Annotated in this window: 50 protein-coding genes and 1 rRNA gene (1 of these 51 cut by a window edge); 25 read left to right on the top strand and 26 right to left on the bottom strand. The window is 70.9% G+C overall.

Annotation, left to right across the window (positions count from 1 at the left end; translation table 11 throughout):
- The 10 genes from D7X32_RS47485 to D7X32_RS08490 form a co-directional block, all read left to right on the top strand.
- Window positions 1–13, top strand: partial view of a HEAT repeat domain-containing protein gene (locus D7X32_RS47485; protein ID WP_120602029.1) — the final stretch only. 2048 nt of this gene lie to the left of the window's left edge; only the last 13 of its 2061 coding nucleotides appear in the window; its start codon lies off the left edge, out of view; its stop codon occupies window positions 11–13.
- A gap of 2 nt (window positions 14–15) precedes the next feature.
- Window positions 16–741 (top strand): hypothetical protein, encoded by a 726-nt coding sequence (locus D7X32_RS08530; protein ID WP_244238911.1) that lies wholly within the window; start codon window positions 16–18, stop codon window positions 739–741.
- 50 nt (window positions 742–791) lie between these two features.
- Window positions 792–1346 (top strand): hypothetical protein, encoded by a 555-nt coding sequence (locus D7X32_RS08525; RefSeq protein ID WP_147450076.1) that lies wholly within the window; start codon window positions 792–794, stop codon window positions 1344–1346.
- Window positions 1336–1620 (top strand): DUF7660 family protein, encoded by a 285-nt coding sequence (locus D7X32_RS08520; protein WP_120602028.1) that lies wholly within the window; start codon window positions 1336–1338, stop codon window positions 1618–1620. Before D7X32_RS08525 ends, D7X32_RS08520 begins: the two co-directional genes overlap by 11 nt.
- Before the next feature lie 607 nt (window positions 1621–2227).
- Window positions 2228–3550, top strand: a complete 1323-nt coding sequence (locus tag D7X32_RS08515) for a TolC family protein (protein WP_120602002.1) — start codon at window positions 2228–2230, stop codon at window positions 3548–3550.
- Complete coding sequence (locus D7X32_RS08510; RefSeq protein ID WP_120602001.1) at window positions 3538–4743, top strand: efflux RND transporter periplasmic adaptor subunit; 1206 nt, start codon at window positions 3538–3540, stop codon at window positions 4741–4743. Before D7X32_RS08515 ends, D7X32_RS08510 begins: the two co-directional genes overlap by 13 nt.
- Before the next feature lie 9 nt (window positions 4744–4752).
- On the top strand, window positions 4753–7956 hold the full coding sequence (locus tag D7X32_RS08505; RefSeq protein WP_120602000.1) for an efflux RND transporter permease subunit: 3204 nt from the start codon (window positions 4753–4755) through the stop codon (window positions 7954–7956).
- 87 nt (window positions 7957–8043) lie between these two features.
- Window positions 8044–9888 (top strand): cyclic nucleotide-binding and patatin-like phospholipase domain-containing protein, encoded by a 1845-nt coding sequence (locus tag D7X32_RS47480; protein ID WP_120601999.1) that lies wholly within the window; start codon window positions 8044–8046, stop codon window positions 9886–9888.
- Window positions 9885–10853 carry a 3-oxoacyl-ACP synthase III family protein gene (locus tag D7X32_RS08495; protein ID WP_120602027.1) on the top strand — a complete coding sequence of 323 codons (969 nt, stop codon included), beginning with the start codon at window positions 9885–9887 and terminating at the stop codon, window positions 10851–10853. Before D7X32_RS47480 ends, D7X32_RS08495 begins: the two co-directional genes overlap by 4 nt.
- A complete protein-coding gene (locus D7X32_RS08490; protein ID WP_120601998.1) occupies window positions 10850–11602 on the top strand; it encodes a lysophospholipid acyltransferase family protein in 753 nt (250 codons plus the stop codon). The genes D7X32_RS08495 and D7X32_RS08490 overlap by 4 nt, the downstream gene beginning before the upstream one ends.
- Here the strand turns inward: D7X32_RS08490 and D7X32_RS08485 are convergent.
- Entirely contained in the window at window positions 11584–12126 is a 543-nt protein-coding gene (locus tag D7X32_RS08485; RefSeq protein WP_120601997.1) for a DUF2378 family protein, read from the bottom strand. The genes D7X32_RS08490 and D7X32_RS08485 overlap by 19 nt on opposite strands.
- A gap of 218 nt (window positions 12127–12344) precedes the next feature.
- Between D7X32_RS08485 and D7X32_RS08480 the strand changes: the two genes are divergently transcribed.
- Entirely contained in the window at window positions 12345–14612 is a 2268-nt protein-coding gene (locus tag D7X32_RS08480; protein ID WP_120601996.1) for a hypothetical protein, read from the top strand.
- A gap of 10 nt (window positions 14613–14622) precedes the next feature.
- On the opposite strand, the gene D7X32_RS08475 is transcribed toward D7X32_RS08480, so the two are convergent.
- Window positions 14623–15186 carry a DUF2378 family protein gene (locus D7X32_RS08475; RefSeq protein ID WP_244238910.1) on the bottom strand — a complete coding sequence of 188 codons (564 nt, stop codon included), beginning with the start codon at window positions 15184–15186 and terminating at the stop codon, window positions 14623–14625.
- A 146-nt stretch (window positions 15187–15332) separates the two neighbouring features.
- Here D7X32_RS08475 and D7X32_RS08470 point away from each other — a divergent pair, with 146 nt between their 5' ends.
- Entirely contained in the window at window positions 15333–16067 is a 735-nt protein-coding gene (locus tag D7X32_RS08470) for a 3-keto-5-aminohexanoate cleavage protein (protein ID WP_120601995.1), read from the top strand.
- A 13-nt stretch (window positions 16068–16080) separates the two neighbouring features.
- Here the strand turns inward: D7X32_RS08470 and D7X32_RS08465 are convergent, their stop codons facing one another.
- Entirely contained in the window at window positions 16081–18186 is a 2106-nt protein-coding gene (locus D7X32_RS08465; protein WP_158625633.1) for a tetratricopeptide repeat protein, read from the bottom strand.
- Window positions 18187–18278: 92 nt separating this feature from the next.
- Here D7X32_RS08465 and D7X32_RS08460 point away from each other — a divergent pair, with 92 nt between their 5' ends.
- On the top strand, window positions 18279–19136 hold the full coding sequence (locus D7X32_RS08460) for an SDR family NAD(P)-dependent oxidoreductase (protein WP_216618120.1): 858 nt from the start codon (window positions 18279–18281) through the stop codon (window positions 19134–19136).
- Here D7X32_RS08460 and D7X32_RS08455 read toward each other — a convergent pair.
- Together D7X32_RS08455 and D7X32_RS08450 are read right to left on the bottom strand one after the other, a co-directional pair.
- Window positions 19126–19992 (bottom strand): methyltransferase domain-containing protein, encoded by an 867-nt coding sequence (locus D7X32_RS08455; RefSeq protein WP_171447758.1) that lies wholly within the window; start codon window positions 19990–19992, stop codon window positions 19126–19128. The genes D7X32_RS08460 and D7X32_RS08455 overlap by 11 nt on opposite strands.
- A gap of 7 nt (window positions 19993–19999) precedes the next feature.
- Complete coding sequence (locus D7X32_RS08450; protein WP_244238909.1) at window positions 20000–23479, bottom strand: serine/threonine-protein kinase; 3480 nt, start codon at window positions 23477–23479, stop codon at window positions 20000–20002.
- Window positions 23480–23734: 255 nt separating this feature from the next.
- On the opposite strand from D7X32_RS08450, the gene gor reads away from it, so the two are divergent.
- On the top strand, window positions 23735–25165 hold the full coding sequence (gene gor, locus D7X32_RS08445; protein WP_120601992.1) for a glutathione-disulfide reductase: 1431 nt from the start codon (window positions 23735–23737) through the stop codon (window positions 25163–25165).
- On the opposite strand, the gene D7X32_RS08440 is transcribed toward gor, so the two are convergent.
- The 5 genes from D7X32_RS08440 to D7X32_RS08420 form a co-directional block, all read right to left on the bottom strand.
- Window positions 25166–25636 carry an NUDIX hydrolase gene (locus D7X32_RS08440; RefSeq protein WP_120602023.1) on the bottom strand — a complete coding sequence of 157 codons (471 nt, stop codon included), beginning with the start codon at window positions 25634–25636 and terminating at the stop codon, window positions 25166–25168. It abuts the gene before it with no gap.
- A complete protein-coding gene (locus D7X32_RS08435) occupies window positions 25633–27033 on the bottom strand; it encodes a DUF2380 domain-containing protein (RefSeq protein ID WP_120601991.1) in 1401 nt (466 codons plus the stop codon). The genes D7X32_RS08440 and D7X32_RS08435 overlap by 4 nt, the downstream gene beginning before the upstream one ends.
- 373 nt (window positions 27034–27406) lie before the next feature.
- Window positions 27407–28729 (bottom strand): hypothetical protein, encoded by a 1323-nt coding sequence (locus D7X32_RS08430; protein WP_120601990.1) that lies wholly within the window; start codon window positions 28727–28729, stop codon window positions 27407–27409.
- Window positions 28730–28776: 47 nt separating this feature from the next.
- Window positions 28777–30027 carry an RNA polymerase sigma factor gene (locus D7X32_RS08425; RefSeq protein ID WP_120601989.1) on the bottom strand — a complete coding sequence of 417 codons (1251 nt, stop codon included), beginning with the start codon at window positions 30025–30027 and terminating at the stop codon, window positions 28777–28779.
- Between the two features lie 3 nt (window positions 30028–30030).
- Window positions 30031–30381: a YciI family protein gene (locus tag D7X32_RS08420; RefSeq protein WP_120601988.1), complete on the bottom strand. Its 351-nt coding sequence runs from the start codon at window positions 30379–30381 to the stop codon at window positions 30031–30033.
- A 214-nt stretch (window positions 30382–30595) separates the two neighbouring features.
- On the opposite strand from D7X32_RS08420, the gene D7X32_RS08415 reads away from it, so the two are divergent.
- Window positions 30596–31816: a phospholipase D-like domain-containing protein gene (locus D7X32_RS08415; RefSeq protein WP_244238908.1), complete on the top strand. Its 1221-nt coding sequence runs from the start codon at window positions 30596–30598 to the stop codon at window positions 31814–31816.
- 112 nt (window positions 31817–31928) lie between these two features.
- On the top strand, window positions 31929–32585 hold the full coding sequence (locus D7X32_RS08410; protein ID WP_120602021.1) for an SDR family oxidoreductase: 657 nt from the start codon (window positions 31929–31931) through the stop codon (window positions 32583–32585).
- 7 nt (window positions 32586–32592) lie between these two features.
- Here D7X32_RS08410 and D7X32_RS08405 read toward each other — a convergent pair whose 3' ends face one another.
- The 8 genes from D7X32_RS08405 to D7X32_RS08370 form a co-directional block, all read right to left on the bottom strand.
- A complete protein-coding gene (locus D7X32_RS08405) occupies window positions 32593–33402 on the bottom strand; it encodes a carbohydrate ABC transporter permease (RefSeq protein WP_014392992.1) in 810 nt (269 codons plus the stop codon).
- Window positions 33399–34277 carry a carbohydrate ABC transporter permease gene (locus D7X32_RS08400; RefSeq protein WP_120601987.1) on the bottom strand — a complete coding sequence of 293 codons (879 nt, stop codon included), beginning with the start codon at window positions 34275–34277 and terminating at the stop codon, window positions 33399–33401. Before D7X32_RS08400 ends, D7X32_RS08405 begins: the two co-directional genes overlap by 4 nt.
- The gene (locus tag D7X32_RS08395; protein ID WP_120601986.1) at window positions 34274–35557 is read right to left on the bottom strand and encodes an ABC transporter substrate-binding protein; all 1284 of its coding nucleotides are present in this window, start codon (window positions 35555–35557) and stop codon (window positions 34274–34276) included. The genes D7X32_RS08400 and D7X32_RS08395 overlap by 4 nt, the downstream gene beginning before the upstream one ends.
- Before the next feature lie 56 nt (window positions 35558–35613).
- Window positions 35614–36267, bottom strand: coding sequence for an EcsC family protein (locus D7X32_RS08390; RefSeq protein ID WP_120601985.1), 654 nt, complete (start codon window positions 36265–36267; stop codon window positions 35614–35616).
- A 53-nt stretch (window positions 36268–36320) separates the two neighbouring features.
- Window positions 36321–37889 (bottom strand): hybrid sensor histidine kinase/response regulator, encoded by a 1569-nt coding sequence (locus D7X32_RS08385; RefSeq protein ID WP_120601984.1) that lies wholly within the window; start codon window positions 37887–37889, stop codon window positions 36321–36323.
- Window positions 37886–38350, bottom strand: a complete 465-nt coding sequence (locus tag D7X32_RS08380) for a response regulator (protein WP_120601983.1) — start codon at window positions 38348–38350, stop codon at window positions 37886–37888. Before D7X32_RS08380 ends, D7X32_RS08385 begins: the two co-directional genes overlap by 4 nt.
- Window positions 38347–41772, bottom strand: a complete 3426-nt coding sequence (locus D7X32_RS08375) for a PAS domain-containing protein (protein WP_120601982.1) — start codon at window positions 41770–41772, stop codon at window positions 38347–38349. The genes D7X32_RS08380 and D7X32_RS08375 overlap by 4 nt, the downstream gene beginning before the upstream one ends.
- A 253-nt stretch (window positions 41773–42025) precedes the next feature.
- Window positions 42026–42919, bottom strand: coding sequence for a DUF4846 domain-containing protein (locus tag D7X32_RS08370; protein ID WP_120602020.1), 894 nt, complete (start codon window positions 42917–42919; stop codon window positions 42026–42028).
- A 188-nt stretch (window positions 42920–43107) separates the two neighbouring features.
- Between D7X32_RS08370 and D7X32_RS08365 the strand changes: the two genes are divergently transcribed.
- Complete coding sequence (locus tag D7X32_RS08365) at window positions 43108–43710, top strand: CDP-alcohol phosphatidyltransferase family protein (RefSeq protein ID WP_120601981.1); 603 nt, start codon at window positions 43108–43110, stop codon at window positions 43708–43710.
- 10 nt (window positions 43711–43720) lie between these two features.
- Here D7X32_RS08365 and D7X32_RS08360 read toward each other — a convergent pair whose 3' ends face one another.
- From D7X32_RS08360 to glpD, 4 genes are all read right to left on the bottom strand, one after another.
- Window positions 43721–43930, bottom strand: coding sequence for a hypothetical protein (locus D7X32_RS08360; protein ID WP_120601980.1), 210 nt, complete (start codon window positions 43928–43930; stop codon window positions 43721–43723).
- Window positions 43931–43997: 67 nt separating this feature from the next.
- Window positions 43998–44798 (bottom strand): hypothetical protein, encoded by an 801-nt coding sequence (locus D7X32_RS08355; RefSeq protein ID WP_120601979.1) that lies wholly within the window; start codon window positions 44796–44798, stop codon window positions 43998–44000.
- A 189-nt stretch (window positions 44799–44987) separates the two neighbouring features.
- A complete protein-coding gene (locus tag D7X32_RS08350) occupies window positions 44988–46802 on the bottom strand; it encodes a S8 family serine peptidase (protein WP_120601978.1) in 1815 nt (604 codons plus the stop codon).
- Between the two features lie 265 nt (window positions 46803–47067).
- Complete coding sequence (glpD, locus tag D7X32_RS08345; RefSeq protein ID WP_120601977.1) at window positions 47068–48765, bottom strand: glycerol-3-phosphate dehydrogenase; 1698 nt, start codon at window positions 48763–48765, stop codon at window positions 47068–47070.
- A 208-nt stretch (window positions 48766–48973) separates the two neighbouring features.
- Between glpD and D7X32_RS08340 the strand changes: the two genes are divergently transcribed.
- The 4 genes from D7X32_RS08340 (at window position 48974) to D7X32_RS08325 (ending at window position 53464) form a co-directional block, all read left to right on the top strand.
- Window positions 48974–49381 (top strand): hypothetical protein, encoded by a 408-nt coding sequence (locus D7X32_RS08340; protein WP_244238907.1) that lies wholly within the window; start codon window positions 48974–48976, stop codon window positions 49379–49381.
- A gap of 191 nt (window positions 49382–49572) precedes the next feature.
- A complete protein-coding gene (locus tag D7X32_RS08335) occupies window positions 49573–51867 on the top strand; it encodes a TonB-dependent receptor (RefSeq protein WP_120601976.1) in 2295 nt (764 codons plus the stop codon).
- Window positions 51867–52637: a hypothetical protein gene (locus tag D7X32_RS08330; RefSeq protein WP_120601975.1), complete on the top strand. Its 771-nt coding sequence runs from the start codon at window positions 51867–51869 to the stop codon at window positions 52635–52637. Before D7X32_RS08335 ends, D7X32_RS08330 begins: the two co-directional genes overlap by 1 nt.
- Complete coding sequence (locus D7X32_RS08325; protein WP_120601974.1) at window positions 52634–53464, top strand: hypothetical protein; 831 nt, start codon at window positions 52634–52636, stop codon at window positions 53462–53464. Before D7X32_RS08330 ends, D7X32_RS08325 begins: the two co-directional genes overlap by 4 nt.
- Before the next feature lie 56 nt (window positions 53465–53520).
- On the opposite strand, the gene D7X32_RS08320 is transcribed toward D7X32_RS08325, so the two are convergent.
- Window positions 53521–53712: a hypothetical protein gene (locus tag D7X32_RS08320; RefSeq protein WP_120601973.1), complete on the bottom strand. Its 192-nt coding sequence runs from the start codon at window positions 53710–53712 to the stop codon at window positions 53521–53523.
- A 217-nt stretch (window positions 53713–53929) separates the two neighbouring features.
- Here D7X32_RS08320 and D7X32_RS08315 point away from each other — a divergent pair, with 217 nt between their 5' ends.
- The 3 genes from D7X32_RS08315 to D7X32_RS08305 all read left to right on the top strand — a co-directional run bounded on the left by D7X32_RS08315 (window position 53930) and on the right by D7X32_RS08305 (window position 55775).
- Window positions 53930–54352 (top strand): hypothetical protein, encoded by a 423-nt coding sequence (locus D7X32_RS08315; RefSeq protein WP_120601972.1) that lies wholly within the window; start codon window positions 53930–53932, stop codon window positions 54350–54352.
- A 99-nt stretch (window positions 54353–54451) separates the two neighbouring features.
- Entirely contained in the window at window positions 54452–54796 is a 345-nt protein-coding gene (locus D7X32_RS08310) for a DUF7577 domain-containing protein (RefSeq protein ID WP_120601971.1), read from the top strand.
- A 10-nt stretch (window positions 54797–54806) separates the two neighbouring features.
- On the top strand, window positions 54807–55775 hold the full coding sequence (locus tag D7X32_RS08305; RefSeq protein ID WP_120601970.1) for a tetratricopeptide repeat protein: 969 nt from the start codon (window positions 54807–54809) through the stop codon (window positions 55773–55775).
- Window positions 55776–55789: 14 nt separating this feature from the next.
- Here D7X32_RS08305 and D7X32_RS08300 read toward each other — a convergent pair whose 3' ends face one another.
- Window positions 55790–56089: a tetratricopeptide repeat protein gene (locus D7X32_RS08300; RefSeq protein WP_120601969.1), complete on the bottom strand. Its 300-nt coding sequence runs from the start codon at window positions 56087–56089 to the stop codon at window positions 55790–55792.
- Window positions 56090–56120: 31 nt separating this feature from the next.
- Here D7X32_RS08300 and D7X32_RS08295 point away from each other — a divergent pair, with 31 nt between their 5' ends.
- Window positions 56121–56321 (top strand): SlyX family protein, encoded by a 201-nt coding sequence (locus D7X32_RS08295; protein WP_120553911.1) that lies wholly within the window; start codon window positions 56121–56123, stop codon window positions 56319–56321.
- Window positions 56322–56330: 9 nt separating this feature from the next.
- Here D7X32_RS08295 and D7X32_RS08290 read toward each other — a convergent pair whose 3' ends face one another.
- Both D7X32_RS08290 and rrf read right to left on the bottom strand, forming a co-directional pair.
- Entirely contained in the window at window positions 56331–56777 is a 447-nt protein-coding gene (locus D7X32_RS08290) for a hypothetical protein (RefSeq protein WP_120601968.1), read from the bottom strand.
- Between the two features lie 203 nt (window positions 56778–56980).
- A 5S ribosomal RNA gene (gene rrf / locus D7X32_RS08285) occupies window positions 56981–57097 on the bottom strand.
- Between the last annotated feature and the right edge of the window lie 3 nt (window positions 57098–57100).

The raw sequence follows: 57100 nt of genomic DNA, 5'->3' as shown, positions 1-57100 counted from the left end.
TCCGGCGCAGTGAGGATGCGCGGCGGAGCAAGGCTTCTCGGTGCTTCGTCGCGGCTCTTCGCGCTGGCCTGCGCGCAGACTGCGGCGACACCCGGGGTCGTCCAGATCAACGCTCGCGACATTCCCGAACGCATCCCGGGCCCCATGCCGGGCTTCGGACCATTCAACACCTACTCGGACGCGCTCATCTCCGCCTGCTCGATGATGCTGAAGCAGCCGCATGCCACGGCAGGGCGGAAGTCGGACATGAACTTCCGGCTGAGATGGGACCTGTCGCAGGAGTATTGCGCGTGGGTCTACTACACGCCCGACGAGCGGTTCGAGATGAGCATGATGTCCGTAACCACGATCCAGGACGCGCGTGGCAAACGGAGCTGCCGCCTGCCTCCCAAGGTGGACGACGCCCGCTACCCTCCCGGGAGCCTGGGATACGTGTACCTGCTCCACACGCATCCCTACGAAGGCGAACTCACGGAGCAGGACATCCGCTACATCGTCACCATGGGACTGGAGCATGGATGGGAGGTGAAGACGAAAGCAGGAATGTTGCGACTGTCCCTCGTGGCCTTCTTCTCGGCATCGAGTGACCCCGCGAACCCGACCTGCGACGGCTTCTTCCAGTACACGCCCACGACCGGCGACCTGTCGAAGTGGACCCAGGAGCGGAATCAATGGCGCCGCCAATCCATTGGCAGCGTGAGCTGGATCGACGCGCAGCACTATCGGATCGACCGCCACTAGGGGCGAGGTCGGGGCATTCACGAAGAGGGCGCATGGCGACAAAGCACTTCATGATTCCGGCGGCGTTGCTCCTCGCGGGCTGCCTGCGGTCCACGCCCACGCGTGATGCGTGGACAAATGACGCGTCCATCGAGTTCCCCCACTTCTTCGGTCAGCCCGCCGTGGAAGTGGGGGCGGATGGCGGCACGGTCGAGCTGAACGGCACCGTCCTGCATGCGCTCGAAGCCGCCGCCGCCGACTTCCTGGGCCCACAAGATGCCAACACCCCATGCGTCGACCGGCGCGAGTCACACCGGTACAGGGTCATTCAGCGGCAAGGCATCACCTTCGTCCGGATGGATGAAGATCCTCGGGCCTGTGGCCTGACCGTTCCCGCGCTGCACTCGGGCGCGCAGTACGCGGTCGGAAGCGATGGCCGGATCCTCCGCCGCCTCCGGGATGGCGAACCGGATGGGTCGCTGATGCCAACGGATGCCGGCCCCGGCATCCTGGTCCCCACGTCGGAAGTTGGCCGGTCCTTCGATGCACCCGATGGATCCGTGCCCTTGCCGTTCCTCCAGGCGCCCAGCCTGGATGCGGGAACCGGAGGACGCCATGGCCCCTGAGCTGCACGAGTTGCTGGAAGAAGTCACGGACGAGCCCTCCTTCCTGCGCTTCGTCCAGGCGTTGAGGGAGGACTTCGAGGCGGACCGCGCGGAAGCAGCACGGCTCCCTCCGGCTCCGTACTCACCGGGCCCCCTCGGCTGGGAGAACGTCACCATCGGGGCGTTCCTCGAAGCGGGCGCGGCCTGGGCCGAGGACACCGGGGAACGGGGCCTCTCCGCCAATCCCTGGCACCGGTGCGCGACCATCCTGTACGCAGGCAAGATCTACGAGTGACAGGGGCCCTCCGGGCCCGGCGGTCATGACAGACGTGGCGTGCTGAACGCGCGCCCTCCCTTCAAGACAGACGCCCGCCTGGCGCTCGTGACGCACGTTGGCTCTTCCCTTATCCCAGCCAGCGTCAGGACGCGCCATGTCTCCACGAATCCCTCCATCTTCCCTGCCCTTGCGTTCGTAAGGGGAACCCCGGACCTCCAGCCCCTGGCGGGAGGTCTGTCATTGACTGCTGATCACTTCCTCGCCCGTCTGTGTTGTCCACTGGAGCACCAGGGGGCGCGAACCGTGGCGGGGGGCTGGCTTCGCCCCTACCTGGGGAGCATTCCTTATGAACGCGCTTGTGTTCGCAGCCCTGCTGGTTCCCGCCGGAATCCCCGGCGCGGCGGCAGCTCAGCCCGGCTCCGGACAATCCCAGACGGTCCTCGCGCAATACACCGCGCCACCGCAGCGCGCACCCCCCGCGCCTCCGCCACCCACGCCGTCCGCACCCGCGCCCAACAAGCCCGCGCCGAACGCCCAGGCTCCCAACGCGCCGCGGGCTCCCGCCCCGCCGCGGCCCGGGCGGCCCCGCGCGCCTGCGTCCCCGAACCCGGACGACGTCCCGGAAGTGCCACCGCCCTTCCAGGCGAACGTGTCGGATCCACTGCTCGCTCCCGCGCCTCCCGCGCCCCAGCAACTCCAGTCCTGGAACGAAGCGCTCACGCTCCTGCGCCAGCGCTCCACCGACCTCCAGGCGGCCCTGGGCCAGCTTGAAGTCGCCGCGGGCACGTGGCGCATCGCGCTCGCCAACCTGCTGCCCTCCGTCACGGGCGACCTGTCCGTCCAATACAACGTGCTCAACCCGGACATCCCCGCCGTGGGCGGCGGCGTGGGCGGCGGCGTGGGCGGCGGCGTCAGCGGCGCCGGAGGCTTCACGCCCACGCAGTTGCTGGGCATCGGCGTGCTCACCGCGAACGTGCCCGTGGTGGACCTGGCCAACCTCTACGCCCTGGGCAGCGCGAAGGAGTCGCGGCGCACCGCCAACCTGTCGCTCGCGGAGACGCGCCGGCAGCTCACCCGCGGCCTCGCGCAGGCGCTCGTCTCCGTCTCCTCCAACGAGCGGCTAGCGGAGGTCAACCGCGTCAACCTGCGCACCGCGCTGGAGCGGCTGGCCCTCGCGCAGCGCCGCTTCGAGCTGGGCGCCGGCACCCGCCTGGACGTCGTCCGAGTGGAACAGGACGCCCAGAGCGCCCGCCGCAACGTCGTCACCGGCGACGAGAACCTGCGTCAGGCGCGCGAGTCCCTGGGCCTGGCCCTGGGCACCCCGACCCCCGTGGGCCTCAAGCCCGGCCTGGAGCTCAACACGCTGCTCCAGGGCGCCAAGGCGGCCTGCCGCACGCTGGAGTCGCTGGAGAACCGCCCGGACATCGCCGCCGCGCGCTCACGCCAGGTGGTGGCCGAGCGCGCCATCGGCGAGGTGAAGCGCCAGTACGCGCCCACCCTGGAGATCACCAGCACCACCACCGCGCTCACCGTCAACCCGGGCTTCGCGGAGGTCCCCATCTGGAACCTCGGCGCCAGCCTGGTGCTGCCCTTCTGGGACGGCGGCGCGCGCGAAGGCCTCCTGCGCCAGGCGCGCGGACAGCTGGAGCAGGCCCGCGCGGAGGTCACCCACCGCGAGCGCAACATCGCCGTGGAGGTCACCCAGGCGAAGCGCGCCGTGCAGGTGACCCAGGCGACGCGCGACCTGGCGGAGCGTGAGCGCGGACTCGCGGAAGAGAACGACCGGCTCACCCGCCGCAGCTTCGAGGTGGGCACCGGAACGAGCCTCGAACTGGTGGACGCGGCCGGGGCCCTGCGGCAGGCCGAACTGGAGCTCGTCATCCGCGACTTCCAGTTCCGCCAGGCGCAGGTGGATGCATTCCTGTCGGAGGCAGCATGCGATTGGTGAGGGGCGGTTGGGGCGCGTGGGGGCTCGTCCTCGCGCTGGCGGGCGGGTGCAGTGGCGGCAAGGACCCCGGCCAGGCCACGCCCGGAGGCGGCCCCCGGTCCGGCCAGCAGAGCCAGGGCGGCGGCAAGCCCGTGCCCGTGCAGGTGATGGCGGTGAAGCCCGGCCCGGTGCGCGACACCCGCGAGTACGTGGGCACCCTCATCTCCCGCAGCAGCATCACCGTCGTCCCGCAGGTCGCCGGCTACATCCAGAAGATCCCCGCCCGCCCCGGTCAGCGGGTGAAAACCGGAGACGTGCTGCTCGTGGTGGATCCGCGCCAGGAGCAGGCCACCCTGCGCGCCACCCAGGCCCAGAAGGCCTCCGCCGTCGCCAACCGCGAATACGCGCGCAGGACGCGCGAGCGCAGCGCGCAGCTGCTCAGGGAAGGACTCGTCAGCCGCCAGGACTACGAGCAGGCCGTGGCCCAGGCGGCGCAATCCGAGGCCCAGGCCCAGGCGGCGGAAGCGCAAATCCAGAACCAGCAGGTGCAGCTGGGCTTCTTCAACGTGAGCGCCCCCTTCGACGGCATCGTGGGCGACATCCCCGTGAAGCTGGGCGACTACGTGACACCGCAGACGGCGCTCACCATCCTGGACCAGAGCCGCGCGCTGGAGCTGTCCGTGCAGGTGCCGGTGGACCAGGCCTCGCGCGTGAAGGTGGGGCAGACGCCGCTGGAGGTGCTCAACGAGGACGGAGAGCCCATCGTCCGCGCCCCCGCCTCCTTCGTCGCCACCACGCCCGACCCCAACACGCAGCTGGTGGAGGTGCAGGCCGACTTCGCGAACACCGTGGGCCTCAGGGCCGGCCAGCTGGTGCGCGCGCAGCTCGTCTATGACGTGCGCGACACCTTGAAGATGCCCACCACCGCGGTGACGCGGCAGGGCAGCCAGTCCTTCGCCATGGTGGTGGGTGAGGGCGACGCCGGCACCGTGGTGAAGCGCCAGCCGGTGACGCTGGGGCTCGTCGAGGGCAACGACTACGAGGTGCTGAACGGCCTGGATGCGGGCACACAGGTGGTCATCAGCGGCGTGCAGCAGCTGCGCGACGGCATGCCCATCCAGCCCAAGCCCGCCGAACTGAAGAAGCGCCAGGACGAAGCCATGCCGCTGGCGCCTCCTCAGGGCACGGGCGGCGGCGCGGACGCGGGTCGCTAGGGGGCCTCCATGCACTTCTCCGACTTCTTCATCAAGCGCCCCGTCTTCGCGAGCGTCGTGTCCATCCTCATCACGCTCGTGGGCGCCATCTCCATCCCCAGCCTCCCCGTCGAACAGTACCCGGAGCTGGCCCTTCCGCAGGTGCAGATCACCGCCACGTACACCGGCGCGTCCGCGGAGACGGTGGAGAACGCCGTCACCACCGTGCTGGAGCGCCAGCTCAACGGCATGGAGGGCATGCGCTACCTGTCCTCCACCAGCACCGACGACGGCCAGTGCAACATCATCGCCACCTTCGATCCGTCGCGAGACCCGGACCTGGCGGCGGTGGACGCGCAGAACCGCGTGGCCACCGCCACGCCGCAGCTCCCCGCGCAGGTCAACGCCCTGGGCGTCACCGTGCGCAAGGCGCAGACGCAGCTGCTCGTGGCCTTTGGCATCTACGACAAGCAGAAGCGCTACGACCCGGAGTTCCTCAGCAACTACGCGGACGTCTTCATCCGCGACGCGCTCCTGCGCGTGAAGGGCGTAGGCGACGTGCGCATCTTCGGCGAGCGCCGCTTCGCCATGCGCCTGTGGCTGGACCCCACGGAGCTGGCCCGGCGCAACCTCACCGCCCAGGACGTGGTCAACGCCCTGCAGGAACAGAACGTCCAGGTGGGCGCGGGCAAGGTGGGCCAGGCGCCCACCGCCAGCGACCAGGCCTACCAGCTGTCCCTCCAGGTGAACGGGCAGCTCGCCTCCGCCAAGGAGTTCGAGGAAATCGTCGTGCAGCGCGGGGCGGACGGCGCCCTGGTGCGGATCCGCGACGTGGGACGCGCGCAGCTGGGCGCGGAGAACTACGCGCAGCTGCTGCGCTTCAACGGGCAGGAAGCGGTGGGCCTGGGCATCACCCAGTTGCCGGGCTCCAACGCGTTGCAGGTGCGCGAGGGCGTGGAGGCGGAGCTCAAGCGGCTGTCGGTCAACTTCCCGCCCGGCCTCACCTACAAGGTGGCGTTCGACACGACGCTCGCGGTGAGCGCGTCCATCCGGGAGGTGTTCCAGTCGCTGGGCGAGGCCATCCTCCTGGTCATCATCGTCATCTTCATCTTCCTGCACGGCTGGCGCAGCGTGCTCGTCGCGGTGACGACGCTGCCGGTGTCGCTGGTGGGCACGTTCATGTTCGTGAACGCGTTCGGCTTCTCCCTCAACACGCTGACGCTGTTCGGCCTGACGCTGGCCACGGGCCTGGTGGTGGACGACGCCATCGTCGTCATCGAGAACGTCGAGCGCGTGATGGAGCACGACCAGGTGGACTCGCACACAGCCACGTCCCGGGGCATGCAGCAGGTGTCCGGCGTCGTGGTGGCCACCGCGCTGGTGCTCTCCGCGGTGTTCATCCCGGTGTCGTTCTTCCCCGGCACGACCGGCGCCATCTACCGCCAGTTCGCCCTCACCATCGCCTTCTCCATCAGCCTCTCCGCGCTGGTCGCCCTCACCCTGTCACCCGCGCTGTGCGCGCGCCTCTTGCGCTCCAACGAGGGCAACAAGTTCGTGCTGGCGCGCAAGTTCGACGACGGGCTGGATTCGCTCCGGCGCGGCTACGGGAAGCTCCTGGGCTTCATGCTGGGCAAGGCGCGCTGGCTCGTCGTCGCCGCGTTCGTCGTGTTCCTCGTCGCCACGGGGCTGCTCTACCGCTCCGTGCCCAGCGGCTTCATCCCGGACGAGGACCAGGGCTACCTCATCGTCGCGGTGCAGGGCCCGGAGGGCACGTCGCTGGAGTACACGCGCCAGGTGCTCCTCCAGGTGGAGGACATCCTGCGCAAACAGCCGGAGGTGACGGACATCTTCACCGTGGGCGGCTTCTCCCTGCTGGGCACGGGCGCCAACTACGGCTCGCTCTTCCTCAACCTGAAGCCCTGGGAGGAGCGCAAGAAGAAGGAGCAGAGCGTCGCGAGCATGGTGGAGCGGCTGCGCGGGCCGCTGGCGCAGGTGGGCGGCGCGCGGGTGCTGCCGCTGCAACCGCCCGCCATCCGGGGCGTGGGCAGCGTGGGCGGCTTCGAGTTCGTGCTGGAGGACCAGGAGGGAGGCCACTCGCTGGAGGAGCTGGCGCAGGCGACCCAGTCGCTGGTGGGCAGGGCGAACCAGGAGCCACGGCTTCGCGGCGTGTTCTCCGCGTATTCGGCGGGCTCGCCCCAGCTCAACATCCAGGTGGACCGCGAGAAGGCCAAGGCGCAGGGCGTGTCCCTGGCCGCGGTGTTCGCCACGCTCCAGGTCTACATGGGCAGCCAGTACGTGAACGACTTCACCTTCGCCAACCGCGTCTACCGCGTGTTCGTGCAGGCGGCCGTGCCCTTCCGCGACAACCCGAAGGACATTGGCAGCTTCTACGTGCGCTCGGACGCCGGAGGCATGGTGCCGCTGGAGGCGCTGGTGAAGCTCACCCCTGTCGCCACCGCGCAGACCATCAGCCACTACAACCTCTTCCGCGCCGCGAACCTCAACGGCCAGGGCACCCCCGGCGTCAGCACCGGCCAGGCGCTCCAGATCATGCAGGACCTGGCCACCCAGACGCTGCCGCCGGGCTTCACCTACGAGTGGACCGGCCTGTCCCTGGAGCAGAAGAGCGCGGGCAACACCGTGCTCATCATCTTCGCGCTGGGCATCCTCTTCGTCTTCCTGGTGCTGTCCGCCCAGTACGAGAGCTTCGCCCTCCCCTTCGTCGTCATGCTCGCGGTGCCCGTGGCGATGCTGGGCGCGCTGCTCCTGCAGACCCTGCGCGGGCTGGTGAACGACGTGTTCTGCCAGGTGGGCCTGGTGATGCTGGTGGGGCTCGCGTCGAAGAACGCCATCCTCATCGTGGAGTTCGGCGAACAGCTGCGCGCGCAGGGTCAGGGCGTGGTGGAGTCCGCCATCAACGCGGCGGAGACGCGGCTGCGCCCCATCCTGATGACGTCCTTCGCGTTCCTCTTCGGCGTGGTGCCGCTGATGCTGGCCAGCGGCGCGGGCTCCGCCGCGCGCAAGTCGCTGGGCACCACCGTCTTCGGCGGGATGCTCTTCTCCACCTTCGTGAACCTCATCTTCATTCCGGTGCTCTACGCCATCATCGAAGGCGCTCGGACGAAGCTCCTGAAACACCGCAAGCACGGCAATCCCCAGAGCGGACCGCCGCACAATCCACCGCCGCCGTCCATCCCTCCCGAGGGGGAGCCACCGCGACCCCAGCCGGCGTAGCGACGCGTCGCGCAGGACCCGCACAGCGGGCAGGCACTCCAGCGCGCTACCCGGCGCCGGAGCGTCCTGGTTATCCTTGGGCGACGCATGGCTTTTCCCCTGACTGTCGATGAGCGGCGTCGGTGGCTGTACACGTTGAAGCAAGCCCCGGCGCTGCGCCACACACGTGCGTCTGTCCTGCTCCGTCTGTTGGAAAGGGCCCGGCCGGTGGAGCCCCGGCCGGGCGAGGGCATCTGCCGCGAAGGTGAGCCCGTCGACGGCGTCTACCTCTTGCGCTCGGGCGAATGGCGGGTCACGGCGGGAGGGACGGTGCTCCTGCACCTGCGCTCGGGCATGTCGCTGGGCGTGGAGGCGCTCGCGCGCGGCACGTGGCCCGTCACGGTGACGGCCGGATCCGCGTCGTCGCACGCCCTCTTCCTTCCCCGCGCGGAGCTGGAGTCGGTGGCCGCGGTGCCTCGTCATGGAGGCATCACGTCGCGCGCGGACGTGGTGACGTTCCGGACGCAGGGGCTGGAGCTTCCGCCCCCGGTGCTGTCCCTGCTGGTGGAGCTGGTGGCGAAGGTGATGGTCCACGACTTCGGGGACCGGGTGCTGCTCGTGCGCGCGGGGAAGAAGCGCTCGGAGAGCACGGTGCGCGGCGCGGACGGCGTGTTCCGCCGCACGGTGGGCCCGCGCTCGCCGTTGCTCGCCGAGGGTGAGGACTTCGACTGCGTGCTGGTGGATGGCGTGCCGGTGCCGGAGGGCCTGACACCTCGCGAGGTGGTGCTGCTGCCGCGCGGAGGCGAAGCGGATGGCGTGGGAACGCCGGGAGCACCGGTGCTGCCCACGGTGCTGCTGTCACCGTGGCGTCCGCAGGGCAGCCCGACGTTGCTCGGGCGCTCGCTGCCGGACGAGGACGGGTGGGACGAGGAAGCGCCACCGCCCGGGTGCCGGCTGCGGCTGGACTGGGAGCGGCTGCTGGTGCGGCCCGGGGACACCCGGCCGCTGGTGGCGCTGGGCCTGGATGCGGGGACGCGGGACGCGCTGTCGCGGTGGGCGCGCGCCATCACCGGCCGGCGCGTGGGGTTGGCGCTCAGCGGCGGCGGCGTGTGGGGCTTCTACCATGTGCATCTCCTGCGGAGGCTGGCCGCGCTGGACGTGCCGGTGGACTTCCTCAGCGGCGCGAGCATGGGTTCGCTGGTGGGCGCGTACTACTGCGGCACGGCGCGCGATGGCCGTGAGGGATTGGATGGCCTGCGCCGGCTCCAGCACCGCGCCAAGGGCGGGCACCTGTCCGCCGCGGCGCTGTCGTCCGTGGTCACCACCCAGGCCATGGAGTGGCTGGTGCGCGGCGACCTGGGGGACCTGGCGCTGGAGGAGCTGCCGGTGGGCTTCCTGCCGGTGACGACGGACCTGACCACGGGCCGCTGCGTGGTGCTGGAGAAGGGACCGCTGGCGCTGGCGGTGCGCGCGAGCGGCTCCGCGCCGGGCGTCTGGGCGCCCACGCTCCAGCCGCCCGCGCGCTACGTGGACGGGGCCTTCACCAGCATGGTGCCGGTGGACGTGCTGCTCAACGCGGGCGCGGACCTGGTCTTCTCCAGCAACATCTTCCCGGCGGGCCACCACCACGCCGCGCGTCCGCTGTTGCCCGGAGCGGTGGGGCTGTTCCTCTCCGCGCTCAACCCGGTGGCGCGAGCGAAGGACCTGCTGGCCAGCGGCGTGTTGCTGCTGCACCGCAGCGGCGACCTGGAGTCCTCGCGCGGAGACCTGCGATACGACGTGGGCACGCGCGACCATCCGCTGATGGGGTCCATGCGCTTCACGCACGTGGACGAGGTGCTGGACGAGGCCGCGCGCGACATGGGCCTGGAGCAGAAGCTGCTGGAGCTCAAGCAGGCGTGGGAGTCGCTGCGCGGGCGCAGGAGTCCGTCCGGCGGCAGGAGGGCCGCGTGATTCCGGTCCGCATCCTCGGCACGGCGAGCGTGCTGCCGGGCCCTCCGGTGACGACCGCGGAGGTCTGCGCGCGCGTGGGCCGCGACGCCGCGGAGGTGGAGCGGAAGACGGGCATCCGCACGCGGCACTTCGCTCCGGAGGGGACGCGCGCGGCGGACCTGGGAGCCCAGGCCCTGCGGGGCGCGCTGGAGGCGGCGGGGCTTCCGGCGACGGCGCTCCAACGGATCCTCTTCGTGTCATCCATGGGCGGGGACGTCACCACGCCGGCCAATGGCAGCCGGGTGGCGGCGGCGCTGGGGCTGTCCGGGACGTGCGACGCGATGGACGTGACCAACGCGTGCATGGGCTTCCTGAGCGCGTTCGACCTGGCGGCGCGTTCGGTGGCGACGGGGCTGGGGCCGGTGGGCGTGGTGTCCGTGGAGCTGCTGTCGCGCACCACGCGGCCGGAGGATCCACGCCCCTACCTGGTGCTGGGCGACGCGGCGGCGGCGGTGGTGCTGGGAGCGGCGCGGCCCGGCGAGGGCGTGCTGGGGGCCGCGTTCGGAAACGACGGCACGCTGCCGCCGGACGTCGTCCTGGAGAACCCGCACCAGACGGGCCAGCGCGAAGGCATGCGCTTCCTCACACCGGCGCGCGACATGACGCGCGTGGCGCTGGGGGCACTGACGCGCGCGGCGTCGGCGGTGCTCCAGCGCGCGGGGCTGACGGTGGCGGACGTGGAGTGGGTGCTCACGCATCAGCCGAACGGGAGCATGCTGGCGGCCATCCTCCAGGCGCTGGAGGTGCCGGAGGACAAGAGCGTGACGGTGGTGGACACGGTGGGCAGCGTGGGCTCCGCGTCGTTGGGCACGGGGTTGGACTGGCTGTGGCGCACGCGGCCGGTGAAGCCGGGGGACCGGGTGTTGATGGTGGGCGTGGGCGCGGGCGTGGCGCACGGCGCGGTGCTGTACCGGGTGGCCGGGTGACGAAGACGGCGGTGGCGGCGCGGGCCGCGTGGCTGACGGCGTTCCGCCTGCTCCAGCGCTACCACCGCTACGAGGTGGTGAACCTGGAGCCGCTGTTGCGCCCCGGAGCGAAGCTGCTGGTGGGCTACCACGGGCGGCCCCTGGCGGTGGACCTCTGCATGCTGACGGTGACGCTGCACGACCACCTGGGCTACCTGCCCCACGGCATCGCGCACGGCGCGTTCGACCGCATCCCGGGCATGCGGCAGGTGGCGGACGGGCTGGGCTTCGTCACGGGTGATGGGCCGCTGCTGGCGCAAGCGGTGGCGAAGGGCGAGCACGTGCTGGTGCAACCAGGAGGCACGCGCGAGGGCTGCCGCGACTTCCGGCACCGCTACCGCGTGGACTGGGGAGAGCGGCTGGGCTACCTGCGGCTGGCCGTGCGCTACGGGCTGCCCATCGTCCCCATCGCGGGCCACGGCATGGACGACGCGTACCTGGGCCTGAACGACGGCTACGCATGGGGCAAGCGCGTGGGCATGCCAGGAAGGCTGCCGCTATGGCTGGGCGTGGGCGCCACGGGCGTGTGGCCGCTGTCCCTGCCCTTCCCCGTGAAGATGACCCAATGGGTAGGTGAGCCGCTGACGACCCATCTGGCCCCGGGGTTCGAAGTGGGAGACCGGGAGGCGCTGCGGACGGTGCACCGCGAGGTGACGGGCGCGGTGCAGGGGCTGCTGGACGCGGCGCGCGGCTACCAGCGGACGCGGTAGGTGGCGGCGCGGCCCTGGCGGGCCTCGACCACGGTGGTGAGCCCCTTCACGCCGGTGGTCAGCGTCGCGTGGTGGCAGATGGAGCCGATGAACTCCGGATAGGTCCCGCCCTCGCTCACCTTGATGCGGTAGTCCGTGTCCGCCACCCGCTCCACGTCCACGTGCAGGAAGTTGCTGCCGGAGGCCAGGTTGCGCGACGTGCGCTCCAGGGCGCGCGCGGGCCCCAGGAGCTTCAGCACGGTCTGGAGCGCGCGGCCCATGTTCGTCTCGAAGTAGCCCGACACGAAGCGCTCGCCCAGCTGCCACTGCGCCTCGTTCATGGACACGCCCGGGAACAGCTCCGTCGCGCTGATCTGCAACACGCGCTGCCAGATGGCGTTCGGATAGGCGGGCTCCAGCTTCCGGTCCAGGTCCAGCCCTGCGTCCTTGAGCTTCGCGCGCAGCGGACCATCCAGGCGGCCCTTCAGGGCCAACAGCAGGCCTTCGACCGTATGGCCGAAAACGATCTCCGAGGGGTTCGACACGAGGGGCTCCTCCGGCGCGGCTCGGGGGATGCCGCGGCTGGGTGCCCCTGGTTAGACCGGATACCGACTTGTGAACAACCCCTACATCCCCAGGGTGATGACGATTTCACACCCAGACAGTCACACCTCCCCGGCGTCAGACGTGTCCCGCCAGCCCTCACGGCAATGATTGCTCACCTGTCCATGGGACAGGGGCCTTTCACGTTTCGGGGGAGCGCATGAGCTGGAGCATCCAGATTCCCGCGGTGAACACGCTGAAGCTCGCGCTGGGTAACGCAGCGCACGAGCAGGCGCTGGGCCACGCGGAGCTGAACGGCAACAAGGCCATCCCCATCCAGGGAGGCCAGGTGTCCCTGACGGGCACGCTCAAGGTCCCCGTCGAGCTCTTCAACGACCGCGACGACCAGGACGCGTACGGCATCATCGGCGTGCCCCCAAAGGAGCTGGACGGCTCCTCGGTGGAGCCGCTCTTCTCACCGGACGGGGTCGCGTGCTGGCTGAAGTACGCGGCGGAGCTCAGCGCGGAGGCCAACGGCCAGGGGAACTTCCCCTTCGTCGAGCTGAGCGGCGGAGGCTCGCTCCAGGTGAAGGTGGCGGACTACCGGCACCACGCCGCGACGAAGACGCTGGAGTCCGCGCTGGGTTCGGACGCGAAGTCCCTGCGCCTGCCCTTCGTGCTGGAGGAGGTGCAGGCGCTCCAGCCCGGTGACGCCCTGTCGTTCCAGACGCGCGTGGAGCTGAAGGCCGGGGTGAAGGTGTCCTGGTCCGCCATCAGCACGTCCCTGGTGGCGGCGCTCGCGAAGCGGCTGGCCGGACAGCTGGTGTTCGAGCTGAAGGCGGAGGTGGGCGCGTCCATCGGCGGCACGGTGTCGCTCCAGGACGAGTTCCGCATCGTCTTCTCGAGGCCGAAGGACGGCGGACCGTTCCGCGTGTCGGTCCGCAAGGCCACCTCGGACGCCGCGGCGGTCCACGTGTCCGCGGGCGTCTCGCTGGGGTACTCGTCGCCGCTGCTCGCCTCCATCCTGGGCGCCGTGGACGCGAAGGTGCAGGACGCCTTGAAGGTCGTCGAGGGCCTGGAGCATGGCTCGCTCACGCCCGCGCTCCTCCAGGTCGCCGCCGCGCTGCTGAAACAACTGGGCTTCCTCAAGCCGGTGGAGCCCACGCTCGCGTCGGTGAAGGCCGCGTATGAAGAGCTGAAGGACTTCGTCGAGAGCGTGGTGAGCGGGGCGCTCAAGGCCGGCTTCGAATACGAGTACGCGCGGAGCACCGAGGACGCGACCCTGCTGGAGCTGGAGGTGCCCGTGCAGGAGCTGGCGGGCGCGCACGGTGCGTTCGTCTCCGGCGACCTGGCCTCCATCCAGCACCGGGTGCAGGACGCGTGGCTGCGGCGCTACTTCCACATGAAGTCCGTGGAGTCGCAGCGCGTCTGGGGCCTGGGCCTGGGCTGGCGCGACTTCAACTTCGCCACGCAGGAGGACCGGCGGAAGCTCAAGTCCGTGGTCCAGCACGCGTCCCGCGACCACCGCCAGGGCCCGCGCCGCTACGCCTTCCTGGGGGCTCGGAGCTACTCGAGTTCGGGCGTGCTCTACGGGAAGACCTCCCGCTGGGGGCTCGACTTCAACGCCCAGATGCCGCGCTTCAGCCTCACGCCCAGCGCGGACGAGTTCGACTACTCCCTCTTCGCGCAGAGCCAGGTGGAGGACGGGCTCACCAAGGACCTGATCCAAAGCGCGGTGGATGCCGCCACCGTCTGGGGCGCGGTCCGTCCGGAGGACGCACCGGCGCTGGTGGAGCGGCTCTTCCGCGCGGCCCCCGCCGGCACGAAGACCACCACGCGGCTGGAGCTGCGGGTGGACAGCGCCAGCTTCCGGAGGCTGCTGACGCGGCTGGGCAGCGAGCCCGTCTTCGAACGCAACGCCTTCGCGCGGGGCCTGGCGCGAGCAATGCCCCGGGCCAGCCAGCCCGTGCGCACGAGCTTCCAGCGCCGCGAGGAGCTCTACACTCCGCTCTGGGACGCGTACCTCAAGGACGGGGCGAAGGACTGGACGCTCGACAAGGCGAGGGCGACCGTGGCGTACCACCTGAAGACCCAGGCGGGCGCGGACGGCCACGTCGCGTCGCACTGGGAGCAGAGCGGCGCCACGGGCACGTTCTCGGACGTGCTCGTGCAGGCGTCGCGCTACGGAGGCGACATCGGGAGCCGGCCGTACGGGAAGGTGTACGCGTTCTGGAAGGACGTGCTCGACAAGCTCAGCGCGTTGAACAAGGCCATCCATCTGGAGACCGTCATCGCGGAGAACGACGCGACCTCCGTGGTGCAGCAGGTCTTCACGGCCCTGGATGATCTGCTCTGCGACGACTTCCGCGTCGCCGCGTTCGTGGCGTGGCTGGACCAGCTCTCCTTGCGGTGGAAGCTGGGTTCGGGCGTGCAGCGCACGCTCCAGGTGCGCGTGGGAGACCAGGAGTTCGTCATCGCCCACGGCTGAGCACGGCCCGCTACCACCGCAGCCGGTACGTGGCGGAGACCCCCTCGTGGGCCTCCACCACGGTGGTGAGCCCCTTCACGCCGGTGGTCAGCGTCCCGAAGTGACACAGGGCCCCGATGAACTCCGGGTGGACGCCCCCATGGCTCACCTTCAGCCGGTAGTCGGTGGCGGCCAGGCGCTCCACGTCGACGCGCAGGAAGTTGCTGCCGGAGGCCATGTTGCGCGCGGTGCGCTCCAGCGTGCGCGCCGGGCCCAGCAGCTTCAACACGCCCTTCAGCGCACGGCCCATGTTGGTGGCGAAATAGGCGGTGACGAAGCGCTGGCCCAGGTGCCAGTGCGCCTGCGCGGGGGAGTGGCTGGGGAAGAGCGCCTCCGCGGCCAGGAGCAGCATCTGGTGCCACTGCTCCTTGGGGTAGGCGGGCTCCAGCTTCTGGTCCAGGTCCAGCCCCACGTCCTTCAACTTCGCCCGGAGCGGGCCCTCCAGATGCCCTTCCAGGACCGTCAGCAGGCCTTCCACGGTATGGCCGAACACGACCTTCTCCGGAGGACGCACGACGGGAAGCTCCTTCTCCACGGCGCGGGGATGCGTCCTTCATCGGTAGACGCTCATGGACCCGGGAACAACCCACCCCGCCCTCCGTGCAGGGAGATTTCCACCAGCGGACGGAGCAACTTCATGAAGCACGTGAGCCATGTGTCATCCGTGGCTTCATTGCGCGCATGTTGCTCAAGGTGTGTCTCAACGGCGCCCGCGCGCCCACGGATCATCCCCGGCTGCCCGTCACCCCCGGAGCACTCGCGAGGGACGCCGCCGCCTGTCACGCCGCGGGAGCGGGCGCGTCCCACGTGCATCCGCGAGCGGCGCACGGAGGCGAGTCGCTGGACGCGGCGGACATCGGAGTGGCGGTGTCCGACATCCGTCACGCCTGTCCGGGTGTGCCGGTGGGTGTCAGCACCGGCGCGTGGATCCTCCCGGACGTGACGGCCCGCCACGCGCGGGTCGCCAGCTGGAAGGCGCTGCCCGCGAACACCCGGCCCGACTTCGCCTCCGTCAACCTGTCCGAGCCCGGCTGGGAGTCCATCGCGGACGCGCTGCTCGACGCGGGCATCGGCGTGGAGGCGGGCGTGTGGTTCCCGGAGGACGTGTCACGGCTCATGGCGTGGCCGCGCGCGGCGGAGTGCCTGCGCATCCTGGTGGAGACACAGTCGTCCCAGCCGGAAGCGGCGTGTCAGGAGGCGCGGACGCTGGTGGACCTGCTGCGCGCCACGGGCCTGGAGCTTCCCCTGCTGGTGCACGGCTCCGAGGGTGGCGCGTGGGCCGTGCTCGGATGGGCGCGGCGCCACGGCTTCGACGCGCGCATCGGGCTGGAGGACACGCTCGTGCTTCCGGACGGACAGCGCGCGGCGGACAACGCCGCGCTGGTGACCGCGGCGCTTCAGCTCCAGCACGGATGACGCGCCGGAGCGCTCACTTCGCGCACGGCCCACTGCGCCTGGACTCGGGCAGGTAGAGACAGGCCAGGTACCGGGCCTCCCGGACCTGGGGAGCATCCGCGGTCAGCTTCCCGAACTCCTCGAGGTACCGTGCCTTCAGGCTGCAGCCGGTGGAGTCCTTCAGCGAGCACGCCTGCCCGGCACGCGCGAGCATCGCTTCCAGGTTGAGGGGGGCGCCTCCACGGACGCCCCTGTAGTACTTCGCCAGCTGCACGCAGGCTGCCCCGCTGCCACCGTCGCAGCCCTGCTCCGCCACGGGGATTTCCTCCGCCCGGTCCCAGTCGATCTCCCGTCCTTGCTGGTACGCCTGGGCCAGCTCGCCGCAGGCATCTGGATCTCCCGCATCGCATGCCTCCTTCAGGTGGCGGACGCGCACGACATCCTTCGGCATGGGCAGTCCCAGCGCCGTGCATTCGTCCTTGACCCGCGTCTTGCAGGCCTGGGCCTGGATGCTGGGGATGCTGCGTCGCGCGTCCGAGCTCACCGCCTCTGGACCCGAGTCGGCGAGCTTCTTCGTGATAACGAGGAGCAGGACGCAGCTGTTCATGTCCTCGTGGGTGAAGCATCCGTTACGCCAGGCTTGCACGCCCTTCCCCACGCTCGCGTACTGGCGGGTGGTGTCGAGCCGGGCTCGACCCAACAGGTCGCAGGCTCTGCCGCCGTCGCGCGCTTCGCACCCCGTCTCCAGGAAGACGAGCCCCACGAGGGGCGCCGGCGCGACCTTCAGGGCTTCGTTACCGGAGACCATCAAGGCTCCGAGCAGCGCGCAGGCGGAGGCCGTGCGTTTCAGGCATGCGTCCTCCAGCAGCTGCATTCCCTTCTTCACGTCCACCTGGAGCCCGGCGCTCCCTTCCAACAGCACCTCCCCGAGCCGGGCGCACGCATCCCCCTCGCCCTTTCCGTCCTGACACTCGTCTCTCCAGCGATCGACGGACGCTCGCGGCGCGGGCTTCGCGTTGGCCGTGGGCTTCGCGTTCGCGGCGACCTTGCCCGCATCCAGTCGCAGCGACTCCAGCACGGACTGCTTCGGCTTCTCCGGAGCGACCTTCGTCATGTCCAGCTGGAGCGACTCCAGCACGGACTGCTTCGGCCCTTCGGTCTTCGCGCCGTCCGCCGTGAGCCCCAGCATGCGCCGCACGTCGCCGCACGCCTCCGGCACGTCGTGGTCGCACGCGCGCTGGTAGTACATCGTGGCGCGGCCGGGGTTCACCGCCACGCTCGCGCCCTTCTCGTACGCGGCGCCCATCACGTAGCACGCCATGCCCAGGCCCACGCCCGTCTCACACATGGCGCGGATCTTCTCCAGCTTCGCGCCCTCCTCCGGCGTGACGGCCGGAGTCGGCTCCGGCTTCGCCGCCACCGCCGCGCTCGTGGCAGCGCACGCCTCCTTCTCCCCCATGCCGCACGCCGTGCGGAAGTAGCTGGACGCGAGCCGCGCGTCCTTGCGCGTGCGCACGCCCTGGTCGAACTCGCGCGCCACCGTGAGACAGGCGACCCCGACGTTCCGGTTGCACGCCTGCACCAGCATCCCCATCCCCGCCGCCACGTCCTGCGCGACGCCGAAGCCGCCCATCAGCTTCAGCACGCCCAGGTTGTTGCACGACAGCCCGTCATCCCCCGCGCAGCCACGCTCGTAGAAGCGCACCGCCTGCGCGAGGTCCTTCGCCACGCCCCGGCCCTCGCCGTACAGCAGCGCCAGGTGTCCACAGCCCTCCGGCAGGCCCTGCTCACAGCCTCGCGCGTACAGCCTCGCCGCCTCGGCCTCGTCCTTCGCGACGCCCCGGCCCTCCTCCTTCAGCACGCCCAGCGCCACGCACGCCCGCCGCTCATCGCCGTTGCAGCTCAGCTCGTGGAGCGTCGCCGCGCGCGCCTCGTCCTTCGTGACGCCGTCGCCCACGCGGAGGCGCTCGGCCTGCTCGAAGCACGCTTGCGCGGTCCTCCCACCGCAGGTGCGCTGGTACAGCGTGGAGAGCTGTTCGGCCTCCGACGTCGTTTCGTCCGAGGAGCCATGGGCACACGCCACGAGCAGTGCGAGGACGGGCAGCACCCGCCACGCGAAGAGGAGTTTCACTGAGGGCATGGGCGGATCCTTCCACTCCGTCCCCCTTTCCGTCGAGGACCCCCTCCGTCTTCCAAGCCCTCCCGCGCGGGGCTTCCTATGATTGGACCACCATGCACGTGTCATCAGCAGCAGGCGGATCTCCTCCAGCCGCATCGGAGGGTGCTCCCCCGGCGTGGGCGCTCATCCTCGGTGCCTCCTCGGGCACGGGCGCGGCCATCGCGGAGGCCGTCGCGCGCAAGCCGGGCCTGAACGTCTTCGGCGTGCACCGGGGCCGTTACCCGGACACCGCCCGCGAGCTGGAGGCCCGCGTGCGCGACCTGGGCCGGGACGTGCACCTGCGGCAGGCGGATGCGTCCACGCCCGAAGCCGCGGAGGCCGGCGCGGACGCGTTGCTCCAGCGCGCGGGCCCTCGCAGCGTGAAGCTGTTCGTGCACGCCATCGCGGGCGCGTCCGTCGGGCACTTCCTCACCGAAGGCCCGGACCGGCTGCACCCGCGCCGCATCCAGCGCACGTTCGACTGCATGGCGCACTCGTTCGTGTACTGGACGCAGGCGCTGGTTCAACGCGACCTGCTGGCCCCGGACGCGCGCCTCCTGGGCCTTCAGAACCCGCTGGATGAAACGCACCTGGGCAACACCGGCCTCATCAGCGCCGCCAAGGCCGCGCTGGAGATGTACGTGCGCCACCTGGCCATCGAGCTGGGCCCGAAGGGCCACCGCGTGAACCTGCTCAAGTTCGGCACGGTGATGACGCCCGCGCTGCGCCACGTCTACTCACCCGAGGCGCTGGCCCAACTGGAGGCGCGCCACGCGGCCATGAACCCCGCGGGGCGCATGGGCACGCTGGACGAGGTGGCCCGCTTCGTCACCGTGCTCGTGGGGGACGACGCCGCCTGGTTCAACGGCGCCACCATCGACTTCACGGGCGGCATGACCCTGCGCCTGCTGGACCTGCTGCTCAACCCGTGACGGCCGCCGGAACGCGGAACGTGAGGCAGTAGTAGAACGGTGACACCTGTTCCTCGATGACACCTTCGGCGTCCTGCGGCAGCAGCGCGCGGGGGCTCTTCGCCTCGCGCGTGTAGAACGTGAGGGCGCGGAACGCGGCGCGCTGGAACAGCGACGGGCGGAAGCCCGCGTCCAGCTGCTCATCCACCACCACCAGCGGAGTACCGGGACGCGCCACGCGCGCCATCTCCCGCAGGGCCACCGCGGGCTGGCGGAAGCCGCCAATCCCGCCGACGTGGAAGACGCGGTCGAACATCGCGTCCCGGAACGGGAGCGCGTGCGCGTCCGCCACCAGCAGCCGCGTGTCCTTCACCCCCCGGCCCTTCCGCAGCCGCTTCTCGCACTGCGCCAGCATGCCGGTGCTCAGGTCCAGGCCCCACACCTCCACGGGGAGGCCCGGCGGCAGCGAGCCCCGGATGCGCGGCAGGTTCGCGCCCGCGCCCACGCCCACCTCCAGCACGCGCACGGGCTGTCCGTCGTCGCGCGGCTTCAGCGCGCCCAGCTCCAGCCTTCGCATGTACCCGTCGCGCATCCGCGACTCGGAGACGGACTGGAACAGCGGCGTCAGCACGGCCGTCAGCGGATCATGCAACGCGGGCAGCCCGTCGTAGAAGTGGCGCATCAGGCGGTCCGTGCCCTGCACGCGGTCCTCGCGGTACAGCCGGGCGAGCCCGTCCTCCACCTCCCACGTCTCGCCGCAGCCGCCACAGCGCAGCCGCCCCTCGTCCAGCCGGTCGTCCTCGTTCTGCCCGTGCCACACCAGCTGGCCCCGGCAATCCGGGCACGCCAGCAGCGCCACGTCCTGCACTCGCATCATCGCTTCGTCACCCTGCCGTCCCCTGTTCGGCCAGCGTCCGCGCCAGGTCCTCGCGCGCCCCCAGCCGGGTGAAGTCCTCCGCGGCCCGCCGCAGCAGCTCCGCGCGCTCCGGCTCCTCCGGAGGCAGGTGCCGCGCCCACTCCAGCCGCGCGCGCGCCGCTTCGTAGGGCATCCCCCGCGTGTCGGACTCCGCGATGCAGCGCGTCCACGCGCGGAAGGCCTTGCGGTGCTTGCCCGCGAGCCACGCCTCGCAGCCGCGCCACAGCCACGCGGCCGGTTCGCCGAAGGGGAACACCTTCGCGAAGCGCTCCACCTCCCGGAGCGCGGACCGCGCGCTGTGCGTGAGCGCCTGCAGGCCGGGCCCGGGCGTCTCGCGCGCCAGCAGCGTGAGCAGCACCTCCGCCACCGCCGTCGCGCCGAAGTAGACGAAGTGCGCCACCGGCTTGCCCGCCGACAGCCGCACCAGCGCCTTCTCCGCCGCCGCGCGCGCGCCCGCCGTATCGCCCTCGCGCAGGCACAGCAGCGCCAGCGTGCCGTCCACGATGATGCGGTCGGTGGCACCGCCATGCGCCTCCGTCCACGCGAGCGCCGGCTCCAGCGCCACGCGGGCCCGCGCGTGCTCGCCCAGCCGCAGCAGCATGTGGGCTCGATAATGCTGGGCCCAGTGCTGTGTCTGCGCGGAACCCCGGCGCAACGCGGACGCCTCCAGCCAGTCCATCAGCGGCAGGCCCCGCGCGAACTGGCCCCGGTACATGGCGGACACGGTGAGCAGCGCGCGGCACTCCTCCGCCAGCCGCAGGTCCCCCACCGAGTCCACGATGGCCGTCGCCCGAGCGAGCCACGCCTCCACGTCCTGCCAGCGCGCCTGGTACACCGCGCACACCGCGTTGCGGTTGAGCACGTAGGCCAGGTCCGCGGGGCGGCCCACGCGCTCCGCCACCTCCTGCGCCCGCTTCACCCACGCGTCCGCCACGCGGTGCACCGGCACCGTGCCCGCCACCACCGCCATCACCGTGTAGCCGCGCGCCAGCTCCGGCGTGGGCCCCGCGGGCTCGCACAGGTTGAGCATGCGCAGGCCGCTCCAGAGCACCGGCAGCGCTTCCTGCGCGTAGATGAACGCGTCGGTGAGCCGCATGAGCAGCCGGCCCGCCACCCGCCGCGCCTCGCGCCGCCGGGTGGAGTCATCCACGTACGCGTCCGGCCGGGCACTCTGCGCCAGCCGCGACAGCACCTGCCCCAGCGTGCCCAGCACCCACGCCACGCGCGACGTGGGCACGCGCCAGCCGAAGCGCGCGAGCGCCGCCTCCGCGTGCACGCGGAAGGCCTCCAGGTCACCCAGTTGGAAATGGGCCTCCGCCAGCAATGCCTCCGCGCGGCCCTGCTCCAGCGGAGTGGATCCGGGAGCGACCGTCAGCGCCCGCGTGAGCAGCGGCAGTGCTTCGCGGCACGCGCCCACCGCCAGCGCCTCCTCGCCCGCGATCCGCGAGTGGTGCGCCTCGCGGGCCACGTCCCGGGCCTGGCCCCAGTGGTACGACAACGCCGAGGCGTACCCCGTGGGGTGCGCCGCCTCCAGCGCCTCCGCCGCGCGCCGGTGGAGCTCGGGCCGGGCCGCCGGGACCAGGTCCTCCAAGAGCCGCTCCCGCAGCTTGTCGTGCGCGAAGCGCCAGCGGCCGTCGCCCACGTCCAGCACCGCCGCCGCCGCGCAGTCGGTGAGCCACGCCTCCACGTCCACGCTGGGAGCGGCCCGCTCCAGCACCGCCAGGTCCAGCTCCCGGCCGAGCAGCGCCGCCACGTCCAGCAGCCCACGCGCCTCCCGGGGCACCTTCTCCAAGCGGCGCTGCACCAGCGCGCGCATGCCGCCCGCCCACACGCGCTGGGGCAGCGCGACGGCGCCCAGCCGGTCCAGTCCGCCCGCGTCCTCCGCCAGCGCGCGCACCACCTCCACCAGCAGGAAGGGGTTGCCCTCCGACTCGCGGCGCAAGAGCTCCGCCACGTCGGGCCGGCGGCCGACGGCGCCCAGCATGGACTCACCCAGCTGGGCGATCTCCTCCGCGTTCAGCCGGTGCAGCCGCAGCATGCGGGTGCCGGGCAGGCGCTCCGGCAGCTGCGGGGACTCGTCGTCGCGGAAGCTCGCGAACAGCAGCAGCGGCAGGCCCGGCGCCCTCGCCGCGAGCTGCGCGAGGAGCTGGAGGGATTCAGCGTGCGCCTGATGCAGGTCCTCCAGGATGACCACGGTGGGCTGCGGCAGGCGGGCGAAGAGGTCCTCCACCGTCTGGTGCAGGCGCAGCTGCGCCATGTCCGCGTCCAGCTCCGGCGCGGCCGGCACGTCGCGGCCCAGCAGCGCATCCAGGTCCGGCACCAGCGGCCGGAGCACGCGCGCCTCGCGATCGGAGAGCTCCGTGAGCATGGGCAGCCAGCGCAGCACCGCGCGCCACTCCTGGTACGGCACGCCGCCGGTGTCCACCGCCTGGCCGCGCAGCACCACCGCGCCGCGCACCAGCGCCAGCGAGCGCACCTCCTCCAGGAGGCGCGACTTGCCCACGCCGCTCTCCCCGCCAATGAGCCACGCGCCGCCCTGCCCCGCGAGCGCCATGTCCAGCACGTCCGTCAGGTGTTCGCGCTCCGCCACGCGGCCCACGAAGCGCGCGGACTGGAGGAAGCTCTCGCGCGTGGCGGCGGACTCGGCGGGCGGGGGCTGGCCCACGGCGGCGCACAGCGCGGCGATGACGGCCTCCGCGTCGCGCGGCCGGCGGTGGGCCTCCGGCGCCACCAGCTGCTCCAGCACGGCCTTGAGCGCGGGCGGAAAGCCCGGCGTCGCGAACACCTGGCCCGCGTGCGGCAGCCGGCCGAAGAACATCTGGCATGCCATGGCGCCGAAGCCGAAGAGGTCGGTCCGCTCGGACGGGGGCTGATCCTCGAAGAGCTCCGGGGCCAGGTAGCCCGGGGTGCCCGCGGGCTGCGCGCGGCGGCCCTGCTGGTCGCGGCCCACGGCCAGGCCGAAGTCCAGCACCTTCACCTGCCCGCGCACCACCAGCACGTTCCCGGGCTTGAGGTCGCGGTGGATGATGCCGCGCCGGTGCAGGTACGCGAGCGCCTGGAGCGTCTGGATGAGCAGGTCCACCTGCGTCGTCAGCGGCGCGTCCGTGCCGGCCTCCACCAGCGTGCGCGCGTCCTCCAGCAGGTCCATGGCCAGGTAGGGCCGGCTCTCCGCGTCGAAGCCGTAGTCCAGCACGCGGATGACGTGCGGGTGGCGCAGCGACACCAGCGTCTGGAACTCGTGGGCCAGCGACAGCGCCATGCCCTGCGTGGCGAAGGCGGAAGGGGTGCCACGGCCGGGGCGCCGCGCCAGGTCCGCCACCGTCTTGTGCAGCCGCTTGAGGGCCACCGGCCCGGACAGGCCGTCCTGCGCGCGCCACACCGTGCCCGCGCCGCCGCGCCCCAGCAGGTCGAGGATGCGGTAGCGGCGGCCCACCACTTCCGGATCCATGCCCGGAGACGTGTCGGCGTCCGGAACATCCGTCCGGGGGGAAGTCTGGCAGGAGGGGGGGTGAGACATGAGGGGGAGCCGCCCTGCCAGTGAGGATATCCCCCCTTCTCGTGCGGGAGGGGATTGAATGTGTCGGAGGGCAGGCGAAGCGGGAGGCGCTTCGGGCCCCGGGGAGCAGCCCGGCGGGCGGGGCCCGGCAGGGCTCCTTCCCTCTGGAGTGCTGAAACATCATTTTTCGATGCACGGAGGACACCGATGGCGGGCTACGACTTCGACTTGTTCACATTGGGTGCGGGGTCGGGCGGCGTGGCGGCCAGCCGGCGCGCGGGGTCCTCCGGGGCGAAGGTGGCCATCTGCGAGGAGGGGCGCGTGGGCGGCACCTGCGTGCTGCGAGGGTGCGTCCCCAAGAAGCTGCTCGTGTACGCGGCGCACTACCGCTACGACATGGAGGACGCCGCCGGCTACGGCTGGACGGTGAGCGGCCCCGCGCTGGACTGGAAGCGGCTCCAGGCGATGAAGGCCAAGGAGCTGGACCGGCTGACGGGCATCTACGGGCGGCTGTTGCGCGACGCGGGCGTGACGCTGGTGGAGGGCCGGGGCCGCGTGGTGGACGCGCACACGGTGGAGGTCGCGGGAAAGCGCTACACGGCGGAGCGCATCCTGGTGGCCACGGGAGGCCGGCCCTACCTGCCGGAGGTGACGGGCATCGAGCACGCGCTCACGTCCGAGCAGGCGCTGGAGCTGCCCACGTTGCCGCGCCGGGTGGCGGTGGTGGGGGGCGGCTACATCGGCGTGGAGTTCGCGGGCATCTTCGCGGCGCTGGGCGTGAAGGTGACGATGTTGATTCGCGGCGACACGGTGCTGCGCGGCTTCGACAACGACATCCGCGCGGCGCTGACGCAGGAGATGCGCAAGAAGGGCGTGGACATCCGCCCTGAGACGTTCATCCAGGACATCGAGAAGCGCGAGGACGGCACGCTCAGCCTGATGACGCGCACGAGCGACACGCTGGAGGTGGACGCGGTGCTGTACTCCACCGGCCGCGTGCCCAACACGCAGGGGCTGGGGTTGGAGGAGGCGGGCGTGAAGCTGAACGAGCGTGGGGCGGTGGTGGTGGATGGGCAGTCGCGCTCGTCGGTGGAGAGCATCTACGCGGTGGGGGACGTGACGGACCGGCTCAACCTCACGCCGGTGGCCATCGCGGAAGGCCGGGCGATGGTGGAGACGCTGTACCGGAACAACCCGGTGACGATGGACCACGAGAACGTCCCGTCCGCGGTGTTCAGCCAGCCGCCGGTGGGCACGGTGGGGCTCACGGAGCGAGAGGCGATGGAGCGGTACGGCAAGGTGGACGTCTACGTCTCCAGCTTCCGGCCCATGAAGCACACGCTGACGGGCCGGGATGAGCGGTCCATGATGAAGGTGGTGGTGGAGCGCGGCACGGAGCGCGTGCTGGGCTTCCACATGGTGGGCGCGGACGCGCCGGAGATCATCCAGGGGCTCGCGGTGGCGCTGAAGTGCGGTGTGACGAAGAAGCAGCTCGACGCCACGGTGGGCATCCACCCCACGGCCGCGGAGGAGTTCGTCACCCTGCGCGACAAGCGGCCCGATCCGTCGGAGAGCGCCACGCTGCTGGAGCTGGGACGCGAGGTGGTGGCCACCCCGCCGGGGGATCAGCGCAAGTAGTCAGGCCTCTTCGTCAGGGAGGAGCGTGCGGAGCAGTTCGTCGTCGGGGCCCAGGGGGCGCCAGCCGGGCGGGGGCGGATGGGCGAGAAGTACATCACCAGCCCGCCTCACACGTTCTATGTGGGTTTCAGGGGTGAAACCGGACCACAAGCCAAGTGCCTTGGCGACCTTGAAGCGGTTGGCATCATCCAACACGGCTGGCCAACCATCAGGGAGGCTCCGCCACAACTCGCGCACGAGCTGCCCGCGCACCAGGTGAGTGAGCCGATGACTGCGCTCTGCTTCGGCTACCAGTCCGCTGAATACTTGCGCTCCGGCGATGTCGTCAGGACCCAGCTCCCTTGCCAGCGCCACCAACGATGCAGTGGGGCGCGACTCAGCGAAGGCGGTCAACGAATCAAAGCCCCGTTCGCGGACCCGCTCATAGAGACGAGCTTTCCAGTTACCCTCCCAGGGGCGGTCCCCGCTCATCGTCCCCTCCAAGCGGTGAAGTTCATCGGGACTCTGTACACGTCCATGACCTCAGCGACGATGTCCAGGATCTCATTCCGCGTCAACATCCGCCCGACATTGGCCTCAGCGTCGCCCAGTGTGCGCATGATCAGCTGATTCCACTCGCCGGGCCACATGCGTCCCAGCTTCCAGTTCCCTCCACCGTGAATGGCTTCGTGGTCGGCCCGCTCCATCCGGACGCAGAACTGGTCGATGTTCATGTCGCCCTTGAAGCCGCGCCGCTCGAACCATTCGCGGTGCTCTTGCGGCAGCACGTGATGCTTGGGCGCGTTGGACATGCCCGCCCCTGCCCTGCCGGTTTCGTGCATGGCGCGCACTTCGGGACTGTCTCCCAGCGCATCGCGCACACCCTTGGGCAGGTCGCGAGGCGCCTGTGCCATCAGCACCTGCCCACCGTGGATGAGGACAGCGGAGCTGACGGCAGGGACTGAGATGACGCCCGCCCGCACGAGCCTTCGCATCATCTCCACCCACTCGGCGGAGACCACCAGCCGTGAGCCCGTCATGACTCCGCCTGAGCTCATCACCAAGCCCATTCCGAGCGTCGCGGGCGCCGAGGGAGGCAGCCTTGGAAGCGACACCTTCAACGTGGAAATCAAAGCGAGCATCTCCACCGCCCGCACCGCCGCGATGACCTGCCCGCCGAGCTTCATGCTCGCGCGGGCGTCCCGATGAATCGCGTCGAATTCATGGGTCAGCCTCCCCATCAACTCGGGCATCGCCACCGCAGCCGCCTCCACCCGAGCCGGGTCCTGGGAGGCGAGGTCCGCCAGCACGGGCTCCATCAGCTCTTGCACGCGATGCAGGTCGACGAAGAGCTTTTCGACGCTGCACGTCGGACAGTTCCGAAGCACGGCATCCGCGAGGTGGAGGAAGTCCACCCAGGTGGCCAATAGAAGCATCCCGAACAGGGCCGACTCGAGCTTCGGCCCCGTCATGCGAAGGAGGCCCTGCTCCATGTTCGAGTCCCCCACCTCCGAAGCCACGCGTGTCAACCCGGTGGCGCTGCCGAGCGCCCCTTTCATCCACTTCACCTGACTGGAGCCATGGTCGAGGTAGCGGGTGAAGACGCCTTTGAGGCTCCAGCCCACGAGAGGCGAAGGGCGGCCCGCCAACTTGGAAAGCGCGGCCTCAACGCCGTCCAGGGAGCCCTTCACGTCGGCAATGCCCGCGAGGACTGCTTCACGCGTTGATGCATCGCTTTCACGTGCGCCCTGGCGGCGCAACGGCCGTTGTTCCGGCCCAGAGCGGACGGACGTTACACTCGGCGCGTAGCTCAAGCTCCGCGCGTGTGGTGCGGAGGCACATCCCGTGGCCAGCAGCACTACGACCAGCACCAGCACCGTTATTCGCATACGCACCTCCCAGGAACGTCCCGGCGAGGAAGCAAAGGACACGCGCAAGGACCACGAATGACCGTGCTCAGCCCTGGTCGGCCCATTTCGGAAGGCCACAGTGCAGGCACTTTCCGTGTGAAGGTGTTCCTATAGGACCCGTCGGTAAAGAACCGCTCTCGACAGCGAGGACATTGGAACAGAGCCGCCCGAAACGATGCAATCACGGTGAACAGCATCGACCCCAGCGCGAAGGCAAACAGGATTCGCCTTCCTCCTGACCGCCCCTCCCACGACAGGAATGAGTGGAAAGAGCAAAAACCCCATGTTCACCAATCGGTCGAGCCGCCGCAGGTCGCCCCACTGTTCCTGGTAGTTGGCCACGGCAGTTCCCTCAGTCCGTCTCGCCCAGCTCGAAGGCCGACGTGCCGGTGTGGTGCTTGCGCTTCGTGAGCTGATGCTCGTCACGGAGCTGGTTCTCGAAGAAGGGCAGGTGTTCCGCCGTGCGGTGCTTGCGCAGCGCGCGGATGGTCTCGTGCTCCGTGGTGTTGCTGTAGCCGTGCTTCGCGTGCCCGTGCGTGTACGGCTGGGGCTGCAGCACCATCCGCGTCGGATAGCGGTTCTGCAAGACGTGGATGAGCTCGTGCCCGTACACGATGAACGCCGGCGCGGGGATGGGGTGCTGCTCACGGGAGTAATTGCGCTGCGTGCTGTCGCGCAGTCCAGAGCGAAGGCTGAGCCGTGAGCCGCGTCCGGAGCCCTTGCCCGCGAGCCCCGGCGCCGGTTCGCTCAGCAGGTAGTCCTCGCCGTGGCCGTCCTCGTCGTACCAGCCGAGCTCCACCTCCAGCTCCCCGACGCGCTTGTCCACGCCTTCGCGCCGCTTGCTCAGCTCCGCGTAGGGCCTCGACGACTCAGCAAGGCGCTTGCGCAGCTCGCCCCAGGCCTCACTGCCCTGCCGCGCGTCCTCCTCGATGCGGGTCAGCTCCTGGCTCATCCCTTCGTATTCGCCCTTCAAGCGCTGGAGTTCGTCGGACGTCGCCACCAGGCGCTGCTTGTTGACCACCACCTTCTGCCGGAAGGTGGCGGACGGAGTGAAGGCCTGGGTCAGCACCAGCGTCACCGGCCACTGCGGATCCTCCCGCGTCTCCCGGAGGATCCACCGCATCAACTCCCGGCCATGCGGACGCGACAGCAGCCGCGCGTGGATGGCGCGCACCTCGCGGTTGCCACGCGCGTACTGCGCGCCGGTGGGCAGCTTTACCGCGCCCGTGCCATTGCGCAGCGCGTCCCAGTCCGCGTCCAGCTGGTTGCGCGCGGCGGTTCCCAGCGTCGAGCGGTCCGGCGTGAAGAGCTTCAGGTTCTTCGTGTGGACGTAGTCCACCATCTCGATGTGCTTCTCCTGGATCTCCACCAGCAGCCGCATCAACACCAGTCGGGACGCCTTCGAATGCGCGAGCCGCTCCTGCTCCAGGTCGCACAACCGGTACAGCAGGTGCTCCGCCGTATCGAGCGCCTTCAGCCGCGCATCCACCCACGACTGCTGGCCGGTGAAGTAGTACGTGGCCTTGCCACCCCACCCGCTCCAGTCCGCATGGAACGCATCGAGCGCGGCGCAGAACGGCCGGATGAACTCATCGAAGCGCGCGACGATCGGCAACAACTGGCGGAGATCCAGCCCCAGCTCATTCTTGAAATTCGTCGACGTGCTCAACGCCATGTCCGCTCCCGATGTCTCGCCGGGATGCGACGGTAGCACGCGGTCCCCTACCCGCAGGCTCGGGCCCGGGCGAGCAGGTACTCGCGCTGCGGTGGCGTCCGGGCCAGCGCCGCGGCCTGACGGAAGCAATCCGCCGCGCGACTCCGCTCCCCTACCTGCTCCAGCAACATGCCCTCCACGGCGAAGCGGTACGGGTATCTCCGCAACACCCTCTCCGAGCGCAGCGGCCCCAGCGCCTCCAACGCGGCGGCCGGTCCCCGCACCCGTCCCAGCGCCACCACGCGGCCCAGCGCGACGATGGGTGAGGGCCTGAGCTCCAGGAGCGCGTCGTACAGCACCAGCAACCGCGCGCTGTCCTCCGGTCCCGGCGCGGAGGTCTTCGCATGCACCAGCGCGATCTCCGCCTCCAGGTGCAGCGGCGTCAGCACCTGCCCCATGGACGCGCGCAGGTGCCGCAGCCCTCGCGCCATCAACAGGGGTGAAGCCTCCGCTCCCTCCCGAGCCTCTTGGGGAACGAACGCCCCCCGCGCATCCACACGGCCTGGAAGCCTCGCGGCCCGGAAGCAGAACAGCGCGGCCAGCGCATGTCCCTCCGGTGTCGCGGTGCCCGGGTGTGACAGCAACACCTCCGCCAACCGCAAGGCCTCCGCGCACAGCTCCGAGCGGGACAGGTCGTGGCCCTCGGAGGCTTCGTAACCCTCGTTGAAGAGCAGGTAGAGCGCCGAGCCCACCGCGCCCAACCGCTCCGGCAGCGCCTCCGGAGCAGGCACCTCCAGCGTGGCCTGGCAGGTGCGCAACGTCCGCTTCGCGCGCACCAGCCGCTGCGCCACCGTGGGTTCGTCCGCGAGCAGCGCGGCGGCGACCTCTCGCACGGAGAAGCCACACGCCACCTTCAGCGTGAGCGTCACCTGCATCTCGCGCGACAGCGCCGGATGGCAGCACGCGAAGAGCAACCGCAGCGCATCGTCTGGAAGCTCCGCCGCGTACCGGGTGGGCTCTTCCAGCGACCCGGGCGTTTCCTCCGGAGGCGAATCCTCCTCCGGCACCTCGGGCGCGCGCTGCCGCACCAGGTCCGTCAGCCGGTTCGCGGCCACGCGCAAGAGCCACGCGCGCGGCTGCTCGGGGATGCCGTGGAAGCCCCAGGTCCTCGCCGCCTGGAGCATGGCGAACTGGACCGCATCCTCCGCCAGGTCCAACCGGCCCAGCCCCACGCGCCGGGCCAGGGCCGCGACCAGGCCCGAGGACCACTGCCGGAAGGCCAGCTCCAGCGTGGCCTGGACCTGCGTCGCGGGGGACATGGCTCAGACCTCTTCGATGGCGCGAAGCTCGACCTCACCGCCGTAACGCAGGTGGGGGCACGTCCGGGCCAGCGCCACGGCGGCGTCATACGAATCCGCCGACAGGATGAAGAGGCCGCCCACCACGTCCTTCACCTCCGCGTACGGCCCGTCCGACACGAGCAGCTGTCCGCCCTGCTGCTTCAGGCGCCGGCCACCCTCGTCGCGCAGCTTCTCACCCTGGAGCAGGCGGCCCTCCTGGAGGAGCTGCTCACTCCACCGGGCGTATTCCTCCACGATGGCCTGCAGCTCCGCGGGGGACAGGGTGGCGAACTGGGCGGGGTTCTCGTGCAGCAGCATCAGGAAGCGGGCCATGGGGTGGGCCTTTCGGGGACGGCGGGGGTTTCGTCGAAAAAGACGGCCCACGTCGCGGAAGATCGACATGGGCGTGAGAACAGCGCGGGACCTACCTCACCGCCCGGTGCGCACACCCACTCCGTGCGTCCAGCGAACACTCGTCTCGTGCGCGAGGGTGACACGTCACCCGGGGGTGCCTACCCCTCAAGGTCAGGAGGCGCGGGCAACGGACGTGGGCAAGGGCGGACGATGGTGGTGGGGGGTCGTGGGGGCGTTGCTGCTCGCGGGATGTCCGTCCGCGTGCAACACGAAGGAGTCGTCACGCCCATTCCAGCTCACGGGGCAGGTGGGTTCGCGTGGGGCGGGCTTCGCATCGGCGCTGTACCAGACGACGGGCGTGCGGATGGAACCGCGCAACCGCATCCGGTGGGCGAACAACGGCGCCGTATTCGACGTGATGGTGGAAGAGATCGGCCGGGCCCGCGCCTCCATCAACATCGTGATGTTCATCTGGAGGCCAGGGCGTGCCTCCGACCGGATGATTGAAGCGCTCGCGGAGCGTGCCCGGGCGGGCGTGCACTGCCGGGTGCTGGTGGATCCACTGGGCAGCGGCCCCTTCGAGACGGCGGTGAAGCCCCGGCTGGAAGCGGCCGGCTGCGAAGCGCACCTGTTCCGCCCGCTACCGGCGGACGAGAACCTGGCGCGCAACCACCGGAAGATCGTCGTGGTGGACGGCCGGGTGGCCATCACCGGCGGGCTCGCCATCCAGGACGAGTGGCTGGGCAACGCGCGCAACGAGAAGGAGTGGCGCGACACCAACGTGCGGGTCCAGGGGCCGGTGGTGGCGCAGCTCCAGCAGGCGTTCGCGGAGAACTGGCAGGAGGCGACGGGCGAGCTTCTGCCCATGACGGACTTCCCCACGCTGTCGGCGGATCAGCCCGGTCTGGACGCCGCGGGTGAGGGCTGGGCGGCCTTCGTCAGCAGCACCGCGAACCCGGAGGTGACGCGCGCGGAGCGGCTGACGCAGCTGATGGTGAAGGCGGCGAAGAAGCGGCTGTGGATCTCCCAGGCGTACTTCACGCCCAACGACGCGCTGACCGCGCTGCTGGTGGAGCGGGCACGCGCGGGCGTGGACGTGCGGGTGCTGGCGCCGGGAGACAAGAACGACCAGCGGGCCATCACGGTGCTCCAGCGTCAGACCTACGACACGCTGCGGGCGGCGGGTGTGCGCCTCTGGGAGTACCAGCCGTCGATGATGCACGCGAAGACGATGCTGGTGGATGACCGGCTCGTGCTGGTGGGGTCCATCAACTACGACGCGCTGTCGTTCAACCTGCTGGAAGAAGGTTCGCTGGTGCTGGAGGACGTGGAGGCGGCACGCCAGCTGGAGGCCCTCTTCCTGGAGGACCTGACGCAGGCGCGCGAGGTCCAGGCCGAGCAGGCGCATCGCTGAGGTCCGCTGTCCGGTTTCACGCCCGGCCCCGGGAAACACTGGGCAAGGGGTGGGCCGTGTGCTCAAGAAGTGCTTCAGGGGCCAGGAAGGTCACGGTCCGGGAGGCATCGCCATGGGCAGCGCAGCTCCTCGTCATCTCTTCGTCGCGGGCGCCACGGGCGCCACGGGCCGCACGCTGATGCGGCAGGCCCTGTCCAGGGGTGTGTCCGTGACGCCGCACGTGCGCCCCAAGAGCGCGAACACGGAGCCCGCGAGCGTCTGGCCGAAGAAGGCGGTGCTGGAGCTGGCGGACGGGCCCGCGCTGGCGGAGGCGATGAAGGGCAGCACGACGGTGCTCCAGCTCATCGGCACGATGCGCAAGCGCTTCGCGGCCGGGGACACCTACGAGACGAGCGACATCGGCACCACGCGGCAGCTGGTGGACGCGGCGAAGGCGGCGGGCGTGGACCACTTCGTGTTGCTCACGTCGGTGGGAGCGGGAAGCCCGGTGGGCGCGTACCTCAAGGCCAAGGCGGAAGCGGAGCGCATCGTCCGCGAGAGCGGCATCCCCTACACGATGGTGCGCCCACCCGCGCTGGAGGGCGAATACCACGCGCCGCCCGGCATCCTGCACGCACTGGGCAAGCTGCCGCTGCTCGGCAACCTCAAGCCCATGCACCTGGATCAACTGGCCGCCGTGCTCCTGCACATCTCGGAACGCCGCGCACCGCTCGACACGGCGCTCGAAGGCAAGCGCCTGTGGGCGGAGGTCGAAGCGGCGGGCCGGTAGCCCGCGCCTACTCCTTCACCGCCCCGGCAGTGAGCCCGGACACGATGCGCCGCTGGAACAGCACCGTGAGCACCACCAGCGGCAGCGTCGCCACCACCGACGCGGCGGCGATCTCCCCCCAGGGTTCCTTGTACTCACTGGCGAAGAGGCTGATGGCCACCGGCACCGTGCGCTTCTCCGGCGTGGACAGGAACGTCAGCGCGTAGAGGAACTCGTTCCACGCGAAGATGAAGACCAGGATGGCCGTCGTCGCCAGTCCCGGCGCCGCCAGGGGCAACAACACCCGGCGGAACGCGCCCACCGGCGTGCATCCGTCCACCCGCGCCGCGCGGTACAGCTCGTCGGGCAATTGGCGGAAGAACGACGTCAGCACCCACAACGTCAGTGGCAGCGCGAACGTCGTGTACGGCAGCGCCAGCCCCACCAGGCTGTCCCGTAAGCCCACCGCGTTGAGGATGAGGTACAGCGGGCTCACCGTCGCGATGGGCGGGAACATCGACACGCCCAGCGCCGCGGACAGCAGCAGCCCCCTCCCCCGGAACTCCAGCTTCGCCAGCGCGAACGCCGCCGACGCGCCCACCGTGAGGCAGAACACCGTCGTCAGCGTCGCCACCACCAGCGAGTTCAACACCGCCCACAGGAACGGCCGCCCGAACAACACGCTCTCGTAGTTCGCTCCCGTCAGGTGCGAAGGCCACGGCCGCGTCAGCTCGCCGTCCGGCCACAGGCTCGTCAGCACCTGCCACAGGAACGGCCCCAGGAAGAACGTGAGGAACGCCACCACGGCCAGCGCCGTGCCCAGCCCCGGCCGCTTCATCGCCGCCCCTCCTCGCGCCCCAGCCAGCGCAGCCACACCACCGCCAGCAACACCACGCACAGGAACGTCGCCACCGACAGCGCGCTGCCGTACCCGAAGTCCCCTGAGCGCATCAGCGTCTTGTACGCGTAGATGCTCAGCGTCTCCGTCGTGTTCGCCGGCCCGCCCTCCGTCAGCACATAGATGGCGTCGAACACGCGGAACGCGTCCAGCGACCGGAACAACACCGCCAGGAGCAGCGCGGGCTTCAGCAACGGCAACGTGATGGACCGGAACTGCCGCCACCCCGACGCGCCGTCCACTCGCGCCGCCTTGTAGAGGTCCTCCGGAATGCCTTGCAGCCCCGCCAGCACCAGCAGCGCCACGAAGGGCGTCGTCTTCCACACGTCCACCAGGATGGCCGCGTGCAACGCATACCCCGGCGCTCCCAGCCAGTTCACTTCCGCCCCGCCCAGCATCCGGTTGATGAGCCCGTAGTCCGGGTTGAACATCCACGCCCACAGCCGCGCGCTCACCACCGTGGGAATCGCCCAGGGCACCAGCACCGACGCGCGCAACAACCCCCGCCCCGGGAACGCGCGGTTGAGCAGCAACGCCAGCGGCACCGCGAGCAACAACTCCACCGTCACCGCCACCGCCGTGAAGTACGCCGTGTTCCCCAGCGCGGACCAGAACCGCACGTCCCCCATCAGGTAGGCGTAGTTCTCCAGTCCCGTGAAGCGCCGCTCGCCGAACACCAGGATGAAGCGGTGCAGGCTCAGCCACACCGCCGCCAGCACCGGGTACAACGCCACCACCGCCAGCACCAACACGGCCGGCGCCACCAGCAGGTACGCCTGCCGCCGCTCCCGAGCTTGAGACCCCGCGCCCCTCACTCCTCCTCCTCTTCCGGCCGCTCACCGGTCAGGTGATCCACCTGCTTCTGCGCGCGAGTGAGCGCAGCCTCCGGAGTCCGCAGGCCCGCGACGGCCGCGGAGAACTCGCTCTGGAGCACATCCGCGATGAGCAGGTAGTACGGCGTCACCGGCCGGGGCCGCGCCCGCACCAGCGCTTCTTTCAGACTCGCGATGAACGGCTCCGCCGCGCGCAGCTCCGGGTCGTCATACAGCGCCAGCCTGGGCGGATTGCGCGCGTAGTGCAGCGCCAGCACGCGGTTCGCCTCCGGCGATGTCAGGTGCGCGATGAGCCGGGCCGCCGCCTTCCGCCGCGCGGGCGACACGTGCGCGTTCACCGCCAGCTGCCATCCACCCAGCGTCCCCCACCCAGGCTGTCCATCCTTCGTCGGCAGCGGCGCGATGCCCACCTTGCCCCGGATGGGAGAGCCCTCCGCCTGCGCCTCGCTCCACGCATAGGGCCAGTTGCGCATGAACACCGCCCGGCCCTCCTGGAACACGCGCCGCGACTCCTCTTCGCCAAAGCCCGTGACGGTCTGGGGCGACAGCCCGTCCGCGATGAGCCCGTGCAGGTATGCCAGCGCCTCGCGCGCGGGCTCCGTCTCCAGGAGCACGCGCCCGTCCGGCCCCAGCGATTGCCCGCCATGGCCCCACAGCGCCTCGTACACGTTGCAGGTCAGCCCCTCGTACTGCCGGCCCTGCCACACGTAGCCCTGGATGCCGGGCACCTTCGCCATCGCGTCGCGGGTGAAGCGCCGCAGCTCGTCGTAGGTGCGCGGCGCGCGCGGCACCAGGTCCTTACGGTAGTAGAGGACGCCCACGTCCACGTACCAGGGCACCGCGTACGTGCGCCCGTTCATCACGACGGCGTCCACCGGCCCGGGCAGGAACTCCTCGCGCAGGCGCTGGGGAGGGAAGTCCTCGGACAGGTCCGCCACCCAGCCCGCGCGAGCGAACTCCGGCACCCAGACGACGTCCGCCACCAGCACGTCGAAGTCCGTGGCTCCGCCCTGCAACGACGTGAGGAAGAACTGGTGCGCCAGGTCCGACGAGTTCGGCAGCGCCTCCGTCACCAGCTCTACGTCCGGGTTGGCGCGCTCGTACCGCGCCAGCAACTCACGAAACGGCTTCGGGTCCCCCCACAGCGGCTGGAACTTGAAGACGATGCGCGTGCGCCCCCCGGTGCCTGCCTCCTCGGACGAGCGCCGGCACCCTCCAACAACGAGGCCCAGCGCGGCGAGGAGGACGAGGAGGCGGCCCATGCGCCCGGATGACTCCAGCGCGAAGGCCCACCGTCAATGACAAGCCCCGCCCCCGGTCATCCAGGCGACATGCCCGGCACGGGCGCCAGGGCCCCCGGTCCCGGAGCGAACAGCCGCCGGGCCGTCGCACCCACCGCGCGGCACGCGAGCGCATCCACCGCGCCGCCCACCAGCCCACCGGCCAGCGGCACCACCTTGGACAGGTTCACGACGCCCTTCTGCGACGCCTTGCTCACCAGCCGGAAGCCCACCGCGCGGTTGATGCTGCTGAGCGCGTGCTTCGGCACGGCCTCCAGCGCGCGCATGCCCAACTGCTGGCTCACTTCGATGCCGGCCTGCTTCACCACTTCCTTGCCAATGTCCCCCACGATGGCCAGCAGCGTGAGGGTCCGCACGCGGTCCTCCTCCACGTCGTGCCCGTGGATGCGAGCGATGGCGCCCACCAGCCGCGCCTGCACCGCCCACGACACGCCCAGGCCCGCGGGCAGCGACACCGGCAGCGTGAGCAGGCCGCCCAGGCCGGACAGGAAGCCCGTGGTGAACAGCTTCCCCGTCTCCCAGTGGATGAGCGAATCGATGCGCGCCTCGTGGTCCGCGTAGCGCGCATCCTCCAGGTACTCGTCCGCCAGCCCCGTCGCGCTGCACAGCGGCCCCAGGCCCTCGAAGCCCGCGTCCAGGACGGCGTTCACGACTTCCAGCGGCTTCGACATGCGTCCACCTTCCCACTTGAAACCCGGGTCCTGACGCAACCCGGAAACAACAGCTACGGCGTGTCCCGGACCGGCGCGCGCGGCAGGCGCACGGTGAACACCGTGCCTTCCGCCGCGGAGGACTGCGCGTCCACCGTCCCGCCATGCGCCAGCACCAGCTGCCGCACGATGTAGAGCCCCAGCCCGATGCTGCGCTCGGAGCGCCCCACCGTCGTCCCGCGCTGGAGCGGTTCGAAGATGCGCGGCAGCATCTCCGGGGGGATGGGGTCCCCTCCGTTGCGCACCTGCACCACGATGGCATCCGGCTCTCCACGGCTCTCCACGCGCACCGGCGCGTCCTCCGGGCTGTACTTCAGCGCGTTGCCCAGGATGTTGGACAGCACCTGCGCCATCCGGTCGGAGTCCCACGCCCCCTGCCCGTCCCCCACCTGCTCCATCTGGAGGATGCGCTCCGGGTGCGCCGTGCGCGCCTCCTCCACCACCTGCAACGTGAGCGCGTGGAAGTCGCACGGCGCCGCCTGCACCGGGATGCCGCCGCCCATGCGCGCCTGCGTGAAGTCCAACAGGTCGCGGATCATCCGCGTGGCCCGCTCCGCCGCGGACAGGATGCGCGCCGCCGCCTTCGCGTGCCACGGCTGGATGTCGTCGCGCCGGAGCATCAACGACGCGCCGGTGAGGATGGCGCCCAGCGGGTTGCGCAGGTCGTGGCTCACGATGCCAATGAGCTGCTGCTCGAACTCCACCCGCGCCTGCGCCTCGTGCACCAGCTTCTGCCGCTCCTCCTCCGCCCGCCGCCGCTCCGTGATGTCGCGCATGGCGCCCACGATGCGCCGCGCCTTCCCGCTCGCCCCGCGCAGGATGGAGCCCTGCGCCGCCACGTACGCGTACGCCCCGTCCTTGCGCAGCACGCGGTACTCGTCCTGCCACCGGTCCTCGTCCGAATCGAACGCCCGCTGTAGTCCCGCCAGCACGCGCTCGCGGTCCTCGCCGTGGATGTGCCGGCGCCACCACGCCGCGTCCGCGCCCACCTCTTCCAGGGGGAAGCCGAAGACCTCCTCCGTCGCGTCGCCAATCCAGTGCATCGCGTCCGTCTGGAGGTCCAGGTCCCAGATGGCGTCGAAGCTCGCGTGCGCCACCAGCTGGTAGCGCTCCTCGGAGCGGCGCAGCGCCTCCTCCGTGCGCTTGCGCAGCCGCACCCCTTCCGCCTCGCGCAGCGCCCGCCGCACGCTGGGGCCCAGCCGCTCCAGCCGGTCCTTGAGCACGTAGTCCGTGGCGCCGCGCTTGAGCAGCTCGATGGCGCGGTCCTCGCCCAGCGCGCCGGACACGAAGAGGAACGGCGTGTCCGGACACACGGCCTGCGCCGCCTCCAGCGCGCTCATCCCGTCGAAGCCCGGCACGTTGTAGTCCGACAGGATGAGGTCGAACTTCCCCTTCACCAACGCCGCGACGAAGGCCGTCCGGCCTGGCACGCACTCCAGCCTCGAGGGCAACCCGCCCTCCTCCAGCTGCGCGGCCACCAGCTGCGCATCCAGGGGACTGTCCTCCAGCAGCAGGATGGACAGGGGCCGGTCCGTCGAAGGCAGGGGCGTCAGGTCCAGCGCGGCACCGCCGCGAGCACTCACTTGGAGGCTCCGGGCGCACCTGGAGCACCCGGCGGCGGCTGGTTCACCACCGCCCAGAACAGCCCCAGTTCGCGCAGCGCGGACACGAAGTCCGGGAAGGCCACGGGCTTCACCACGTACGCGTTCACGCCCAGGCCGTAGCTGCGCGCCAGGTCCCGCTCCTCGCGCGACGAGGTGAGCATCACCACTGGCACCGCCTTCAGCTCCGGGGCGCCCTTCACCTTCTCCAGCACCTCCAGCCCGTCCACCTTCGGCAGCTTCAAGTCCAGCAACACCACCGCCGGGTGGCCGTCCTGCCGGTTCGCGTACTCGCCCTTGCGGAAGAGGTAGTCCAGCGCCTGCTGCCCGTCGCGCACCACCACGACTTCATTGGCCAGGTGCACCTCTTCCAGCGCTGCCAGCGTGAGCGCCACGTCGTTGGCGCTGTCTTCCACCAGCAGGATTCGCTTCAGCTCGATCACGCGCGCGTCTCGACTTTCTTCTCCAGCGGAGAGGTCCGGGGCAGGGTGAAGGTGAAGGTCGCGCCCTGCCCCACGGCGCCCTCCGCCCAGGTCCGTCCCCCATGGCGCGACACGATGCGCCGCACGTTCGCGAGCCCGATGCCGGTGCCCTCGAACTCCTCGGCCGTGTGCAAACGCTGGAAGACGCCGAACAGCTTGTCCACGTACTGCATCTCGAAGCCCACGCCGTTGTCGCGCACCCACACCGCCACCTCGCCCTCCGTCTCGCGCACCCCCACCTCGATGAGGGCCTCCGGCTTGGGACGCGTATACTTCAGCGCATTGGCCAGCAGGTTGTGGATGACCTGCCGCAGGAGGGCCGGGTCACCCTCCACCGTGGGGAGGCTCTCCACCCGCCACTCGACCTGCCGCCCGGTGGCCTCCGGCATCAGGTCGCGGCGCGCCTCCTCCACCAGCTGGCGCAGGTCCACCCGCGACTGGCGCAGCTCCGCCCGGCCCATGCGGCTGAACGCGAGCAGGTCGTCCACCAGCGTGCCGCCCTGCTTCGCCGCGCCCGCGATGGTGGAGAGGTAGCCCTTCGACACGTCGTCCAGCTTCGCGCCCGCCCGCCGCTCCAGCAACTGCGCGAAGCCCGTGATGTGGCGCAGCGGCGCGCGCAGGTCGTGCGACACGGAGTAGCTGAAGGACTCCAGCTCCTTGTTCGCCTCCTGGAGCTGGGCGGTGCGCTCGCGCACGCGCTTCTCCAGGCCGGTGTTGAGGTGGCGGATCTCCTCCTCCGCCTGCTTCAGGCTCTCCAGCGTGCGGCGCTCGTCGTCGATGTCCGTGTTCGTGCCGAACCAGCGGGCGATGCGCCCCTCACCGTCCCGCACGGGCATCGCGCGCGACAGGAACCAGCGATAGGTGCCGTCCGCGCGGCGCAGGCGGAACTGGTCCTCCCACAACGTCCCCTCGCGCAGGGCCGCGCTGAAGTGCTCCAGCACGCGCCCGGTGTCCTCCGGGTCGATGAGGTCGTTCCAGTTCTTCTCCCCCACCTGCGCGGCCGTCGTCCCGGTGTAGTCGTACCAGCGCTGGTTGAACCAGAAGAGGCGCCCGTCCGGCTCCGCCATCCACGACAGCTGCGGGATGGAGTCCGCCAGCGTACGGAACTGCTGCTCGCGCTCCTTCAGCTCCGCGGCCAGCGCCTCGATGCGCCGGCGCGCCAGCACCTGCTCCGTCACCTCCCAGGACACGGACACGATGCCGTCCACCTTGCCCTCCGCGTTGCGCAGCGGCTGGAAGGTGAGGTTGAAGTAGCCCTCCGGCGCTTCCGCTTCCTGGCCCACGTCGCGGCCCAGGCGCATGGGCACCTCGTGGCCGCGGTAGGTCTCGCCGGTGCGGTAGACCTCCTCCAATTGGGCCACCTGCCCCTGGTCCTTCAGCTCCGGCAGCGCCTGGCGCACGGACAGCCCCAACAGCGGCCGGGAGCCGGTGAGCTTCAGGCGCAGGTCGTTGGCCATCTCGAAGATGAGCTCCGGCCCGCGCAGCACGGTGATGGCGGCGGGCAGCTGCTTGAGCACCGCGAACAGGTTGCGCCGCTCCGCCTGCGCCGTCTCGTACAGGCGCGCGTTCTCCAGCGCCACGCTGGCCATCTGCGCCAGCTGCACGGCGACCGTTTCATCCTCCGCGTCGAAGTCGCCCTCCACCTTGTCGGACACCTGCAACAGGCCCAGGTTGCGGCCGTCGTGGCCCACCAGCGGCACCGCCAGGAAGCCCTTCAGGGGCAGCGCGGGCGGGGGCGCGGCGGGCGCTTCGGTGTAGGCCGCGTGCTTGCGCAGCTCCTCACGCGTCAGGCGCAGCGGCCGGTTCTCCTGGTACACCCGGGCGAAGAGGCCGCGCTCGTCCACGCTCACCGACGCGGCACCGGGCGCCAGCGGATCATGCGCCACCGCCGACAGCGCGGCGAGCGGCTGGGCGTCGCGGCCGTCCGCCACCTGCACGGAGGACTGGTTCGCGCCAATCAGCTTGCGCGCCTTGAGCGTCACGAGCTCCAGGATGGCGGGCACGCTGCCGGCCGCGTTGAGCGCCAGGCTCGCGCGCGACAGGCCGCGAAGCTGTTCGGTGCGGCGCAGCTCACCCGCCATCAGCCGGGCCCGCTCCGCGTCGGCGCGCTTGCGCGCGGTGATGTCCTGCACGGTGCCCACGAAGCGCACCGGCTTGCCGTCCTGGAAGTACGTGCGGCCCGTGGCGCGCACCCAGCGCTCCACGCCATCCTTGAGCCCCACGGTGCGGTAGGCCACGTCGTAGTCGCCCTTGCCGGTGGGGTCCCAGCTGAGCGCCACCGCGCGCTGCACGGCCTCCCGGTCCTCCGGGTGCAGGCCCGCGAGGAACAGTTCGTAGGACGACTCCGCCTCGGGCGGCAGGCCGAAGAGCGCCTTGCAGCGGGCGTCCCACTTGAGCGCGCCCGTCACGATGTCCATGTCGAAGGTGCCCAGCGCGGTGGCCGTCAGCGCCAGACGCAGGCGCTGCTCGCTGTCCGCCAGCGCGGCCTGCTGCTGGCGCAGGTCCTGCGCGAGCGCCTCCGTGTGGCGGCGCGCGCGCACGAACGCCGTCACGTCGGTGGCCAGGGTGATGATGCCGGACGCGGTGCCGTCCAGCTCCACCATGGGGTGGTAGATGACGTTGAAGAAGACGGAGTCCGGCTGGCCGTCGCGCACCAGCTTCACCTCGAACTCCGGCCGCACGAAGGGCTGCTTCGTGCGCACCACCCCGCGCAGCACTTCCATGATCTCCGGCTGCGAGGCCATCTCCGGGAACGCGTCCATCAGCGCCTGGCCCGGCTTCACCCGCCGGCCCACCAGCAGCTCGTAGTAGGGGTTCGCCAGCTCGAAGACGAAGTCCGGCCCGCGCGTGATGGAGATGCCCACCGGGGCCTGCATGAAGAACGCGTGCAGCCGCTCGCGGTGGACGGCCTCCAGGGCGTTGCGCTCACGCTCGCGCAGCGACTCCTCGCGCAGCTGCACGGCCTCGCGCGCCAGGTGCAGCTCCACGAACATCGACACCTTCGCCAGCAGGATCTCAGCCCGCAGCGGCTTGCGCAGGTAGTCCACCGCGCCGTGCGCGTACGCGGCCAGCCACTCCTTCTCGTCACCGTCGCCCGCGGTCATCAACAGCACGGGCGTGCGCCGGCTGCGCTCGCGCTCGCGCAGGAGGCCCAGCACCTCCACGCCCGTCATGTCGCCCAGGTTCATGTCCATCAGGACGGCGGCGAAGTCCTCGTCCAGCACGCGCCGCAAGGCCTCGCGTCCGGACGTGGCGCGCACCAGCCGCTGCCCCAAGGGCGCGAGGATGCCCTCCAACGCCAGCAGGTGCCCTGGCGTGTCGTCGACGATGAGGATGCTGGCCCTGGGGGAAGACACGGGCAGGGACACGGCGGCGGAGGACATGGTGGAGGCTCGGGGAGCGGGCTCCCCTTCCCTTTAGGCTGCTTGCAGGCACGCGGGGGGAGGACGGACCCGGCTCGGTGCGTCCCCGTTGACGGCAGGACAACACCCCGCGCCACAACCTGCCTCCTCCCTCCTGTCGATTCCAGCAGAACCCTGGCGTTCCCCCGCGGTTACAGCCTCCCCGTCTGCTCAGGAACGCACCGGGAGGGCGCCCGTCCGGCCGCATCTCATGTGTTTCTCATGTGTACGGCTCTCACGGAGCCGGCAGGCGGCGCAGCGACGTCATCGGGAAGGGCACCCAGAACGGCGTCGCCACGCTGTCCCCCTCCAGCGAGAACCAGGGCCCGTCCCTGCCCGCGAGCACATGGAAGTCCTGCGCGGGAGTGAAGCCCTGGCCCACCAGCGCCACGCGCTCGCCCTTCGTGTTGCTGGCCACGTCCAGCACGAGCACGGTGTGGCCGGGACTGCCGCCCAGGACGAAGAAGTCCCCGGGGCGCAGCTGCTCCCGCGTGGGACGCGCGCCCTCCGCCTGGATGGACAGGGTGCCCGCGTAGGTGAAGAGCAGGTCCAGGTAGTTCCGGAACGCCGCCCGCGAGCTGTCCGCCGCCGCGCTGCCGGGCACCCACGTCACCTTCGCGCCGGAGACGCGCGCCCGCTCCCCGGCCGCGTACCGGGGCCAGGACGCCAGGTGGCCGCTGGTGAAGCGGTAGGCGATGCGCTCCGGATGGCCGGACGCCCAGCGCCACTCGGCGTGAAGGCGCAGGATGGAATCCGCGCACTGCTGGAGGTTGACGGTGCCCACGTCCAGCTCCCCCACCGCCGCGAGCCGCGCGTCAGAGGCCGCCAGCACCGTCTGGCCCTGGAAGTCGCGCACGGGGGTGCCATCAGGACGCAGGGGCAGGCCGCGCAGCCAGGCGCCAAAGGAGCCCGCCTCCAGCGGCATGCGCGTGTAGCCCTCCGGAGGCGCGAAGGACTCCTCCAGCGAGCGCACCTGCGCGGAGGCCGTCAGCCACGGGTAGCGCGTCCGCTCCTCCGCCGTGGGGACGTGAGGCGCGACCTTCGCCCGGCCGGCCGCTTCGCAGCTCACCAGGGGCAGCGCGACGGTGAACAGGGTGGCCAGGGCCATCAGGGGACGGAAGGGTCCCATCGCGTTCACGGGGCGGACTCCAGGGAGACGGGCCGGGGAAATTCCGGGCATGCCCCTGGGACACCGCAAGCAGGGCCACGGGTCCCCGTGGGGCGCGGATCCACGAGGGCACCAAGGGAGTTCTTCGCCGGACGCTCGCCATGGCGGACAGGTGCGCCCCAGGTGCCGAGCACTACCTTTTGAAAGCCATGCACCGTCGGGCAAGCCTCGTGCTGCTCAATACGCTGTCCCTGTCGCGCCTGCCCCTCGCCGCGGTGTTCATCGCGGTGTCGGACCTGCGCCTGCGGGCGTTGCTGGTGGTGCTGGCGGCGACGACGGACTTCCTGGACGGCTGGATTGCCCGGAACCGGGGACTGGCCACGCGCCTGGGAGCGCTCATCGACCCGGTGGCGGACCGCGCCTTCATGGTGACGGCCTTCATCGTGTGTCTGCTGGACGGGCTCATCGACCCGGTGGAGCTGACGCTGCTGCTCCTGCGCGACATCGGCACGGCCATCGGCTTCATCGTCGCGAGGCTGCGGCCGGACATGCGGGCCATCGAGCTCAAGGCGCGGATGCTGGGCAAGGTCGTCACGACGTTGCAGCTCGCGGTGTTGCTGTGCGTGCTGCTCTACCCACCCCTGGTGCGGCCGCTCGTGGCGCTCGTCGCGCTGCTGTCGCTGGCGTCGGTGGTGGACTACACGCGGGCGGTGTGGCGCCAGCGTCAGCGCCGGGAACTGCCGCCGTCCCAGCCGTCCTCGCGCATTCCCCATGGGCCACCGGGTGCGCCCATGGGGTCCGTGCGCGAGTGACGCGCAAGCCTCACGCATGCACCTCACGCGCATCCGATGCCTCGGCCAACCGGGCACGTTCGCGCTCCATGGCGGCGCGCTCGCCTTCGGACATGGCGTCCCAGACCTCGTCCATCGCGTCGAGCAGCGCATCCGCTTCGGGTGATTCCCCTCCCGGCGCGCGGGCGCGGACGAGGGCCAACTTGTGCAACAGGGTTCGGTATCGGTCGTAGACCGTCATGATGAAAACCTCCGTCCGGGAGACGCGGACCGTGCCGCGCGGCTGACGGACGGCAGGCCCCAGTCTCTCACCGGCGGCGCTGGGTTTCGGCGTCGCGGCGGGCCTCGGCGCCGGTCAGCACGGCGATCTCCCGCGTGTGGCTGCGGCCCACCAGGTTCACGGTGGCGCGCACCCGCTCGCCCTCCTTGAGCTCCGTGACGCCAATGTCCTCGCCTTCGCGGACGATGCGCGTCTGGGTTCCAATCTCCAGCGGCAGGCGCGAGCCCTCGTTGTCGATGACGACCTCCTTGGAGGACACCGAGCGCACCGTGCCCCGGTAGATGGCGTCCACCACCGCGACGCCCTGCGAAGCGCCGGACGCAGGGGGCTTCGCCGTGGCGGGAGCCCCCGTGCCCGTGTTGCCCGTGCCCCCCGTGCCCGCGTTCGGATCCGTACCCGGGTTGGGCGGAGTCGTGCGTCCCTCCGGGTTCGGCTCCGCGCTGGGGCTGCGCTGCTCCGTGTCCTGGGTGTTCCCCTGGGGCGCCGCGGTGCCCTGCGGCGGAGGCGTGGCAACAGGAGCCGTCCCAGCGGGGGCCTGCGTGTTCGTCCCGGAGCCCCCCGTCCCAGGTTGCTGCGGTGAGATCGTCGTCGAGCCCCCCGTCCCGGGTTGCTGCGGTGAGATGATCGTCGAGCCCCCCGTGCCTGGCTGCCGCGGTGTCGTCGCCGGAGCCGAGGGAGTCTGCTGCGGAGCGGCCGGCTGTGAAGTCGCGGGAGGCGTCGTCTCCTCGGACGCCGCGTCATCCCCCCTGCCGCCGGACTGGGCCCCGGCACACATCAGCAGGCAGGCCGCGCCCGCGATTCCCAACTTCAGCCACGTGTCTCGCTTCATGCGCGGCGCGCCTCCGTTCTGGGAAGGTGCGTGCGCACACGCCGGGAGCCACCGTCCCGGAAGCCTGGCGGTCGGCCGCCTGCCCGCACTGCCAACCCACGACACGTCGCTTGCCCGGAAACTGAAGCGCCCCCGGTCCCACTGAAGGGACGCGGGGGCGTCAGGCGCTACGGGAGCACGGGCATGCCGCTACGGCAGCGGGAGCGGACCGCCGCCCTGGGGCAGCGTGCGCGCCAGGGCCACGGCCTTGGCCGCCTGCACCAGGCCATGGCCGTACTTCTCATCCACGCCCGGCGTCGTCTTGTCGTCCAGCGCCGTCTTCTCCAGCACGGCGCGCACGTGCGCGGCGCTCAGGTCCGGCCGGGCGCTGAACACCAGCGCCGCGACGCCCGACACGTGCGGGGTGGCCATGGAGGTGCCCGACTCGCGCTGGTAGTCCAGGCCGGTGGTGGTCACCGTCACGTCCTTCCCCACGAGCTGCTTGAGGGCCGAACCCGACGCCATCGACACCGACACCGTGGGCACCCAGTGCGAGTTCGCGGAGCCCAGCGTGAAGGTGCCGTCCCCGTCATCCGCCACGTTGTTGCCGATGATGACCGCGCGCGCGCCGGCCTGGATGACGTTGCGCGCCTTCTCCTCGAAGAACAGGTCGCCGCGGTCCACGTACGCGACGAAGCCGTCGCAGGTGGCCGCCTCACCGCACGACGCGCGGTCCGCGCCCAGGCCGCAGTTGACCAGCCGGCCCGTGTACGTGCCCTGCGCGGTGTACGTGAGCGGCGACGAGGTGACGGGCGCCGCCCCCACGTTCACCGAGGACAGCGACGCCGCCCCCAGCACCGTGGCGCTCAGCACGCCCACGCCCGGGCCCACCACGGACAGCTCCTGGCCGTACTGCGAGAAGACCGCGTACTCGCCCTGCAGGTCCACCGCGCCCACCGCCATCACCGACGGCAGGTACGCGGCCGGATAGGAGATGCCGCGCTTGCCGTCGTTGCCGCTGGCCGCGACGGACAGCATGCCGTTGCCGTTCTCCCAGACCTTCTCGAACATGAGCTGCTCGGCCTCGGACGGATCCGGAGCGCCCAGCGACAGCGAGGCGATCCGCGCCCCCTCCGCATGGCACCAGTCCACCGCCGCGATGACGTCATCCGTGCTGCCGCCGCCATCCGTGTCCAGCACGCGCGCGACGAGCAGCGACGCGCCCGGCGCCACGCCCACCACGCCGTTGGGGTCCTGCCCGGGGCCCACGCGGCCGCCGGAGCCCGCGCCGAACTGCGCCAGGATGGTCGCGGACACGTGCGTGCCGTGGCCGCCGCCCACCGTCACCACGCCCTGGGCCTCGCTCTGGTCGGACGGGTCCTCGTCGTTGTCGACGAAGTCCTTGCCCTTGAGGAACGCATTCTTCAGCTCCGGGTGCTTGCTGTCCCAGCCGCTGTCGATGACGCACACCTTCACGCCCTCGCCCGTGGGCGCGCCGGTGTCGATGACGCCGTCGTTGTTCGCGTCCCACACCTGCGGGGCCTGGACCAGCTTCAGCCCCTCGGTGTACTCGCCCACCGACCCCTGCGTGTTGAGCGCGCCCTGCCACGACACCAGCGGCGGCGGCGTGGGCAGGCCCATCGCGAACACGCGGCGGTTCGGCGTCACGGACAGCACGTCCGGGTGGAGCTTCAGCGCCGTGACGGCCTCCGGCGACAGCCGGGCGGACACCACGTTCATGTTCGGGATGCGGCGCTTCACCGTGCCGCCCTCGCGCTCCACGGCCGCCGCGATGTCCGCCGAGGCGGCCAGCGCGCTGGCGCTCACCTTCGGCTTGTAGGTGATGATCACCCCGTCCGCCGCCGGGGTCGAGCTCAGCGCGGAGACCGCCGGAGCCGGCAGCGCCGCCTCCGCGGTGCCAGGGCATGCCTGGGGCAGGATGTCGCCGCCAGGGTCGGGGTCACTGCCGCAGCCGCTCGCCACCAGTCCGGACAGCCCGAGCCCAAGCCAAAGCCAACGCTTCATGGGATGCATCTCCTTCGTGCCCGGCCAACGTGGAACACCGCGCCGTGACCCGCTGCCCCCGAAAAGGGGGCCGGGAAGAACGGGCCAATCCTGCTTCCCGTTCCCACGGCGATTTAAGCATGGACGCAGGACGACTGCTCGGGCGGCTGTCGTGCGCCCGACGGCCATCCGGTGCCGGGCCAACGTGAGGCGCTCAACGCTCGCAGGGGGAGCGCCCCGTTCGAGCCCCAGCATGACGCACCGGGTCCGCCCTCACGGCGAGGGGTCAGGCGTCGGAAGGATCCACGCCGAAGATGCGCTGGGCATCCGTGTCATAGGCCGCCAGCTGCCGCTCCGTCTCCGCCGCGTCCCACCCCAGGCGAGGCGCCATCACCTCCGCGGCGCGGACAGCGGCGGCGCGGCCCTGATCGCGCGTCTCGAACGCGACCTTGAGGCGGCGGATGAGCAGGTCGGCCAGCGTCTGGACCATCTCGTGGGACACGCCCCACGCGGCCTCGGCGCGGCGGTACGGCAGGCCGTCCACCAGCGGCCCGGCCAGCTCCGGCGTCTCGCGAGTCAGCGCCCACACCGCGCGCCAGCGGCTGCCGTACGCGCGCACCAGGTGCTCGCCCGTGGCCGAGTCCCCCACGTCCTGCCGCGCCGCCGCCAGCTCCGCGTCCAGCTTCAGGATGTCGCCGCCCGGCAGGGGCTGCTCGTGGGTGACGGGCTTGCGGTGCTGGACGGCCAGGTGACGCTCCACGGCGTTGACCACGTCGCGGGCCATGACCCGGAAGGTGGTGAGCTTGCCGCCGCTGATGGCCAGCACGCCGGACGGGCTCACGTCGATGGAGTGCTCGCGGCTGGCGCTGCCCGCGTCGCTGTTGCCGTGGTAGCCGCTCGCGGCCAGCGGGCGGATGCCGGCCCAGGCGCTGACCATGTCCTCGCGGGTGAGCTGCGCTTCAGGGAAGAAGGCATTGGCGGAAGCGAGCAGGTAGGCCACGTCCGCTTCGCTCGCGCGCACCTCGGCCGGGTGGGCGCGGGTGGCCGTCTCCGTCGTGCCGATGAGGGTGAACGCATCCGCGGGCAGGATGAACATCACGCGGCCGTCCACGGGGGACAGCAGCGTGAGCGCGTCGCCAATGTTCAGCCGCGAGCGGGGCACGGCGATGTGCACGCCCTTGCTGCCGCGCACCGCGGGACCCGTGCGGGCCTGCCCTGAATCCAGCTGGCGGATCTCATCGCTCCAGGGACCGGTCGCGTTGACGACGGCGCGCGCGCGCACGGTGTGCTCCAGGCCGGTGAGGTGATCCACCACCACCGCGCCCTGGGTCTTGCCGTCCTCCAGCACCAGCCGCTTCACGGAGGCGTGGTTGAGCACCACCGCGCCGGCCTCGCTCGCGCCCAGCGCGTTGGCCAGCGTGAGGCGCGCATCGTCGGTGGCCGCGTCGTAGTAGCGGGCGCCGCCCTTGAGCCCCTCGGAGCGGATGCCGGGCTCGGCCTCCACCACCTGCTTGAGCGACAGGCGCTGATAGGCCTTCACGTTCCGGAACAGGGACAGGGCGTCGTACAGCATGAGGCCCGCGTTGAGCTTCCAGCGCGGCACGCGAGCACCGGCATAGACGGGCCAGATGAAGGCCAGTGGCCGCACCAGATGGGGCGCCAGGTTGAGCAGGCGGCGCCGCTCGATGCTCGACTCGAAGACGAGCCCCAGGTGGCCATGCTCCAGGTAGCGCAGCCCCCCGTGGATGAGGCGCGACGAGCGGCTGGACGTCCCACTGGCGAAGTCCTCGCGCTCCACCAGGGCCACCTTCAAGCCCCGCAGCGCCGCGTCCCGGGCCGCGCCCGCCCCCGTCACCCCACCGCCAATGACGAGCAGGTCGAAGGACTCGCTCCCCAGCGAACGCAGACGGTCAGCACGCGAGGGCGGGGCGGGAACCTCCGTGGAGGCAGGCAGGGAACGGAGCGCAGCGGATTCAGAAAGCACGCACGGAGTCTATGACGGGAAGTCTTCGGCCGCAGCGGATTCCAATGCGATGCGTCAAGCGGTCCACGGGGTCATGGGACTGGATGACAGGACACTGTCTGGCAGCGGGCGTCAGGGGCGGTCTTGCGTGTCCGGGGCAGGACGGATAGGCAGCCAGTCGCCTCACCTCCCCCGTCCTGGACGCGCTGCCGCCTCACTCCGAACCGCCGTGTGGGACTCCCGAGACCGACGTGACCTGGCGTTCCTGGGACTGTGGGTCCTGGTGTACGGGCTCGCGGTGGCGCCGGTGCTGCACGCGGTGGTGGGACACGGCGGAGGCCTGGGGCGTCATGCCCACGAGCACGGCGCGGCCAGCCACGTCCACCGCACCCCCGGTACGTGCGACGCGGCGAAGGCCCCCTGTAAGGCCGAGCCCGAGGCGGACGGGGCGAAGCAGGGCCATGGCCACCAGCACCTGACGGGCTCGGTGGAGCACCTGCTGGCGGTGGCGGCGAGCTGGACGGTGTTCGTGCCGCCGAAGCTGCGCGGGGTGTCGTGGCGGGTGGAAGCCGCGCGAGGCCCGGAGTGGTCACCGGGTCAGCGATTGCGGTCCGCGGCGATGCCGCAGGGCCCCTAGCGACATCCGCGCACTTCGGACTTCCGTAAGGATGACTTGCGAGCATGCGGACCGTCTGGCCTGGGCCAGACACGGGCCTGCGTGGGCGTGTGTCCTGAAGCCGTCTGTCTTTCAACCCGCACGCCCTGGAACGCGTCCCGACGCGAGCCGGGGACGTGTCGCCGTGTCCTCGTGTCTTCCCATCCGTGACCATGTTGCTCATCGCGTTCGCCACGCTCTCGACGTGTCTTCACGCAGTCCCGGCCTCCGCGCAGGAAGGACCGGGCCTGGAAGCCACCGGCCATGTGGTGACAGAAGCCACGCCACAACAACAGCAACCTGGAACACAGCAGCCGGCCGCGTCCTCCAGTGAGCCGGGCACGCCTCCCGCCGAACAGCAGCGCCTGGAATCGCCCAGCGCCAGTGACTCGGTCGCATCCCCCGCCGGGCAGCAACCTCCGGAAGCCCCCAGCACCAGCGAGGCAGTCGCATCCCCCGCGGAGCAGCCGTCTCCGGATGCCCCTCCCCCCACGCCGCCGCCGGAGGCGTCCGGCAAGCAGCGCTCCACGGTGGTGCGAGGCACGCGACCGGCGCAGAGCGCCTCCGAGGTCACGCTGGGCCGGGACATCCTCGACACGGCACCACGCACGAACGCGACGGACGTGCTGCGGGTCGTCCCGGGCCTCGTGGCCTCGCAGCACAGTGGAGAGGGCAAGGCGCAGCAGCTCTTCCTCCGCGGCTTCGACGCGCTCCACGGCCAGGACGTGGAGCTGAACGTCGGAGGCCTGCCAGTGAACGAGGTGAGCCACATCCACGCGCTCGGCTACGCGGACACCAACTTCATCATCCCGGAGCTCGTCCAATCGCTGGAGGTGACGGAGGGCTCCTACCGAGCGTTCCAGGGGGACTTCGCGGTCGCGGGAACCGTGCGCATGGACCTGGGCGCCCGGGAGAAGGGCGTGGAGTTCGCCGGCACGCTGGGCCAGTTCAACCAGCGCCGGCTCGTCGTGACGGTGCGTCCCGGCGAGGACCCCGGCACCTTCGCGGCGGCGGAGATTGGAGAGAGTGACGGCTTCGGCCCACAGCGAGGCTACGGCCGGGCCGCCCTGCTCGCCCAGGCGAACATGGACCTGGGCCACGGCCTGAGCGCCCGCATCCTGGGAGGCAGCTACGTCACGCGCTTCGACTCACCGGGCGTGGTGCGCGAGGACGACCTCGAAGCCGGGCGCAGCACCTTCTACTCCGGCTCCTTCCCCCGTCAGGGCGGCACGGTCTCCCGGCATCAGCTCCTCATCGGGGTGGACCTGCCACGCGAAGGCACCGCGCGCACGAGAGTGGAGGCCTTCGGAATCCTCTCGGACCTGCGCCTGCGCAACAACTTCACGGGCTACCGCGTGGACGACCGCGGCGACGGCCTGGAGCAGACGAACGGCGGATCCATCCTGGGCCTGCGCGCGGAACACCGCCGGCAGGTCACCCTCTTCGACCGCCCGGTCGCGCTGGAACTGGGCCTCGGAGGAAGGCGCGACGGCATCCACCAGACGCAACGCCGTTACCGCGAGACGGACGGCACCTTCTTCGCGGACGAAGTGGACGCGGACATCACGCAGACGGACGTCTGGGGTTACGCCGAAGCCAGGCTCCCCCTGGGCCGCTGGGCCTTCCGGCTCGGAGGCCGAGCCGACGCGTTGGGCGTGGAGGTCTTCGACGCGCTCGCCTTCCGCGACTCGCGCTACTACGACGGACAGGGCTACTCCCGCAGCGCCTTCGGGGTGCACTGGGGAGCCAAGGCCGGCATCGAATACGCGCTCACGGACACCTGGGCCCTCTTCGCCAGCTACGGTGACGGCTTCCGTTCCCCGCAGGCGCGAAGCCTCTCGGAGGGAGAACAAGCCCCCTTCGTCGACGTGCACGGCGCGGAGCTGGGCACCCGGAAGGACGGAGAACGCCTCTCCTTCCAGGCGAGCGTCTTCGGTTCGCAGGTGACGGACGACTTCTTCTTCGACCACACGGTGGGCACCACCGTCTTCACGGGAGAGACGCTGCGCACGGGCATCTCCGCGGCGCTGCAGGCGCGTCCCATCGAAGGGGTCACGGCCGCGCTGAGCGCCACGGTGGCGAACGCGACGGTGACGAAGACGGACGCGAAGCTCCCCTACTTCGCGCCACTGGTCGCCCGAGCGGACATCGGCTGGGAGAAGCCGCTGCCCGGCATCGGCTCCGTCCTGTCCGTGGGCACGGGCCTCACGCTCATCGGGCCGCGGCCCCTGCCCTACGACGAGTTCAGCCACACGGTGTTCCTCGCGGACGCGCAGGCCGCGTTGCGCAGGGGAGCGCTCGCGTTGCGGCTCGACGTGAAGAACCTGCTCAACACGCGCTGGCGCGACGGCGAGTTCGTCTACAGCTCGCGCTTCGACCCCACCACCCAGCCGAGCCTCGTTCCAGCCCGGCATTTCACCGCGGGGTCGCCACGCGTGGCCTCGCTCACCCTGGAGGTCCACCTGTGATGAACCCACTCCCCGCCCCGCTCCGAGCGCTGGCGCTGACCGCCACCCTGCTGAGCCTGGGCTGCGGCGGCAAGACGGAAGCAGAGCGCCGGACCTTCGCGGTGACGATGACTGCGACGGCCCCCGCGGCCCCCAACGAGTACGGCTGGACGGTGACGCCCGAAGCCGCACAGGTTTCCGTGGGCTCGGTGCGTTTCTTCGAGGGCCGAGTGCTGCTGTCCCGCCGCGCGCCGCGCTTCGACTGGTACTCGCTCATCGGAGGCACCGCGAACGCGCACCCCGGCCACTACGTCCCCGGCGACGCGCTGGGAGAGGTGTTGAACGTCCGGACGGTGGACCTGCTCGCGGGCGGAACCCTGGGCGACGCCAACGCCGTCACGGGCTCGTACGGTTCGCTGGAGCTGACGCTCGTGACGCCCACCGCGGCCACGGACGCACAGAACCTCCTCGGAGGCCACCAGGCACACGTGCGTGGCACGGCGACGCACACGTCCGGAGCCACGGTGCGCTTCGACGCGACGGTGGACCTGACCAAGGCCATCGAAGGCGTGCGCTTCGAGCGAGACCTCCAGAAGGAGTCCGGCTCCGTGCGCATCGCGGTGAACCTGGGGAAATGGATGGACCGCATCGACTTCGCCACCGCGTCTCTTCCGGACGCGTCTGGCGTTTCCACCTTCCCCGCCGAAAGCCAGGCCCAGAACGGGTGGGTGCGCGGCGTGGAAGACACCAGCGCCTACGTCGTGACGTGGGTGGAAGGAGCAGCGGAATGAAGAAGCATTGGCTGATGGGAGTGTCGTGCCTGGCCCTGGTCGCCTGCTCGTCGGGTGAGGGCAACGTGACGTTCACCACGTACGGGGAGGACTTCATCGAGAAGCAGATCCCCGCGAGCGCCTTCGAGGACGGCTGGAGCGTGAAGTACGACAAGTTCCTCGTGAAGCTGGGCGAGGTGAAGGTCGCCAACCACGAGGGAGAGACCGCCGCCGAGCAGTCGCCCGCGAAGGTGTACGACGTGCACCGTCCGGGACCGGTGGACGTCGCGACGTTCAACGACCTGGCCTCCGCGGAATGGGACGAGGTGAGCTACGCCATCGCCCCCGTCACGGACGCCACCGCCGGCAACGCGGACGCGGAGGACGTGACGCGGATGAACACCGAAGGCTGGTCCGTCTACGTCGAAGGCACGGCCACCAAGGGCACCGTGACGAAGCGCTTCCGCTGGGGCTTCCCCACCAACACCGTCTACGAGCACTGCGAGAACGAGGACATCGGCAACGGCGTGACGGTGCCCAAGGGCGGCACGGAGACGGTTCAGCTCACCATCCACGGCGACCACCTCTTCTTCGACGACCTCCAGTCGGCCGACGCGAAGATGCGCTTCGACGCCATCGCCGCCGCGGACAGCACGGGCATCGTCGGCCCGGACGGCGACATCACCCTGGATGAACTGGGCCTGGTGGACCTCACGTCGCTGCCGTCGAACCAGTACGGCACGGGAGGCGCGGGCAGCGTGCGGACGCTGCGCGACTTCGTGACGGCGCTCGTGCGCACCGTGGGCCACTACCGCGGCGAAGGCGAGTGCTCGCCGCGCGTTCGTTAGGACAACGTCCCAAGGAGGGGCCGGCCCGAACGCGCGGCCGGCCTCTCCTGTTTCGTTCAGCGCTTCGAGGAGTCGTCCCCGCCCGTCATGCCGCCACCATGGGAGGGCATGTTCGACGGCGGGTTCGGAGGACGGTTCGGGTTCATCTGGTTGGCGCGGTTGTCCTGCGGGGTCTTGTGCTCCGGGCGCTCGGGGTTCTTCGTGTTGGAGCGCTGATCATTCGGGCTCGGGTTCTTGTGCTTGCTCATCGTTCGGCGGCCTCCCTGTGTCCGGACATGGGCGCCCGGATGGAAGGCACGGTAGGGAGGCGCTCCCAGGAAGAGCAGGGGCCCAGGGGACGCTGCACAGTGTCCGGCACCGGGCGCTCGGGCTGTCGTTCCGGGACCCGGAGCACCCGTCGCGGCCTCCTTGGGATGCCGAGGAGGAGGCGAATGCCTACTCCTTGACCCCAGGGAGGTACGGCGCGTGAAGACGGTGACCTACGAGCGCAGTGGCCGGACGAACACTGGAGCGCAGGCGCTGCGAGTGGAGGGACTGAAGCACCTCCGCGTCCTGGAACAGGGCGAACCGGTGGTGGAGCGGGACCTGACCCAGGAGGAGATCCGCCGGCTGGCCCCCTTGCTGGAAACCCTCCAGCGGGAGCCCGAGCCCGCCACCCTCGCGCCGCAAGCGGGAGGCCCGGACGGCCTGGCGGTGACCCTGGCCTTCGAGGACGAGGAGACACCCCGCCTCAGGCTCGCCACGGAGCGGCTGCCCGCGAAGGGGGCCGGTGGCGGGTATGATCGGCTGCTCGCGGAGCTGGACGCCCTGCTGACGGCGGAGCTCCACGCACGAGCTCCCCGCCACGCGCACGCCGTCCTGCCGCACCAACTCCGCCACGACGAATGACGGGGCCACACGGCCCGTGAGGGCCACGTCGGCCAGGGCACAGCAGGGGAGCAACCGGGGCAGGTTGCCCTGGCGGCCCGGTTCTGACAGACAAGAAGCATGAAGCGCGTGCAGTTCTCCGTGCACCGCACGGTCGGAGAGGCGCGGATGCTGGCGGGGGCCCTGGAATCAGCCGGGCTCTCGGTCGACATCCGAGGCGAGTCCCTGGTCCCGCTGAGCGGAGAGATCCCCAGCACCGAAGCCTGGGTGGAGCTGTGGCTGTGGCCCCAGGAACTGGAAGCCGGGCGCCAGGTCCTCGCGGAGCTCCAGGCCAACCAGGAAGCCGCCAGCCGTTCGGTGACATGCCCGCGATGCGGCGAGGAGAATCCCGCCAACTTCGAGCTCTGCTGGAGCTGCGAGATGGAGCTACCCTCGGGGCTGCGCCCCCACCTCCGCGCCGTCTAGAAACGCGTTCATGAGCGACCCATCGAACGAACCAGCGCAGGGAACCGGCCGGCGCTGGGACCAGGGGCTCCGGAGCGTTCTCTGGGTCTGTGGGGCAGCGCTCGTTGTCCACGTCATCCCACTGTTCCTGCCCCGCGACATGCCCGAGCAGGAGCTGGCCATCGCCCGGGCCACGGACAACGTGGAAGGCCGCCTGCGGTTCCTGGTGCCCCTGAAGCACAACGACAAGGCCACGGCGGCGGACCTGCGCACGGCGGCGGAACTCCTGCGCGAAGGAGCCCCGGCGGAAGCGCACGACCTGGCCCTGGAAGCCGAGCGACGGGACCCCAACGCGCTGGAAACCCAGCTCCTGCTCGCGCGCATCTGCGACCGGGAGCGGATGTCCCGCTGCGTGGAGCAGTCGCTCGGCAAGGCACAGAAGCTCGCGCCGGCGGACCCGCGGGCGGAGCTGCTCCGGGCGGACCTGAGCGAGGAGAAGGGCGACATCGAGGGTGCCACGGAGGCCCTCTCCCGGGCCTACGGCCGGGCTCCAGGAGACCCTCTCGTCGGCGTGCGCTACGGCCGGCTGCTCAGCCGGATGGGAAGGCCCGAGGACGCCTTGAAGGTCTTCACCTCCCTGGAGGGAAAGGTCCCCGCGGCCAGGCTCCTGGTGGAACAGGGGCTGGTGCTCACCAAGGAGGGCCGGAACCGCGAAGCCGTGGGGCTGTTGCAGCAGGCGGTGCAGAAGGACCCGAAGCTCGCGGAAGGTCACTTCCAGTTGGGCATCGCCTGGTTCCAATTGGGAAATCAGGACGCCGCCGAGGAGGCCCTGCGCCAGGCGGACCGTCTGGACGTCTCCGACACCCGAGCGCTGGGCACCCTCTGCACCCTCCAGGTGAAGGCAGGAAAGCTCGAGGGAGCTCGCCAGACACGCACGGATCTGGAGCGCCGCTTCCCGCAGCGGATGGACACCATCCGGGAGCAGTGCCGGCTGCCCTGAAGCGCAGGGGAGGCTCAGCGCGGTTCCTGCCCCCGGATTTGCCGGAGCATCCGCGCGGAGGCGATGACCGGCGCGTCCACGGACCCGTCGGCCCGTTCGGTGCGCACCACGGCCTGGAGGAAGGGGATTGCCTCTTCATCGCGGCCCTGCTGGAAGAGCAGCTCCCCCAGGGCGAACCGGGCCTGGGTAAGCAGGACCAGGTCCTCCGCGGCCACGGCCGCATCGATGGCGTCACTCAGCGCGGACTCCGCCAGCTCGGGCTGTCCGCGCCCCAGCAGCTCGCGGGCGCGCTGCAGGTATTCGAAGGTATTCATGGGGCACGGTCCCCGAGCGGAGAAGACAGCAATGGAAGACAAGCGCCTGGTCGAGCTGGAAATCCGCTACACGCAGCAGCAGGAGCTGCTGCAGGAGTTGAGCGACGTGCTCTACCAGCAGGGACGCGTCATCGACGCGCTCCGAGCGGAGCTGGACCGGCTCAAGCGCAAGCTGGACGCCGAGCCGGGCCTGGTGGACGCCCGCCAGCAGGAGCGCCCCCCGCACTACTGAGGCACGGCTTCAGAACTTGTAGCCCAGCCGCAGTCCGATGATCGGGTTCGGGTCGAGGTAACCCACCTCGACGCCGATGCTCGCGGCCTTGCCCTGGAGGCCAAAGCCAAACGCCGCGTGGGCCTTGAAGGTGTCACCCTTGAAGAAGATCCACGGCCCCGCGAGCCCTTCGATGTAGACGGTGCGGCCCACCGTCGCGCGAAGCGAGATGTCCAGCGGCACGCCAATGATGTTGCCGTCGGTGACGAGCACCGCGCCGAACCGGGCCCCCACGAAGACCGGGCCCGCGACATGCCCCTCAACGCCGAGCGTGAAGTTGAAGGCGGCGCTGGTGTCCACCCAGTAGTCCGCGCCCACGCCCAGGCGAACCCCGGGCTGCTGCGCCTTGGATTCAGAGGGTGCCAGCAGGAGCCCCAGCGCGAACAGCCCAGCGGCGTAGATTCGAAGCAGATGCATGCGAGAGGCTCCTGTCCAGAGAGGGGGAAGGAGCGCCACTCAAGCAAAAGCAGGCAGGGTCAGGCCAGCCTCAAAGCCAGTACGCCGTACGTTCGCACGCCGTCGGATCAATCCACGAAGAAGCATGCGGCCGCGCCAGGCAGCACCAGCCCGCAAAGACAAAGCCCCTGGCGCCTTGCGGCACCAGGGGCTTTCAAAAAAGAATCCGGCAGCGACCTACTCTCCCACGCGGTTTCCCGCGGAGTACCATCGGCTCTGGAGGGCTTAACTTCCGTGTTCGGGATGGGAACGGGTGTGACCCCTCCGACATTGCCACCGGAAAA

Origin of the sequence: Corallococcus carmarthensis, assembly GCF_003611695.1 — a bacterium.
Classification (GTDB): domain Bacteria; phylum Myxococcota; class Myxococcia; order Myxococcales; family Myxococcaceae; genus Corallococcus; species Corallococcus carmarthensis.
This window is presented reverse-complemented; position numbering and strand designations above follow the sequence as displayed.

Coding starts and splice junctions, on each gene's coding strand:
- D7X32_RS08520 (WP_120602028.1), top strand. CDS start 1,336: ATGGCCCCTGAGCTGCACGAGTTGCTGGAAGAAGTCACGGACGAGCCC.
- D7X32_RS08300 (WP_120601969.1), bottom strand. CDS start 56,089: ATGAATACCTTCGAATACCTGCAGCGCGCCCGCGAGCTGCTGGGGCGC.
- D7X32_RS08530 (WP_244238911.1), top strand. CDS start 16: ATGCGCGGCGGAGCAAGGCTTCTCGGTGCTTCGTCGCGGCTCTTCGCG.
- D7X32_RS08390 (WP_120601985.1), bottom strand. CDS start 36,267: ATGTCGAAGCCGCTGGAAGTCGTGAACGCCGTCCTGGACGCGGGCTTC.
- D7X32_RS08420 (WP_120601988.1), bottom strand. CDS start 30,381: ATGGCCCGCTTCCTGATGCTGCTGCACGAGAACCCCGCCCAGTTCGCC.
- D7X32_RS08310 (WP_120601971.1), top strand. CDS start 54,452: ATGAAGCGCGTGCAGTTCTCCGTGCACCGCACGGTCGGAGAGGCGCGG.
- D7X32_RS08370 (WP_120602020.1), bottom strand. CDS start 42,919: ATGGGACCCTTCCGTCCCCTGATGGCCCTGGCCACCCTGTTCACCGTC.
- D7X32_RS08405 (WP_014392992.1), bottom strand. CDS start 33,402: ATGAAGCGGCCGGGGCTGGGCACGGCGCTGGCCGTGGTGGCGTTCCTC.
- D7X32_RS08455 (WP_171447758.1), bottom strand. CDS start 19,992: ATGATGCGAGTGCAGGACGTGGCGCTGCTGGCGTGCCCGGATTGCCGG.
- D7X32_RS08470 (WP_120601995.1), top strand. CDS start 15,333: ATGTTGCTCAAGGTGTGTCTCAACGGCGCCCGCGCGCCCACGGATCAT.
- D7X32_RS08290 (WP_120601968.1), bottom strand. CDS start 56,777: ATGCATCTGCTTCGAATCTACGCCGCTGGGCTGTTCGCGCTGGGGCTC.
- D7X32_RS08375 (WP_120601982.1), bottom strand. CDS start 41,772: ATGTCCTCCGCCGCCGTGTCCCTGCCCGTGTCTTCCCCCAGGGCCAGC.
- D7X32_RS08425 (WP_120601989.1), bottom strand. CDS start 30,027: ATGTCCCCCGCGACGCAGGTCCAGGCCACGCTGGAGCTGGCCTTCCGG.
- D7X32_RS08365 (WP_120601981.1), top strand. CDS start 43,108: ATGCACCGTCGGGCAAGCCTCGTGCTGCTCAATACGCTGTCCCTGTCG.
- D7X32_RS08440 (WP_120602023.1), bottom strand. CDS start 25,636: ATGAGCGGGGACCGCCCCTGGGAGGGTAACTGGAAAGCTCGTCTCTAT.
- D7X32_RS08350 (WP_120601978.1), bottom strand. CDS start 46,802: ATGAAGCGTTGGCTTTGGCTTGGGCTCGGGCTGTCCGGACTGGTGGCG.
- D7X32_RS08460 (WP_216618120.1), top strand. CDS start 18,279: ATGCACGTGTCATCAGCAGCAGGCGGATCTCCTCCAGCCGCATCGGAG.
- D7X32_RS08360 (WP_120601980.1), bottom strand. CDS start 43,930: ATGACGGTCTACGACCGATACCGAACCCTGTTGCACAAGTTGGCCCTC.
- D7X32_RS08355 (WP_120601979.1), bottom strand. CDS start 44,798: ATGAAGCGAGACACGTGGCTGAAGTTGGGAATCGCGGGCGCGGCCTGC.
- gor (WP_120601992.1), top strand. CDS start 23,735: ATGGCGGGCTACGACTTCGACTTGTTCACATTGGGTGCGGGGTCGGGC.
- D7X32_RS08450 (WP_244238909.1), bottom strand. CDS start 23,479: ATGGATCCGGAAGTGGTGGGCCGCCGCTACCGCATCCTCGACCTGCTG.
- D7X32_RS08330 (WP_120601975.1), top strand. CDS start 51,867: ATGAACCCACTCCCCGCCCCGCTCCGAGCGCTGGCGCTGACCGCCACC.
- D7X32_RS08510 (WP_120602001.1), top strand. CDS start 3,538: ATGCGATTGGTGAGGGGCGGTTGGGGCGCGTGGGGGCTCGTCCTCGCG.
- D7X32_RS08505 (WP_120602000.1), top strand. CDS start 4,753: ATGCACTTCTCCGACTTCTTCATCAAGCGCCCCGTCTTCGCGAGCGTC.
- D7X32_RS08435 (WP_120601991.1), bottom strand. CDS start 27,033: ATGCGAATAACGGTGCTGGTGCTGGTCGTAGTGCTGCTGGCCACGGGA.
- D7X32_RS08325 (WP_120601974.1), top strand. CDS start 52,634: ATGAAGAAGCATTGGCTGATGGGAGTGTCGTGCCTGGCCCTGGTCGCC.
- D7X32_RS08525 (WP_147450076.1), top strand. CDS start 792: ATGATTCCGGCGGCGTTGCTCCTCGCGGGCTGCCTGCGGTCCACGCCC.
- D7X32_RS08320 (WP_120601973.1), bottom strand. CDS start 53,712: ATGAGCAAGCACAAGAACCCGAGCCCGAATGATCAGCGCTCCAACACG.
- D7X32_RS08305 (WP_120601970.1), top strand. CDS start 54,807: ATGAGCGACCCATCGAACGAACCAGCGCAGGGAACCGGCCGGCGCTGG.
- D7X32_RS08395 (WP_120601986.1), bottom strand. CDS start 35,557: ATGGGCCGCCTCCTCGTCCTCCTCGCCGCGCTGGGCCTCGTTGTTGGA.
- D7X32_RS08465 (WP_158625633.1), bottom strand. CDS start 18,186: ATGCCCTCAGTGAAACTCCTCTTCGCGTGGCGGGTGCTGCCCGTCCTC.
- D7X32_RS08410 (WP_120602021.1), top strand. CDS start 31,929: ATGGGCAGCGCAGCTCCTCGTCATCTCTTCGTCGCGGGCGCCACGGGC.
- D7X32_RS47480 (WP_120601999.1), top strand. CDS start 8,044: ATGGCTTTTCCCCTGACTGTCGATGAGCGGCGTCGGTGGCTGTACACG.
- D7X32_RS08480 (WP_120601996.1), top strand. CDS start 12,345: ATGAGCTGGAGCATCCAGATTCCCGCGGTGAACACGCTGAAGCTCGCG.
- D7X32_RS08430 (WP_120601990.1), bottom strand. CDS start 28,729: ATGGCGTTGAGCACGTCGACGAATTTCAAGAATGAGCTGGGGCTGGAT.
- D7X32_RS08335 (WP_120601976.1), top strand. CDS start 49,573: ATGTTGCTCATCGCGTTCGCCACGCTCTCGACGTGTCTTCACGCAGTC.
- D7X32_RS08295 (WP_120553911.1), top strand. CDS start 56,121: ATGGAAGACAAGCGCCTGGTCGAGCTGGAAATCCGCTACACGCAGCAG.